This window comes from Pseudonocardia charpentierae (assembly GCF_031845345.1).
Lineage (GTDB): Bacteria > Actinomycetota > Actinomycetes > Mycobacteriales > Pseudonocardiaceae > Pseudonocardia > Pseudonocardia charpentierae.
This window is the reverse complement of the sequence record NZ_JAVREJ010000023.1, coordinates 1-57,671: the sequence shown is the minus strand read 5'-3', so window position 1 is coordinate 57,671 and position 57,671 is coordinate 1. Positions and strand designations below refer to the sequence as shown.

Here is a 57,671-nt window from a genome sequence, read left to right as displayed (position 1 = left end):
GTCGACCATCGGCTGCGCGCCGCATTCAGACAGGTCGAGGATCTTGAGCCGTCGGTGGCCGAACGCGGCTCGGCCCATGGCGTGCACGCCCGATCCGTCCGGGCCGCGGCGGTGCATGGCCTCGTTGATCCGCGCGACCGCCGCCACGTCTGCGTCGTGACCGTCGAACCGGATCTCACCCGCGATGCCGCACATCGGACCAGCGTCGCCAAGCAATGTTACGTCCGTGTGACGGAGCTGGTAACGGGGTCGAGTTTGTCGATCAGCGGTTGCATCGCGGCCGGTGGTGCGGGTGGCAGGCCGCCGTCGGTGGACGAAGGTCACTCCGTGGAAACGTCGTCGCCACAGCCCGTTCCTACTGTCGGGCGCGTGCGGCTTCTCGGACAGAGGAGCCCGACGACCCCGTGGAGAGGCATCGACGATGAGCGGTAACGCCGTTCGCTTGCAGGCGATCATGGACGTCGAGGCCTACGTCCCGCCGGCCCACAGCTTCGACGAGACCGAGGCTCCCGGCGAGGTATTCGGCCGCAACGTCTTCACCAAGGCCGAGATGCAGAAGCGGCTGCCGAAGTCGGTCTTCAAGTCGGTCATGGCCACCATCGAGCGTGGCGCGAAGCTCGACCCGATCATCGCCGACGCCGTCGCGGCCGCGATGAAGGACTGGGCGCTCGACAAGGGCGCCACGCACTACGCGCACGTGTTCTACCCGCTCACCGGCCTGACCGCCGAGAAGCACGACAGCTTCCTCGAGCCCGGCTCCGACGGCTCGGCGCTGGCCGACTTCGCCGGCAAGGTCCTCGTCCAGGGTGAGCCGGACGCGTCGAGCTTCCCCAACGGCGGCCTGCGCAACACGTTCGAGGCGCGCGGCTACACGGGCTGGGACGTCACGAGCCCGGCCTACGTGCTGGAGAACCCGAACGGCAACACGCTGTGCATCCCGACCGTCTTCGTGTCGATGACGGGCGAGGCGCTCGACCACAAGACGCCGCTGCTGCGGTCGCAGCAGGCGATGGGCCGCCACGCCGAGCGCATCCTGAAGCTCTTCGGCCACGAGAACCCCGAGCACGTGGTGTCGTACTGCGGCCCGGAGCAGGAGTACTTCCTCGTCGACCGGCACTTCTTCCTGGCCCGGCCGGACCTGCTGAACTCCGGCCGCACGCTGTTCGGCAGCAAGCCGCCGAAGGGCCAGGAGTTCGACGACCACTACTTCGGCGCCATCCCCGAGCGCGTGCTCGGTTTTATGATGGACACCGAGCGTGAGCTGTTCAAGCTGGGCATCCCGGCCAAGACCCGGCACAACGAGGTCGCGCCGGGGCAGTTCGAGATCGCCCCGATGTTCGAGCGGGCCAACGTCGCGTCGGACCACCAGCAGCTGCTGATGACGGTGTTCAAGACCGTCGCCCGCAAGCACGGCATGGAGTGCCTGTTCCACGAGAAGCCGTTCACCGGGGTGAACGGGTCGGGCAAGCACGTCAACTTCTCGCTCGGCAACTCCGAGCTGGGCAGCCTGTTCGTGCCCGGGGACACCCCGCACGAGAACGCCCAGTTCCTCGTCTTCTGCGCCGCGGCGATCCGCGCGGTGCACAGGTACAGCGGCCTGCTGCGCGCCTCGGTCGCCTCGGCGACGAACGACCACCGCCTCGGCGCGAACGAGGCCCCGCCCGCGATCATCTCGATCTTCCTCGGCGACCAGCTCGCCGACGTCTTCGAGCAGCTCGCGAAGGGCCCGGCCACTTCGTCCAAGGGCAGGGGCCAGATGCAGATCGGGGTCGACACGCTCCCGGTCCTGCCGACTGACCCCGGCGACCGCAACCGGACGAGCCCGTTCGCGTTCACCGGCAACCGGTTCGAGTTCCGCGCGCCCGGCTCGGGGCAGACCGTGGCCGTGCCGATGGTCATGCTCAACACGATCATGGCCGAGGCGCTGGACTACTGCGCCACCGAGCTGGAGGCGGCCGTCGCGAAGGGCACCGAGTTCGACGACGCCGTCCAGGGCCTGCTGACCACGATCATCACCACGCACGGCGCGGTGGTGTTCAACGGCGACGGCTACTCCGAGAAGTGGCAGCTCGAGGCCGAAGAGCGGGGTCTGCCGAACCTGCGCACCACGCTCGACGCCCTGCCGGAGCTGGTCACCCCCGGGGCGGTCGCGCTCTTCGACAAGTACAACGTCTTCAACGACCGCGAGATGCACAGCCGCTACGAGGTCGGTCTCGAGCAGTACGCGCTGACCATCGGCGTCGAGGCGAAGCTGATGCTGGAGATGGGCTCGACGGTCATCCTGCCCGCGGCCGTCCGGCACCAGACCGAGGTGGCGCAGAACGTCGCCGCGCTCAAGGCGGCCGGCGTCGAGGCGGACACCTCCCCGCTGACCGAGGTCACCGTCCCGCTCACCGAGCTGCGGACGGCGTTGGCCGGCCTCAGGGCCGCCATGGAGTCCGACGCGGGGGAGACGACCCTGTCGGAGGCCGAGCACGCCGGCAACGAGCTGCTGCCGGCGATGGCCGCGGTGCGCGCCGCCGCCGACACCCTCGAGGGGATCGTCGCGGACGACCTGTGGCCGCTGCCGTCGTACCAGGAGATGCTCTACATCCTCTGACCGACGCCAGATCGACGCGATGTGAGGCGGGGGCGGTGTCCGACCGGACGCCGCCCCCGCCGGGGCGCCCTCAGCCGGAGGGGTGATTGCTATCAGTGTCGTCCCGGGGTTGTCCCGGCTGCCGTGCGGCGACGCTCGCGGTGATTTGCTGAGCTCTGGGACGACGCCGGTGGCGATCACCGACCTTGCTCTGCGAGGTGGCGGCGGACGCGTCGCCTCGGCCCGGTGTACTTCGCAGGAGTCGTCGCTGCCTCGCAGGCCGTACGTGCGCGTCGCAGGCTCGATCGCCTCTGCGACGTGCCCGCGGCCCTCTGCGAGGTCGCCGCGGGCTCTGTGAGGTGGTCAGCCGCAGGGGTGATCGCTGTCAGCGTTGCGCCGCCGTGTCGCTACTTCAGGACCCAGGTGTCCTTGGCGCCACCGCCGCGCGACGAGTTGACGATCATGCTGTGCGCAGGGGCGACGCGGGTGAGTGCCGCCGGGAGCACGTCGACGTCCGTGCCGGAGCCGCGGCGCGACTGCAGCGCGAACACCCGCAGGTCGACGGCGCGCGGCTCCAGGTGGCCCTTCGTGAACGTCGGGTGCGTCGACAGCGACACCATGTCCTGCGCCACCCACATCGCGGGCTCGGCACGGATCGCCGCGGCGACCTCGTCGCGCTCCTGCTGCGACGCGTGCGGGCCGATCACGATGCCCTTGCCGCCGTACCCGTTCACCGGCTTGAGCACCAGCTCGTCGAGCCGGTCGAGCACCTCGGCCCGGCGCTCGGAGTCGACGCACGGGTAGGTCGGCACGTTGTCCAGGATCGGCTTCTCGTCCAGGTAGTAGTGGATCATCTCCGGGACGTAGGCGTAGGTGAGCTTGTCGTCGGCGACACCGTTGCCGAAGCCGTTGAGCAGCGCGACGTTGCCCCGGCGCACGGCGTTGCCCAGCGCGCGGCCGATCGGGCGCAGGTCGGCACCGGCGGACTCCATGAGCTCGAGCTCGTCGATGCGCCGGTAGAGCGCCGAGAGCCGGGTGCGGCCGCCCTCTCCGATGAGGAACACCCCGTCGTCGGTGACCTGCAGGTCGCGCGGGGTCACCACCGGCACGCCCATGCGGTCGGCGAGCAGCTTGTGCTCGAAGAACGCCGAGTCGACGGTGCCCGCCGACAGCAGCGCCACCTCGTCGTAGCCCGCCCGGTCCTGGTCGACCGCCGAGAGCAGGGCCGATCGGAGGCGGCGGGGCACGTCCTCCAGGGGCACGACGCCGGTCGGCGGCTCGAGATCGGGCATCGCGCTCCGGATCAGGCGCCTACTCATGATCGAGTACGCCATGCCGGACGGGACACGGAGGTTGTCCTCGAGCACCATCCAGTGATCCGGCCGGTCGCGTACCAGGTCGATGCCGGCCACGGCGATCCGCACGGCGTCGTCCGGCACGAGTTTGCCGAGGTGGGTGCGGCCGGGGGCGTCGTCGACGACCGAGGCGGGGACGACGCCGTCGGCGATGATGTGTCGCTCGCCGTAGACGTCGCGCAGGAACGCCTCGAGCGCGCGGACGCGCTGGGTGAGCCCGGCGGTGAGCCCGGCCCAGTCGTCGGCGGTGATGATCCGGGGTAGCAGGTCCAGCGGGAACAGCCGCTCGGGCTCGTCGTCGACCCGGAAGGTGACGCCCCGGGCGCGCTGCTCGGTGTGCAGCGCCTTCTCAGCGGCCTTCATCCCGTTGATGCCCATCCGGGACAGCGTGCGGAACATCCAGCCGTACTGCGGCAGGACGTTGCCCTCCTCGCTGACCGCCTCGTCGAACCCGGCCACCTCGTAGTCGTCGAGCAGCTTGGGCGCTCTGACGATCGACGGTGCCTTGTCGAAGGGCAGGCTGCTGCCCTGGGTGGCCGCGAGAAGGCCGTCGACGACGTCCGTGAGCTCGCCACGCAGCCCGAACCGACGGCGCTGACGCGCGGCCGCGCTGCCCCGGCCGAGCGCCATCTGGGACAGCTCGAGCACCTGCTCGAAGTCGCCCAGCGCCTCCAGGTGGGGGCGCAGGGAGTCGACCAGCTGCCCGATGAGCAGCACGGGGGACATCAGCGCCGATCCGGCCGGGTTGACCAGGTCGCCCTCCAGTCCGGAGCGCGCGGCCCGCCAGGTGGCGGCACGGAGCAGCTCGTGACGGATCTCCGGCAACGGAGCGCCCTGCGCGCACTCCAGCCGGGCGCGGCGGACCAGCGCCCGGAACAGGCCGGCGATCAGCACCACGAAGTCGACCTCGGGGCAGGCGTCGCAGATCCGCAACTCGACGGTCGGGACGTGGGCGCTGGGCCGGACGTCGAAGTAGACCATCCCGGGGTCGCTGATCGTCCCCGAGTCGATCAGGTCCTGGATCATCCCGTCGTAATCGGCCCCGGTCTCCATCATCGGAGGCGGCCCCGCGGTCGGCCAGCGGGCCCAGATCAGGTCGCGGTAGCTCGCGTAGCCGGTGTCGCTGCCGCGCCAGTAGGGAGAGCTGGCCGAGATCGCCAGCAGGGTGGGCAGGTGGGGGGCGACGCGGCGGACGACCTGGACGGCCTCGTCGCGGTCCGGCACGTCGACGTGGATCTGGGCGCCGCAGATGTGCTGCTCGTTGACCAGCACCTGGTACTCGTGCTGCATGTGGGCGAAGCGGGCGCCCGCCGAGATGTCGCCTCCGTCGAGGTCGACCAGCGGCACCGTGCCGGCCGCCACCACGCCGAGGCCGAGCGGCCCGGCGGCCGAGGCCAGCCGCCCCCGCAGCCGCTGCAGGTGCGCGCGCAGATCGTCGAGCGTGTCGCACACCGGCGTGTTGGTCTCCACCAGCGAGCGTTGCAGCTCGGGCGCGAACTCCTCGCCGTCGAGCTGGCTCAGCAGCGTGTCGACCTCCGGAGTGGTACGCCTCGACTCGAGGTCGACGACGTGGAACTCCTCCTCGGCCCCGATCTGGAGCTCTCGGGTGACCCTCGCCGCCGTACTCATGGCCGCGACGGTAGGGAGCGCGTGTTACGCCGGGGTTGCCCGGGGGTCACTGCGGGTGCGATCGGGTGCACGGGGTTGGCTGCCCGCTCGGGTCCAACATCACACGTCGGGTTCGGGCGGTGGGCGATGGTGCGCGGCAAGTGGTGCTCACAGCGACGCTCACGGAGGCGACGGCCAGGGCACGGAGGGATAGGGCGAGCGTCGGGTGGCGGCGGCCGCGTCGAGCTCACCCGCGGCGACGGCGGCGTGCAGCGCGGCCACCTCGGCGAGCCCGGCACGCTGGCTCCCGACGAACCGGGCGTCGACCGGCTCGCCGTGGCCGGGGACGACGACGGCGGGTCGCAGCGCGAGCAGGGCGTCGAGGGTGGCGGGCCACTCGGCCACCACGGCGTCGCCGAGGTCCGGGGGAGCGCCCTGCTCGACCAGGTCGCCGACGAACACGACCTCGGCGTCGGGAACGTGCACGACCACGTCGTGATCCGTGTGCCCGCGGCCGAGATGCCGGAGCCGGACCGCTCGGACGCCGAGGTCGACGGACGCCTCGGGGTCGACGGGATGGTCCGGGAGCGGAGGGTCGGTGGCCGCGAGGGCGTCCGCGGTGACGGGATCGCCGCGGTCGCGGTAGTAGGTCGCCCATTCGGCACGCTGGGCACGCGCGGTCCGGGCGAGGGTCGTGCGGCAGCGCGGGTGGGCGAACACCGGGCACGGCAGGAAGGCGGCGGTGCCGAAGCAGTGGTCGAAGTGCGCGTGGGTAACGACGACGATCAGTGGGAGCGCGGTGACCATGCGGACGGCCCCGGCCAGCTCGGCGCCCTGGCGTGCGTCGCCGCGGGTGTCGACGACGAGCGCGCGCCGGTCGCCGAGCACCAGGCCGGTGGTGAGGTCCAGCTCCGGGTGCCGGCGGGCCAGCACGCCGTCACCGACCTCGCTCCACCGTCCGTCGGCCGCGCGCGTCACCTCACCGAGCCGGATCGGGAGGGCGCCTCCGGGGTGAGGGCGATCGACGACGCCGGTGTGCGCCCGGCGAGCGCGAGCCCCGCCCGGAGTGCGCTCGCGGCGTCCAGGGTCGCGTCGCGAGCCGTCGCGCTGATCGCGGTGAGGCCGGCGTAGCCGTGCACCAGGCCGGGGAACCGCCTGCCGGTGACCGGCACACCGGCCCGGCGTAGCCGCTCGGCCAGCTCCTCGCCCTCGTCGCGGAGCGGGTCGAACCCGGCCGTGGCCAGGTACACCGGTGGCATCGCCGACAGGTCGTCCGCCCGCACGATCGCCCCGCGACGGTCGTCGTCCGGAACGCCGTCCGGCAGGTAGAACCGCTCCAGCGACGCCACCGTGTCGGCCGACAGCCCGAAGCCCGAGCCGAACGTGTCGCGCGACCCACCCGTGCGCGCGACGTCCGTGACGGGGTAGAGCGCCATCACGAACGCGGCCCCGCCCGGGCGCTCGTGCGCGGTGACCAGGGCGAGGTTCCCGCCGGCGCTGTCGCCGCCGAGCGCGACGAACTCCGCGTCGGCGCCGAGCTCCGCGGCGTGCGCCCGGACCCAGTCGAAGGCGGCGACCGCGTCGTCCAGCCCGGCGGGGTAGGGGTGCTCGGGGGCGAGACGGTACGACACCGACAGCACCCGCAGCTGCGCCTGAGCCGCGATGAGCCGGCAGAGCGGGTCCGCGGTCGTCAGGCTGCCCAGCGCGAACCCGCCGCCGTGGAAGAAGACGAGCAGCGGGCCCGGCGTGCCGACGGCTTCCGGCTCGTAGAGCCGGGCCGGCCTCGAGCCGGCGGCGCCTTCCACGTCCAGATCTCGAGTGCGGATGTCGTCGAACACGGGGCCGGCCGAGATGTGTGCCGACAGGTCGGCCTGCCGCCGCTGCTCCGCGAGCGTCGCCTGGTCCACCGCGCCGCCTTCGCCGCGGGAGAAGAGACTGCCGATCCGGTACAGCAGCTGCACGTCGAGGTCGAGGCCCTGGTCCTCCACCCGGACCTGCGCGCCGGCCAGCGTCCGCTTGACGACACGGGGAAGGCCGAAGATCGTCCGGAAGCCCAGCCGCAGGGCGGTCACCCGCAAGCGCGTGCCGATCACGGCCACACGCTACGCCGCCCCCACTCCGCGGGACGGACGACGACGAGCCCTCCTTCTTCTGAGTGGCAGCCTGGGGTAGCGCCGCCCGCACCCCCCGGCTGCGGGCGGCGCATGCCTATGCGGTGGCGACCAGGGCCGCGTCGCGCGCCTGGTCGACCGCCTGGTCGAACTGCGTGCGGTACAGCTCGGCGTACCGGCCATCGCGGGCCAGCAGCTCCGGGTGCGTGCCGCGCTCGACGATGCGGCCGCCCTCCACCACGAGGATCAGGTCCGCGGCGCGGATCGTGGACAGCCGGTGCGCGATCACGACCGCGGTGCGCCCCTCCAGCGCCTCGGCCAGGGCCTCCTGCACGGCGGCTTCTGACGTGGAGTCGAGGTGGGCCGTGGCCTCGTCGAGGACGACGACGCGGGGCCGGGCCAGCAGCAGCCGCGCGATCGTCAGCCGCTGCCGCTCACCGCCGGAGAGCCGGTAGCCGCGCTCGCCGACCACCGTGTCCAGCCCGTCCGGCAGCGCCACGACGAGTTCCTCCAGCCGGGCCCGCCGCAGCACGTCCCACAGCTCCGCCTCGGTCGCCTCCGGCCGCGCCAGGAGCAGGTTGCTGCGGATCGACTCGTGGAACAGGTGCCCGTCCTGCGTCACGAGGCCGAGTGCCCCCCGGATCGTGTCGAACGACAGCTCCCGCACGTCGACCCCGCCGAGCCGCACCGTCCCGGCGTCGACGTCGTAGAGCCGCGGCAGCAGCTGGGCGACCGTCGACTTGCCGGCCCCCGACGATCCCACCAGCGCCACCATCTGCCCCGGTTCGGCGCGGAACGACACGTCGTGCAGCACCTCGACCCCACCCCGGTCGTCGAGCTGGGCGACGTCTTCCAGCGATGCCAGCGACACCGCTGTCGCGGCCGGGTAGGCGAACCGCACGTGCGACAGCTCGACCGACAGCGGCCCGGCGGGCAGCGGGCTGGGCCGCTCCGGCTCCTGGATGAGCGGCGGCAGGTCGAGGATCTCGAACACCCGCCCGAAGCTGACCAGGGCGGTCATGACCTCCACCCGGGCACCGGCCAGCCCGGTGAGCGGTGCGTAGAGCCGCGTGATCAGCAGGGCGAGCGCGACGACGTCGCCCGGAGCCATCCGGCCGTTGAGCGCGAGGTACCCGCCCAGGCCGTACACCAGCGCGAGGGCGAGTGCCGAGACCAGCGTGAGCGCGGTGACGAAGACCCACTGCACCATCGCGGTGCGCACCCCGATGTCGCGCACCCGTGCCGCCCGGTCGACGAACTCCCGCGACTCGTCCGCCGGCCGGCCGAACAGCTTGACCAACGTCGCCCCGGGCGCGGAGAACCGCTCGGTCATCTGGTTGCCCATGGCCGCGTTGTGGTCGGCCGCCTCGCGCTCCAGCCGGGCGAGCCGTCGCCCGATCCGCCGTGCAGGCACCACGAAGACCGGCAGCAGGACCAGGGCGAGCACGGTGACCTGCCACGACAGCGTCAGCATGACGCCGAGTGCCAGTGCGAGCGTGACGACGTTGCCCGCCACCCCGGACAGCGTGTCGCTGAACGCCCGCTGCGCCCCGATGACGTCGTTGTTCAGCCTGCTCACCAGCGCTCCGGTACGGGTGCGGGTGAAGAAGGCCACAGGCATGCGCTGGACGTGTGAGAACACCGTCGCGCGCAGGTCCAGGATCAGCCCCTCGCCGATCCGGGCGGAGAACCACCGCGTGACCACGCCCAGCGCTGCCTCGGCCACGGCGATGACCGCGATCAGCACGGCGAGGCCGACGACGGTTCCCGGCGGCCCGTGGGTGTCGATCGTGTCGATCACCCGGCCGGCGAGCACCGGCGTCGCCACCGCCAGCACGGCACCGAGGACGCTGAGCACGAGGAACACCGCCAGCCGCCGCCGGTGTGGGCGGGCGAACCCCGCGATGCGGCGCAGCGTGGAGCGCGAGAACGGCCGTGTCTCGTCGTGGGCGTGCATCGCCTGGTACAGCGAGTTCCACGCCTGCATTTCCATACTCATGGCACGCCCGTTCCGCTCGGCCGGTGTCCGGGGACAGTGTGTCGCCAGGCACCGACAATTCCTGGAACCGACGCTAGAACCTCGATGATGGTTGAGGTCAACTCAGCAGTGCTCACCGGCCCGCAGGAACGCCACGATGTCGCCGCGCAGCAGCGGCAGCTCGGGATCCGAGGACGAGTGGCTCGCGGCGCCGGGCTCGTCGACCACGGCGACGACCGACCTGTCGAAGGTGAGCCCCGCTGCCGCGGCGGCGGCGCGGGCCGTCGCCGCATGCACCGTCCGAGGCCCGGTGTCCATCCGGCCCGCGAGCGCTCCGAAGCACTCGACCTGCACCGACGGTGCGAGGCGGCCGCGGACTTCCCGATACTCGGCCGGCGTGTTGACGTCGAGCAGCGACTCCAGCCGAGGATCGGCGGCGGCCAACGCCCGGTCGGCGAGCAACGCGGACTCGTCGAGCGTCAGCACGCGGCACCGCTCGATCAGCGTCTGCACGCGCAGCGTGCCGGCGTCGACGAGCTCGGCGATCCGCGGAGCGAGGACGGTGCGGTAGGCGGCGGCCAGCGGCTGCGCGTGCCCCCCGGCGACCGGGAGGGCGATCTCCAGGGCCGCGTCCGCGCGCACCTCCCGCACCACCCGGCGGACGAAGGCGGGATGCAGGAGCGGCAGGTCGACGGGGCACACCGCGGCCACCGCGGCATGCCCCGCCGCGGCGGCCAGACCCGTGGCGATGCCCTGCAGCGGACCGCGCCCGGCCACCTGGTCGTCGACGACCTCGACGTGCCCCGGCAACGCAGGCAGCCGCTGCCCCGGCGCCCGCACCACGAACACCGGTCCGTCGACCGCCCGGAGAGCGATCCCCACCGTCCGCTGCAGAAGCGTCGAACCGTGCCATTCCAGGCCCGCCTTCGCCGTGCCCATGCGGGTCGAGCGGCCGCCGACGAGGACGATCCCGGCCACCAGTGGGCTACTGTCGGTCACTCCGACGGTTGTACTCGACGGCCGAGGTCGTCGAACACTCCAGAGGTGGTGCAATCGCCTCGATGGCACCGAACCGGACTGGGAGAGCCGACGGGCGGGTACCGCACGTCGGGCGGCCTCCATCGGCCCGCCGGATGAGCGAGGGCCGAGCAGGCGAGGGCCCGGACAAGTGAGGGCAGGTTGACCACCGTCGAACCCCGACCGCGCGGCCGGAGCACGGCGATCGCGGACGGCCTGGCCTTCATGGCCCGCTGGAGCCTGCGGCTCGCGCTGATCGGCCTCGGATGCGCGCTGCTGTGGTGGCTGATCGCCCGGCTGTGGGTGATCGTGATGCCGGTCCTGCTGGGCCTGCTGATCACCACCGTCCTCTACCCGCCCGCCCGCTGGCTGCGGCGTCGCGGGGCCCCTCCGGCACTCGCCGCCGCAGCCGTCCTGCTCGGGGCGTTGCTGCTGCTCGCGGCCGTCGTCTACTTTCTCGCGACGTCGATCACCGGCGGGGTCTCGGAGATCGCCACCAGCGCGGTGGCCGGCATCCAGTCGATCCAGAACTGGATCTCCGGACCGCCGCTCAACATCGGTGCGACCCAGTTCGACGCGCTGCTGCAGCAGGTCACGCAGCGGTTGCAGAACAGCGTCACGACCATCGCCAGCGGAGTGCTCACCGGTGTCGGCACGCTCGCCTCGCTGGTCGTCACGGGCCTGCTCGCGATCGTGCTGGCCTTCCTGTTCGTCAAGGACGGCGACCGGTTCCTGCCGTGGCTGCGCGGGGTCGTCGGCCCGCGGGCCGGTGGGCACCTGAGCGTGGTCCTGAGCCAGATCTGGGGCACGCTCGGCGGCTTCATCCGCGGACAGGTCCTGGTCAGCCTGTGCGACGGCGTGTTCATCGGGATCGGCCTGCTGATCGTCGGCGTGCCGCTCGCGCTGCCGTTGGCGGTGCTGACGTTCATCGGCGGGTTCGTGCCGATCGTCGGTGCCCTCTTCGCCGGTGCGCTGTCGGTGCTCGTGGCACTGGTCACCAACGGCTTCACCTCCGCGCTGATCGTGCTCGGGATCGTGCTGCTCGTGCAGCAGGTGGAGGGCAACGTTCTGCAGCCGATCCTGCAGGGCAAGAGCCTGAACCTGCATGCCGCGGTGGTGCTGCTCGCGGTCGCCGCCGGCGGCACGCTCTACGGCATCGCCGGGGCGTTCCTCGCGGTGCCGGTCGCCGCCGCAGGGGCGACGGTGCTGCGGTACCTGTTCGAGCAGGTCGACCGGACGTCGGAGGACGACGACACCGATGCGCCGGCCGACCCGGAGGCGGCGCAAGCGGCGGGCGTGCCGCCGGCGGGGGAGCAGCCGGACGCGGAGCGGGTGGACGGTGCCGCCGTCAACGGCCCGGCGGTCGTCGACGTGCCGGCCGACATGCGGGGCGCGGTCCCGGAGCCCCGGCCGGACGCGCCGAACCCCGAGCAACTGGAGATCGCCGACGACCCCAGCGCGGCCCCCCCGATCTCCGAGGAGCGGCGGCTCTCGCGGGGGTGACCCGAGCGTGGCCGCCCGCGTCAGACGATCACCCGCATCGGCCGGCCGCGGTCGTCGACCTCCTCGCCGAGCACGTCTGCCATGCCCTCCGCCCACCGCTGTGCGGACCAGGCCGCCGCGAGCGCGTCCAGCACGTCGTCGAGCCGGGCTCCGGACGGCAGGTCGCCCAGCGCCTCCCCGACGTCGAGCCAGCGCGCCAACGCCGCGATCCGCTGCCCCGCGCCGCGGGCCGTCTTCTTCGGCGCGAAGCCGACGTCGGGCGCGAGGGTGCGCAACGACACCTCGGGGTGCACCTCGACGACGTGGTCGGGCAGCACCAGCGCGTCCCACTCGCGGATCTTGGGGCCGATGTGGAACGTCTGCAGGCTGATCGCCCGCCCGGTCAGCCGACGCGCGACCGCGAACGCCTCGTCGGGCGTCGACGCCGCGAGCACCGGCCGCGGTGGCGCGGGGAACACCGACGATCGCGCGCGGCCGAGGCGGCGCGCGCAGGCCACGTCGCACGCCCGGGGTGACGTGCCGACGGGCAGGCCGAGCGGGATGTCGACGCCGACCGCCGCGTACCCCGCCGTCGCCTCCAGCACGGCGGCGGCCGAGGCGACCACGGCCCACGCGACGCGCCCTCCGGAGACCCGCGCGACCACCCAGCCGCCGGGTACACCGTCGACTCCGGCGATCCCTGCCGGGATGGGGCAGGATGACGAACCGTGCGCGTCCATCTCGGCTCCGACCACGCCGGCTTCGAACTCAAGGCCCACCTGATCGCCCACCTCGCCAGTCTGGGGCACGAGCCGATCGACGTCGGACCGCCGACCTACGATCCCGCCGACGACTACCCGCCGTACTGCATCGCCGCCGCACAGGCCGTGCTCGACGACCCCGGCAGCCTCGGCATCGTCATCGGTGGGTCGGGCAACGGCGAGCAGATCGCCGCGAACAAGGTGCCGGGTATCCGGTGCGCGCTCGCGTGGAGCGTCGAGACCGCGCAACTGGGACGGCAGCACAACGACGCCCAGGTCGTAGCGATCGGCGCGCGCATGCACAGCCTGGAGGACGCCGCAGCCCTGGCCGAGACGTTCGTGGCGACGCCGTTCTCGAAGGACCCCCGCCACCAGCGGCGCATCGACATGGTCGCCGATTACGAGCGCACCGGCACGCCCCCGCCGCTGCCCGGCAGCTGATGCCCGAAGGCCACACCCTCCACCGCCTCGCCGCCCTGCACACCCGCCGCTACGTCGGGCGTCCGGTCGCGGTCTCCAGCCCTCAGGGTCGCTTCGCCACGAACGCGGAGATGGTCGACGGCCGCGTGCTCGAGTCGGCGGAGGCGCACGGGAAGCACCTGTTCCACCACTACGGCCCCGACCTCGTCGTGCACGTGCACCTCGGCCTGTACGGGAGGTTCTCCGACGACCGGCTGCCGGTCGAGGAGCCGCGCGGCCAGGTACGCATGCGGGTGATCGGCGAGACGCACTACGGGGACCTTCGCGGCCCCACCGCCTGTGAGCTGCTCACCGACGCCGAGGTCGACGCCATCCACGCCCGGCTCGGCGCCGACCCGCTGCGCGACGACGCCGACCCGGACAGGGCCTGGGCCCGGATCTCGCGCTCGCGGGCGCCGCTCGCGACGCTGCTCATGGACCAGTCGGTGATCGCTGGCGTGGGCAACGTCTACCGGGCCGAGGCACTGTTCCGCCACGGGCTCGACCCGCAGCTGCCCGGCCGCAAGCTGACCCGCGCGTGCTGGGACGAGCTGTGGGTCGACCTGGTCGACCTGCTCCACGACGGGTACCGCCGCGGGAAGATCGAGACCCTGCGGTCCGAGCACGACCCGCGGCTGGTCGACGGCGTCGGCCCGTGCGCCCGCGCGACCTACGTCTACAAGCGCACCGGGGAGCCCTGCCTGGTCTGCGGGACTCCGGTCGCGCACGCGCGCCACCTGGCCCGCAACCTGTTCTGGTGTCCGGTGTGCCAGGCACCCGAACCCGTCAGGCCGGCGCGGCGGGCAGCACGGCGGACGACGACGCGGCTCGAGCGCCGGTAGGCACCGACCGCGACACCCGTGCTCCGGAACGAGCCGACCGGCCCGGGAACGTGCCACCGGGCCGGTCGGAGAGGCGGGCCGAGGGCCGCTCAAGTCGCTTCGTGCGGGTGGATCAGAAGAAGTCGCCCCCGCCGCCCCAGTCGCCGCCGCCGAAGTCGCCACCCCAGTCGCCACCGGTGTCGCCGACGTCGGCGCCCTGGTCGCCACCGACGTCGCCGCCGGAGCCGTCGACTCCGTCCGCGGCCATGCCGTCGGCGTACCCGTCGGCGTACGCCACCCCCGACATGCCGCTGAACATGGAGGTGAACAGCAGCGCCGACCCCAGGCCCCAGGCGCCGGCGACCAGTGCGGGGCGCCACCACGGCTCGGAGTACCAGCCGCGGGGGACGGGCCGACCGGCGACCATGCCGCCGGGGTAAAAGTGCGTGTTGCGGCCCGTCGGGTCCGGCGAGGCGCCGTAGCGATGGCCCTCCACCTCGACCTCGCGGGCCTCGCTGACCGCGCCGGCCTGCTGCTGGCCGGGTAGCGGGGGCAGCTCGGGCCCGGGGTCCAGGCCCATCGCGCTGCGTGCGGCGCGGACGTAGTAGAGGCCCTCGTACGCGGTCTCGGTCACGCCGCGCGCCTGGGCGGCGCTCCGCGCCTGGTCCATCTGGGATCCCGCGGCGGTGTAGCGCTCCGCCGCGTCGGCCAGCGCCTGCTTCGCGGCGTCGTTGGTGCCCACCAGGTTGAGCACCTGCCCGCCGAGGCGCTCGACCCACCGGCGTGCCTCGGTCTTCGCGTCGTCCAGTTCACGCGCCTTGGTGGCCTGCTGCTGGCGGACCAACCAGGCCACTCCGGCGATGATGGCCACCACGACCAGCAACGTCAGTATGGAACCCACGTCCTCACTCACTCCTCGGTGCCGGAACCGGCGGCGTCCTGAACAACGGGCAACCGGGACGGAACGTTCCCGACACCTCCGGTCTCGTGCCGGGTCCTGCGGCTACTCTGACGGTCGTGCCCGAGCCGAAACCCGTCACGTCCTGGATGTCCGACATGGACGGTGTTCTCGTCCACGAGGGCAAACTGATCCCGGGAGCCGACACGTTCGTCGAGCGGTTGCGGGCGACAGGCACGCCCTTCCTGGTCCTGACGAACAACTCGATCTACACGCCTCGCGACCTGCGCTACCGGCTGCTCAACACCGGTCTCGACATCCCGGTGGAGGCGATCTGGACCTCCGCGCTGGCCACGGCGACGTTCCTGAACGACCAGCGGCCCGAGGGCAGCGCCTATGTGATCGGCGAGGCCGGGATGACCACCGCGCTGCACGAGATCGGCTACGTCCTCACCAGTTCGGCGCCGGACTACGTGGTGCTCGGTGAGACGCGGACCTACAGCTTCGAGGCGGTGACCACCGCGATCCGGCTGATCCAGGGCGGCGCCCGGTTCGTCGCCACCAACCCGGACCCGACGGGGCCGTCGACCGAGGGCGACCTGCCGGCGACGGGCTCGGTGGCGGCCATGATCAGCAAGGCGACCGGCGTGGAGCCCTATTTCGTGGGCAAGCCGAACCCGCTGATGATGCGGGCGGCACTGAACAAGCTGCAGGCACACTCCGAGACGACGGTGATGATCGGCGACCGGATGGACACCGACGTCGTCGCCGGTCTCGAGGCCGGGATGCGCACCGTGCTCGTGCTCACCGGGATCACCCACGCGGCGGACATCGACCGCTTCCCGTTCCGGCCGAGCCGCGTGGTCGACTCGATCGCGGATCTGGTCGACGAGCTGCCGACGGCCTGAGCGGCGCCCGCCGAGGCGGCCCCGATGGTCCACGCCGACGGGCACGCCGGCGTGGACCGACCGGCGGGGAGGGGATTTCCACCGGCGGAGACTCTGCCCGAGGCGGAGCGGAACGGACGTTGTCTCTGGCGATGACTCGGCCGGAGGCTGCTGGGCGTTATCGCGCGGTGTCTCGATGGTGGAGAAAATCTTTGCGTCGTCATCACCGTCGGTTGAACGGCGCGCCACGCTCGGCTGCGGCGAATGACACCGTTGTGATTTACCCTGGGTGCCGTGGACGTCACTGATGCAGCAACTGAGATGACCATCTGGTGGGGCTGTGCCGACTGCACCGTGGACGTCGAGCTGACCGCGGCCGACGCGGCAGGCTTCCTGCCGACCTGCCCGGACTGCTCGGGATCCCTGCACGAGCTGTGGCGCTGGGAGCTGCGCGCCGCCTGACCGGCGGCGCGCCCGCGCCGCTACCGGTCGGCCGCCTGCTCGCCCGACGTGTCCGCCGCCTCCAACGTGAGGGGGAGCCCGAAGAGCGGGAACAACGCGGGGGTGTCAAGGAACGAGTTGATCGCGGTGATCTTCCCGTCGGAGATCTCGAGGACCTGCACGGCCCACGCCCGGTAGCCCCCGTCCGGCGTCGGGTGGTAGTGGCCGAACGCCGGCATGCCGTTCGCCACCGTCGGCACCAGCCGCGATCCCCGGCAGACGGAGCCGACCCCGAGCATCCACTGCCGGATGTTGTCCGGGCCGCGCATCCAGAGCGGATACGGCGGCATCGACAGCGTGGCGTCTTCGGTCAGCAGGGACGTCAGCGAGTCGAGGTCGTAGCGCTCGAACGCGTCGAGGTAGCGGCCGAGCAGCTCGCGCTGGCCCTCGTCCTCCGGCTCGACGACGTCGGCCGGGGTCAGCCCCGTGGAGTCCATCGTGGCCCGCGCCCGTTGCAGCGCGCTGTTCACCGAGGCGACGCTCGACCCGAGCAGGGCGGCCACCTCGTCCGCCTTCCAGCGCAGCACCTCACGCAGGATCAGCACGACTCGCTGGCGGGGCGGCAGGTGCTGCAGCGCGGCCAGGAAGGCGAGGCGGATCGACTCGCGGGCGACCGCGAGCTCGGCCGGATCGGTCTCGGGTGCGAGCACCCGGCCGTCCGGCATCGGCTGCAGCCACACCGACTCGGGCAGCACGTCGCCCAGCGGGCCCTCGCCCGAGCCCTCCGGCCCCATCTCCATTGGACGGGCGCGGCGGTTGCGGCCGTCCAGCATGTCGAGACAGACGTTCGTCGCGATCCGGTAGAGCCACGACCGCAGCGACGAGCGCCCCTCGAACCGGTCGTGACTCCGCCACGCCCGGACCATCGTCTCCTGCACGGCGTCCTCGGCTTCGAACGCCGAGCCCAGCATGCGGTAGCTGTACGCGACGAGCTCCCGGCGATGCTGCTCCAGCTGCCGTTCGAGCTCCTGCGGCGGCGCTGCGACTCCGCCCATCCCCGCTGGGGTCATCCCTTGCTCCTTCTCACGCTCGTGCCGAACGATCCCGAGCGCCGCCCATGCTAGGAGCGGACACCGACAAAACCGGATCGCCCGCCCCGAACGGAGGCCCCGATGCGGTGCGCGGTCCGCGGCTCAGCCCCCCGCCATGGCTCCCACGACCAGCAGCGGCTCCGCCCCGGTCACGACCGCGTCCGGCAGAGGGTCGTCCGGCGGCTCGTGCGACAGGTCGCGTTCACAGGCGAAGAACCGCACGAACGCGCGGCGCCGAAGCGTGCCGTATTCGCGGATCGTGCCGCGCAGCACGGGGTGACGCGCCTCGAGCGCGTCGAGCACCGAGCGCTGGGTGACCGGGCTGTCGACGCGGAGCACGACCTCCCCGTCGACCCGGCCGAGGACGCGCAGGTGGGCGGGCAGCACGATCCGGATCGTGTGCGTCGTGGGTGCTGTCACGGCAGTGTCTGCACTTCCACCGAGAGCACCGCCGGCAGGTCGCGGACTATTGGCGCCCATGTCTCACCCGCGTCCGGCGACCCGTACACCTGCCCGCCGGTCGTACCGAAGTAGACGCCGCAGTCGTCCAGCGTGTCGACCGCCATCGCGTCGCGCAGCACGTTGACGTAGCAGTGCTCCTGAGGAAGGCCGCGGGTCAGCGGTTCCCACTCGTCGCCGCCGGTCCGGCTCCGGTAGACGCGTAGCTTCCCGTCGAACGGCACGTGCAGGTAGTCGCTGGTGATCGGGACGACGTAGATCGTCTCCGGCTCGTGGGCGTGTACCTCGACGACGAATCCGAAGTCGGTCGGCAGGTTCCCGCTGATCTCGCGCCAGTTCTCGCCGCCGTCGTCGCTCCGCATGACGTCCCAGTGCTTCTGCATGAACAGCGTGTCGGGCCGCGTGGGATGCATCGCGAGGTGATGGACACAGTGGCCGACCTCCGCGTCCGGGTCCGGGATGCCGTCGGACCTCAGCCCGCGGTTGATCGCCCGCCAGGTCTTGCCGCCGTCGTCCGTCCGAAACGAGCCTGCAGCCGAGATCGCGGTGGTGATGTGCGCGTCGTCGCGCGGGTCGAGCAGGATCGTGTGCAGGCACATCCCGCCTGCTCCGGGTTGCCACGACGGGCCGGTGCCGTGGCGGCGCAGGGCCGGCAGCTCCTGCCAGGTGGCGCCGCCGTCGACCGAACGGAACAGGGCGGCGTCCTCCACACCGGCGAAGATCGTGTCCGGGTCGTGGAGCGACGGCTCCAGGTGCCATACCCGGGTGAACTTCCAGGGCACGGCGGTGCCGTCGAAGAACTGGTGGGTGCCCACGTCACCCTCGTAGACGAACTCGTTGCCCACGGGGTTCCAGGTGCGCCCACCGTCGTCGCTGCGCTGGATCAGCTGGCCGAACCAGCCGCCGCTCTGCGAGGCATAGATCCGATCGGGATCCGCGGGGGAGCCCTTGACGTGGTAGATCTCCCAACCCGGGAAGTGCGGCCCGCTGATCTCCCAGTCTCGGCGCGACCCGTCCGAGGTCAGGACGAACGCGCCTTTCCGCGTGCCCACCAGCACCCGCACACCAGTCATCGCGTCGTCCTCCTTCCGGGGCGCGTGCCGCCCTCTGTGACGGACGACCGCGTCGGACCGTGGAACTCATCGATGTCGGGAAAGTCCCGTTCATACACCCAGGGCAGCATCGGTGGAATCCGATCCTCCTATCCGCCGATCCGGACCGCGGCGAAGGGGCTCGACGGCCGGGGCGGTACCGTCCCGCGGCGCACCTGTAGCGCCGTCGACGGGAGGGGTCGTGATGGGCCTGCGACAGTCGCGGGTCGTCCCGCCGCTGGCGGTTGCCGTTCTTGTGGCGGCCATGGCGCTGATCCCCGCGCTGGGTGACCACCGGTTCTACCTCACCGACGACAGCGCCGCGCAGTTCCTTCCCAGCTGGTACCACCTGGGCGAGTTGCTGCGATCGGGACAGTTCCCGCTGCTCGACCCCACGCTGTGGGCCGGCGGCAACATCGCCGCGGAGGCGCTGTTCGGCATCTGGAACCCGGTGCTGCTCGCCACGATGGTCTTCGTCTCGTTCGTGCCGAACCTCGTGGTCGCCTCCGTCATCGTCAAGACGTTCTTCCTCGTGCTGCTCGCGCTGGGTGTCTACGGCCTGGCCCGCGAGTACGACGTGCCGCGCGGGTTCTCGGCCGTCGCCGCCGTCACCGTTCCGTTCGCCGGCGTGACGCTCTATTTCGACGCCGCGTCCTGGTCGTCCGGGCTCACGGCCTTCGCGTTCGTGCCGTGGTTCTGGTGGACGCTGCGGCGCTGCGCCCGCGGTGAGCTCACCCCGCTGATCCCGTTCGTGGCCGGCTACCTCGCGATGACCGCAGGCAACCCCTACGGCGCGCTCGGCGCGTGCCTGGCGGTGGTGGGGCTGTGCGTCGAGTTCGCCTGGACCAGGCGATGGGCCCCGGTCCGCCGGACGCTGCTGGGCGGCATCGCCGTCGGTCTCGTGGCGCCGCTGCCCTACCTGCCCCTGGTGCTCACCCAGTCCGTCACGTACCGCAACGGCTCGACCATCGGCAATAGCGGGCTCATGGTGCCCGGGCTGGGCGACCTGCTCAACGCGTCGACGCCCAGCTTCGCCGCGTGGGTGGACGCCTTCGAACACCCGTACCTGACCGTCCCGGCGACCTATCTGGCCTGGTACGCCCTCCCGCTGCTGCCCTGGCTGCGCTATCACGAGATCGTCCGCGCGCTCTCGTCCCGGATGGCCGTGCCGGTGTACACGGTGATCGGCCTGGCGTTCTCGGTCGGCCCGTCGGAGGCCTGGATGTTCCGCTGGCCGCTGCGGGTGGTGCCCTACTTCGTGCTCCCGACGGCGATCCTGCTGGCGATCGCGCTCGCCCAGGGCCTGGCCGCCGACAACCGTGGCCGCCGGGCGGCCGGCTCGGTGCTGGTCATCCTGGGCGGGGCGTACCTGGCTGAGGCCACCCGCCCGGACCTCGTGTACGCCCACCTGGCGTCGATCCTGCTCGTCGGCGCGCTGACGGCCGCCGCCGTGACCGTCTGGCTGCGGTGGCCCGACCGCCCGGCCGCATCCACGGTCCTGCTCGCGGGATGCGTGGCCGTACTGGCGTTCCAGGTCACGGTGTTCCCGCGCAACCAGAACCTCAACGACTACCGGTTCCCCACGAACGTGGCCACCACCAGCGCTGCGCTGGTGCCGCGTTACCCCGGCACGGTGCTGCAGGTCGCGAACAACGGCGCCGTGGTGCACTCCCCGGATCCGGCGGCCCTGTCGTCCGAGGTGATGTTCGGCAACATGCTGCAGGCGGTCGGGGTGCATTCCGTCACCTCGTACTACGGCATGGGGTTCAAGGCGTTCACCGACGTGCTGTGCATCGAGTTCAACGGCTCGGTCTGTCCGGACGCCCTGCGGCGGGCCTGGGGGCCTCCTGCGCCCGGCGCACCTCCACTCGCCGACCTGCTGCGGCTGGAGACCGTCGTCGTCCAGAACGGGCTGCCCGGAGTCGCCGACGTCCCCGTTCCGCAGGGCTGGCGCGTCGCCGAGCGCACCGTCGCGGTGACCGTGCTGCGCCGGGACGCCGCGTTGCCCCACCCGCAGGGCAGGTTGTCCGACGCCCCGGCCGGCACGGTGGTGGCCGACGACGTCGCGGCCGCGCGCGGCGAGGTCCTCCGGGTCACCGGCGGCCCCGGTGGCACGCTGACCTTCGCCCGGCTCGCCTGGCCCGGCTACACCGCCCGCGTCGACGGCGCGGAGGTGGCCGTCCGGCAGGGCCCCGCGGGCCTGCTCACCGTGGACGTCCCGGCGGGCGCACACGAGGTGGAGCTGGCGTGGTCACCGCCGGCGTTCGTCCCCTCGGTGCTCGCCGCGCTGCTCGGCGCCGCGCTCGCGATCGGGCATGCCCTTGCGCGGGCCATCGGGCGGCGCCGCTCCGGCCTTCGTGAGGCGCCGGTGGCGGCCGAGCCGGTGCCTCCCGTCGCGGAGCCCGTCGCCTCCCGCTGACCTCCGCACCTCTTCTCCGAAAACGCCTCGGGGCCCGGACCCCCTGTGCCACATTCTCGGGCACACCGACCAGCACACGGCCGGCCGGGAAGTCACGGGACGTTGCTCGACACCGAGTTTGAGGGGTCGAACGGCCCCTTGCTTCGGTCTGCCGATTCGCGGCGACGACCAGCACCATCGTTGACGCGGGTGCGGTCGTCGGCACGCGCGAGCACACGATCGTCGGGGGGCCACCACTCATGTTCGGGCACAGAATCTGGCGGCCTGCTGCAGTCACCGTGGTCATGGGCGCGGCGGCGTTCCTGCCGCAGGGGAACGCGATCGCAGCCACGCCGGGCACCATCGACACGGTCTCCTGCTCCCAGCTGTCGGCCGAGATCCGCAACGGCTCACTCAACTGCACACCACTGCGGCACGACGGTGTCGACGGCCTGTTCATCGGCCCGGTGTCGCCGTCGACGAGCCCGGCCGGGGGATCGGCGTCGGGAAGCGCGTCCACCAGCTCGACCACCGGTGGTTCGTCGGACGACAGCGCAAGCGGCTCGAGCGGGCGTTCCGGTCATGACGACTCGGACGACGACGAGTCCGACAGCGACTCCGGCTCGAGCGACTCCGGGTCCAGCAGTTCCAACTCCGACTCGGACGACAGCTCGGACTCCGGCAGTTCGGACTCCAACAGCTCGGACTCCAGCGGTTCGGACGACTCGTCCAGCACCTCGACGTCCGGCAGCTCGACGGACAGCAGCTCGACCGGCACCTCCGGTGGCAGCGTCTCCACCACCGCCGGCGTCACGCTCGGCGCAGCCTCCTGCCCGTCGTCCGTCACCGGTTCCACCGGGACGTCCGCGGCCACCGGCTCGGTCGACACCAGCGGGAACACCACCAGCGGGAACACCGCCAGTGGGAACACCACCGGCGGCACGAGCACCGACACGTCCGGGGCCGCGAGCGTCAGCAACCTCACCGGCACCACCGCCACCACCGGCACGGCGGGAACGACCTCCGCGGCCGACACCGCGGCGTCGTCGGTCGCGGACGCCACCACGGCCGCCGCCGCCCCGGCCGTCGGCACGGCGAACATCCCCGCCGACGTCATCGACCTGGCGCCCTGGTACCTCACCCTGCCGACCGGTGCGGCGGGCAGCCCCGAGACCATCGAGAACCCGGCGCTGGCCAAGTTCACCAACGAGGCCTTCAAGCTCACCGACAAGCGCGACGGCGTGGTCTTCAGCGCCCGTGCGGGCGGCGTCACCACGAAGAACAGCTCCTACCCGCGTTCCGAGCTGCGTGAGATGAACGGGAGCGAGCACGCGGCGTGGAGCAACACGACCGGCTCGCACACCCTGGACGTGTGTGAGGCGATCATGAAGACGCCCACGGTGAAGCCCGAGGTCGTCGCCGCGCAGATCCACGACGCCAGCGACGACGTGATGCAGATCCGTCTCGAGGGCAAGACGCTCATGGTGCAGTACAACGACGGCAAGACCGAGACCGTCATCGACCCGAACTACGTGCTCGGCACGCCGTACAACGTCCGCATCGTGGCGGAGGGCGGCAAGGTCGACGTTCTCTACAACGGCGAGAAGAAGGCCGAGCTGCCGCTGTCGGGGTCGGGCTGGTACTGGAAGGTCGGCGCGTACGTGCAGTCGAGCCCCGAGAAGGGTGAGTCGCCCGACGCCACCGGCGAGGTCGCCGTCTACTCCCTGAAGGTCGTGCACGCCTGACAGCCTGCAGTCCCCTGACGTACGACGGGCCCGGACCTCCAGGGAGGTGCGGGCCCGTCGCGTCGAACGGCTCAGGGAGCGCGCAGCTCCCGCTCGATGTCGGCGAGCCCGGCGTCGTCACCGGATTCACGGATCGGACCGGTGAACCACTTGCGGGCCGAGAGCAGGTACCAGCCGCCGAAGAGGATCAGCGCGGCGACGACGGTGATCGGGGCGAAGTTGACGACCTCCCAGTCGAACTCCGCGGCGCCCGGTACGCCGTTGGGCGACACGGGCAGGATGCCGACGACACAGATGAACGCGATCCACGCGACCGCCAGGGGAGAGATCCACTTGTAGTGCTTGCCCAGGCTCCACGCCCCCGACTCGAACCGGGAGCCGGCCCGGATCCGCAGGATGATCGGCAGCACGAAGGCGATGTTGAGTCCGATCACGGCGATCGAGGTCGCCACGAGGTAGGCGACCAGGCTGAAGAGGCTCGGCACCATGATCAGCCAGGCGAGGATGCCGATCGCGAGCACGGCGTTGACCGGGACGCGGTTGCGGGCGACCTTGCGCCAGAGCCTCGAACCGGGCACGGCGCGGTCGCGGGAGAACGCGAACATCATCCGCGATGCCGACGTGACCGAAGCCGTCCCGCAGAAGAACTGTGCCACGACGGCGATGAACAGGAGGAACTCCGCCCAGGCGTTACCCAGCGAGGTCGTCCAGATGTAGACGACGGCGTTCGCGGCGGCGTCGAGGGTGCCCTGGACGTCCGGGACGGCGAAGGTGATCGCCAGCAGCAGGATCCAGCCGAAGAACACCGACGCGACCACGGCCATGACCATGCCGATCGCCGCGGAGCGAGAGGCCTGCCGGGTCTCCTCGCTCATGTGCGCCGAGGCGTCGTAACCGGTGATCGTGTAGGCGGAGAGGATCAGGCCGAGGACGAAGACGTAGCCGAAGCCGACCCCGGTGAACCCGGAGTTGTCGACGGTCTCGGTGAAGACGAAGGCGACCGACTGGTGCTGGGGAACCACGGCCAGCACGACGACGATCACGGCGACGCCGGCCATGTGCCACCAGGCGGAGATCGTGTTGAGCTGGGCGAGCAGGTTGATGTTGAGCAGGTTCAGCCCGATGTGCAGCGCGATGATCACCGTGAAGACGACGAAGATCGTCGGGGTGTCGGTGCCGACGACGTCCGGGAACCACAGGTTGAGCAGCGCCGTGGTGAAGGTGGCGGCGCCGTAGTCGATCGCGGCGGTGACCGAGATCTGACCGACGAGGTTGAACCAGCCGGTGAACCAGCCCCAGGCCGGGCTGCCGAGCTTGGACGCCCAGAAGTACAGGGCGCCAGCCGTCGGCATCGCCGAGGCGATCTCGCCCATGGCCATCGCCACGAGGATCGAGAAGCCGCCGACGATCAGCCAGCCCCAGGTGATCGCGACGGGACCGCCGTAGTTGAACCCGACGAAGTACGAGGTCAGACAGCCGGCCAGGATCGAGATGATGGTGAAGGAGATGGCGAAGTTGGAGAACCCGCCCATCTCGCGGTAGAGCACCTGGGCATAGCCCAGGCGATGCAGCAGTGCTTCGTCCGAATGCTCGGACGAGCGACTGTGGCTTGCCGACATGAGTTACTCCTGGATCTCGGTCTCCTGATGACCGTTCTCGTGCCCGTCGTTCGGGGGTGGGGTCGGCACTAGACCTCCCGCCGGAGGAGGCCGTTGGACTCCCCGCAGTCGAGGAGCGCCAGCGTGTGTTCGTGATCGACGCCGAGCACGGTCTCGGCGTCGCTCATCGCGGAGGAGACGAGGCCGTGGGCGACGGTCAGGTGACCGGCCGCCGCCATCGCCAGCGCGAGCCCCATGCGTGAGGTGAGGGTGTCGGCGTGCTCGGGCCCCAGCGCCCGGCTGCGCTGCACCGCGACCTGCTTTGCCAGGTCGACCGCGGTGTCGACGTCGCCGTTGATCCGGTGCGCGACCGCCAGGGCGTTGCGTGCGGTGAGCGTCTCCGGGTGGTCGTCGCCGAAGACCCGCACGCGGGCGGCGAGATTGCCGGCGATCAGCTTGATCCCCTTGCGCCGGTTGCCGGACGCCACGTAGGCCACCGCGAGATTACCGGCGACGATCAACGTGTCGGGGTGGTCGCTGCCCAAGGTCGAACGGCACGAGGCGAGCGCCTGCTCGAACAGCGGCACGGCCTCGTCGTGCCGCCCGTTCTCGAAGAGCTGTACCGCCGCGCTGTTGCGTGCCGCCGACTCCCGCACCCGAGCCTGGGCGATCGGGTTCAGTGCCGGGGCGTCGGTGTCGTGCGTAGGCACACGCGGCTGGGGTACCCGGGTCATCGGGTCGCCGTTGACCGTTGACTCCGAGTGACCAGGAGTGACTGAAGTCATGGTTCCGTCCGGTCGTGCGGGGCCAGGCTGTGAGTGGTCCCAGGCTGCATGGGGATACCCGAGACGAAGGACAGACGCTAGCGCATGGTCCACGCAGAGTAGTTCGACGGTCGAGAACATCACTCCGCTGGGTGACGCCGGTCGCGTATCCGTCACACGGGCGGCGGTGCCGGCCTGTGCAGAGCGCCGGTCTCCGGCTCGGTCGGACGTACGGTGTCCGGGTGACCGTGCTGGCGACGATCGACGACGTGGCGGGCGAGCGCTTCGTCTCCCTGACCACCTTCCGTCGTGACGGAACACCCGTCGCGACACCGGTGTGGATCGCCCGTGACGGCGACGCGCTGGTGGTGACCCGCCGTCGGACAGCGGAAAGGTGAAGCGGCTGCGCCGCGATCCCCGCGTCGAGCTGCGGTCGTGCGACCGCCACGGTCGGGTGCCGGAAGGAGCCGCGCCGGTGGCGGGCGTGGTGGAGGTGGTGGCTTCCGAGGCTCGGCACGTCGCGGCGCTGCGGCGCAAGTACGGCATGGAGTACCGGATCATCACGGCGGTCGAGCGCCTGGTGCGCGGCCGACGGCAGCGGGTGATCCTGCGGATCAGTCTCGATCAGCCGACGTCCTGACCGCTCCGCGTCGTCGATCTGGTCGGGGTGACCGGATTTGAACCGGTGGCCCCTCGCTCCCAAAGCGAGTGCGCTACCAAGCTGCGCCACACCCCGTCCGCCGCAGTCTACGGACCTCGGAGTGAAGTGGGGCACGTGGGCGACCGCCGACGGGTGGTCATCAGGCTGACGACGCTCGTGTCACCAGCACGGGAGCCGCCGACGACATAGTCTTGTGGTCTGCAAGGTGGCAGCGCCGACGTGTGCCCGGACGGTTCGAGGGCCGCGGACAGGCGGGAAGGTCCACGGCTGCCGCCTCGTGCGCTGTCGCCGATCGCCTCGCTGCCTGCCGCGCCCCCATCGATCCACGCCGCTCCAGACTGTCACGCGGCGGCAGGACCGAGACATTGCGACTCGTGGGGCTGAGAACGGCGCGCCCCCGCACCGAGGGAGAACGTGCTGGTGAGAAGCCCGGAGCGCCGAGGACTCTACGACCCCTCCGACGAGCGGAGCAGCTGTGGCGTCGGCTTCCTGACCCGCAAAGACGGCACGCCGAGCCACGAACTCATCGAGATGGCCCACGAGTCGCTGTGCGCGGTGCCCCACCGCGGCGGGATCTCGTCGGAAGGCGTCGGTGACGGCGGCGGGGTCTGGATCGACCTGTCCACGAGGTTCTTCCGCAAGCTGACCGGTCGCGACGACCTGGAGCCCCGCCTCTTCGGGGTCGGCAACTTCTTCGTCCCCGCCGGGCCGGACCTGCGGGCCGACCCGGCCCAGCTGCCCGTCGTCGACGGGGTGATCGCCGAGGCACTCGAGGAGCACGGCCTGACCCTGCTCCTCGTGCGCGACGTCCCGATCGACGAGAGCGGCATCCGGCCGGCGGCGCGCCGTTACCAGCTCCCCATCCGGCAGTGGGTGTTCGTCCCGCAGCCAGGCGTGGAGACGCGCGAGTTCGACCAGGCGGTCCACCGCTGTCTGCTGGCCATCGAGGCCCGCGCCTACACCGAGCCGGATCTCGAGGGGCTCTACCCGATCTCGTTCTCCGCGCGCAACCAGGTGCTGAAGGGCCGGCTCATCTCCGGCGAGGTCATCCGCTACTTCCCGGACCTCGCCGACCCCGACCACGAGGTCCGCACCCTCTACTTCCACACCCGCTTCTCGACCAACACCGACCCGCACCCGACGATGGCGCAGCCGTTCCGCTTCATCGCGCACAACGGCGAGCTCAACACCGACCGGAAGAACCGGATCGCCGAGAACACCGTCGCCCGGGCCCGTGGCAAGGTCATCGTCCGGCCGCGCGGGCAGTCCGACAGCGCGCGGCTGGACCAGACGATCGAGTCACGAGTGGTGGAGGACGGCGTCGACCTGGTCACCGCCGTCGTCTCGATGATGCCCCCGGCCTGGGAGAACGACGAGCGGCTCGCGCCCGCGGTCCGCGCGATGCTGGAGTACTTCTCGCTGCGCGAGGAGAAGAACGACGGGCCCGCCGCGCTCGTGTTCGCCGACGGCGACGTGGTCGGCGCCCGGCTCGACCGGTTGGGCCTGCGCCCGCTGCGCACCGTCGAGACCGACGAGTACCTGTGCATCACCTCCGAGGCCGGGCAGATCGCCTTCGACCCGGCCACGGAGCGTCGCCGCGGCCGGATCGAGGCCGGCGGGATGCTCTACTTCGACCACCGCGACGGCAAGGTCCGGGGCACGGTCGCGACGCTGGAGATGCTCGCCGCCCGGCACGACTACGCCGCCCTGCTCGACCAGGCGCGGATCCCGCTGGCCGACCTTCCCGAGCTGCCGGCGGACAAGCTGGGCTCGCCGCTGCGCTACCGCGGCGACCTGGCCCGCTTCCAGCGCTACGTGGCGTACTCGCTCAACACCGAGAGCTTCCGCTTCCTGCTCGACCCGATGCTCGCCAGCGGGTCGGAGCGGGTGTCGGCGATGGGCTACGGCAACGCGATCAACGTGCTGTCGGGCCGCGAGGGCGGCATGGCGAAGTTCTTCACGCAGCGCTTCGCCCAGGTCACCAACCCGCCGCTGGACAGCGTTCGCGAGTCGGACGGGATGACGTTGCGGGTCGCGCTCGGCGCCAAGCCGGACCGGCCGGACTCGCCCGCGGTGACCTCGGCGGGCCGCCAGATCACCGTCGAGACCCCGATCCTGTCGCACCTGGACATGGTCAAGATCCGGGAGCAGCGGGAGACGGCCGTGCGTCGCTTCGAGCTGCTGTTCACGCCGGACCCGAGCCCGACGGTGCTGCAGGCGGCGATCGACAAGCTGGCCGCGGACATCGTGGCGTTCGCCCGCGAGCAGGGCGGCATCGCCGTCATCACCGACCGGCACGTCTCCCGCGCGCGTGCGGCGATCCCGGTGGTCCTCGCGGTCTCGGCGATCAACCAGGCGTTGATCGACGCCGGGTTGCGGCTGCGTGTGTCGGTGATCGCCGAGAGCGGGCAGATCTCGTCGTCGCACCACGTCGCGGCGGTGCTGGGGTTCGGCGCGTCCGCGGTGTACCCGCTGGCGGTGCAGCTGCGGGCCGAGGAGCGCTTCGGCGAGCAGGGCGCCGACGGCGCGTTCGACCGGTTCCGCAAGGCCGCGCAGAAGGCCCTGATGAAGACGATGGGCCGGGTCGGCCTGTGCACCGTTGAGAGCTACATCGGCGGCGAGTTCTTCGAGCCCGCCTACCTCGACACCGACGACCCGGTGATCGCGCGCTACTTCCCGAACCTCCGGAGCCCGGTCGGCGGCGTCGGCTTCACCGAGATCGCCCGCGAGTCGGCGGCGTGGCACGAGAAGGCGCTGGCCGTCGAGGGCGAGTCGGACATCCCGCTGCTCGGCCTGTTCAAGGAGCGCAGCGAGGGCGCGGGGCACTCCTACGGCGCCGCCGCCGTCCGCGGGTTCACCGGGATGACCGACGAGAAGCTCGCCTTCGACGGCACGACCGGCGAGGACGCCCTGCGCCTGCTCACGCTGAACCGGCTGGAGGACGCCTTCGGCCTCGACGACGAGGCGTACCAGGCGACGACGCTGCGCGAGCTGACGCCGGACGAGATCGACCGCTTCGAGATCACCCCGGGCTACCGCGACTTCGTGCGGACCATGACCGAGGAGCGGACGCGGCGCCCGGCGGCGCTGCGTGACGTCCTGGCCCACCGGCCCGCCGGTCCGCCCCTCCCGCTGGCCGAGGTCCAGCTCGCCTCGGAGATCACACGGATGCTGGCCTCGGGTGCGATGAGCCACGGCGCACTGGTCGCGTCGGCGCACGAGGCCGTCGCGCACGGCATCAACATGGTGGGCGCCATGTCCAACTGCGGCGAGGGCGGCGAGCACTTCTCCCGCTACGGCACGATCCGCGGCTCCCGGATCAAGCAGCTGGCCTCGGGCCGGTTCGGCGTCTGGGCCGGCTACCTGGCCGACCCGATGCTCGAGGAGCTCGAGATCAAGATCGGCCAGGGAGCCAAGCCGGGGGAGGGCGGCCAGCTGCCCGGCCCGAAGGTGACCGTCGACATCGCGGCGGCCCGCGGCGCCACGCCGGGCGTCGAGCTGATCTCGCCGCCGCCGCACCACGACACCTACTCGATCGAAGACCTCGCGCAGCTCATCCACGACTGCAAGGCCGCGGGCGTGCGGGTCGTCGTCAAACTCGTCTCGAGCGAGGGCATCGGCACCATCGCGGTCGGCGTCGCCAAGGCGGGCGCGGACGTCATCAACGTGGCCGGCAACACCGGCGGCACCGGTGCGGCGTCGGTGACCAGCCTGAAGTACGCCGGCCGCTCGGCGGAGCTGGGCATCGCCGAGGTGCACCAGGCGCTGTCGGCCAACGGGCTGCGGCAGAAGGTCGTCCTGCGCTGCTCGGGGGCTCATCAGACCGCAGGTGACGTCGTCATCTCGGCCCTGCTCGGCGGCGACAGCTTCGAGTTCGGCACCACGGCGCTGATGATGCTGCGCTGCGTGATGGCGAAGAACTGCAACGTCAAGTGCCCGGCGGGGATCACCACCAACTCCGAGGTCTTCGACGGCGACCCGCGGGCGCTCGCGCAGTACCTGCTCAACATCGCCCACGAGGTCCGCGAGATCCTCGCCGACCTCGGCCTGCACAGCCTGCGCGACGCCCGCGGCCGAACCGACCTGCTGGAACTCGTCGAGCACCCGTCGCTGGTCGGGACGCTCGACCTGTCCCGGATGCTGGCCAAGCTGCCGGAGCAGATCATCGACGAGCCCGTATACCTGCAGTCCGACTACGGGACGGACGACGCCTTCCTCGACGAGATCCGCGCGGCGCTGGCCGGCTCCCGGCGCATCGAGCTGGGGCCGATGCACGTCCGCAACAACAACAAGTCGCTGGGCGGCCGGGTGGCCGTGAGCATCGAGCGGATGCTCAACCACGAGGGCGTCGACGCGGCGGCCGCGTACGCCGACTCCCGCGGGCGGCGCTTCCTGTCCGACGGCACGGTGAACATCACCACCCACGGCTCGGGCGGGCAGTCGTACGGCCTGTTCTGCAACGACGGCATGGTCATGACGCACACCGGCACCGCCAACGACGGGGTCGGCAAGGGCATGTGCGGCGGCACCATCGTCATGCGCACGCCGGGCGGCGGTGACGCGGCACCGGGCGGCAACGTGCTGATCGGCAACTTCGCCCTGTTCGGCGCCACCGGGGGGCGGCTGTTCGTCGCGGGCGAGGCCGGCGACCGGTTCGCCGTGCGCAACTCCGGGGCGACCGCCGTCGTCGAGGGCGTCGGCGACTTCGGCTGCGAGTACATGACCAACGGCGCCGTCGTGAACCTGGGCAGCTTCGGCAAGGGCCTGGGCAACGGCATGAGTGGCGGCTTCCTCTACCAGTACGACCCGGCCGGCGACGCCGCTGCCTGGATGTCCACCGACTCACTGGTGCTCGGTCGTGTGGCGGACGTCGACTTCCACGAGCGCGCCCTGCACACCCTGCTGGCCGCGCACGTCGAGGCCACCGGCTCGGTACGCGCCACGCGCATCCTGGAGAACTGGGACACCGAGCGGGAGCACTTCCTCTACGGGATGCCCCGGGCGCTGCTGCTCTACCAGGACACCGAGGAGATCCTGAAGGGGCACTCGCGCAAGGAGCTGCTCGACGAGCTGGCGACCGCGCTCGCCGCGCACCAGCTGCGCCGCTACAAGCAGCACTTCCGCGACGGCGAGCCGGTCAGCGGCGGCGCGGTCCCCGGATACGGCGACGCGGGCAGCGAGGAGATGTTCGCGCTGCTCAACAACTACACGGTGCTCAGCCTCGCGCAGAACGTGGCGATGCTGCGGGTGCAGGGTGCGACCGGACCGGAGGATCCACGGGTCGCGGACGCCACCCGCAAGCTCCTGCTCACCGAGGACTACGCGGTGGCCACCCGGATCCAGCGCTACGCCCGCGAGGCCGTCGACGGCTACTCCGACCCGGACCTGGCCGCGCTGATCTCGGTCAAGCGGGTGGGCGACTACAAGGAGGCGCTCTCGCGGCGGAACGTGCTGTCGGTCGACGCGCCGGGCACCTACGGCTGGATCCTGCACATCGACGCGCGCAACCGGGAGGCGCTGGGCCGCATCCCCGGTTTCGAGGAGCTGTTCGCGGCGCAGTCGGTGCCGGACGTCGCCGAGATGGCGCTCAAGGCTGGCACCCAGCGGACGGGGGCGCACGCGTGACCAGGACTCTCCCGACGGCGTTCGTCCCGGCGCCCTACATCCCGGCCGACGCGCCGTTCACGCCCGAGCAGCGGGTCTGGCTCGGGGGTTTCCTCTCCGGGCTGACGGCCAAGCTCAAGGCCGAGGAGGACAGCGGCCCGACCCGGCCGCCCGTGTCCGTGCTGCACGGCAGCCAGACGGGCAACGCCGAGGGACTCGCGAACGACCTCGCCGGCGCGCTGAAGGCCCAGGGCGTACCGGTCTCGCTCAAGAGCCTCGGCGACGTCGCCGTCGACGAGGTGCCCGCGATGGGACGGGTCCTCGTCATCTGCTCCACCTATGGCGAGGGGGAGATGCCCGACAGCGCCGAGCTGTTCTGGGACGGCTTCCGCGAAGAGGCCATGCCCCGGCTGGAGGGCCTGCAGTTCGCCGTGCTGGCGCTCGGCGACACCGGGTACGACGACTACTGCCAGGCGGGCAAGGACATCGACACCCGCTTCGAGCAGCTCGGCGCCCGCCGGCTGATCGACCGGGTCGACTGCGACGTCGACTACGACGACCCGGCCGCCGCCTGGATCGCCGAGGCGCTGGCCGTGCTCGCCGACCTCGACGGCGCCGCCGCCACCGCGGCCGCGGCCGGCTCGGTCACCGAGGCGCCGGCGAAGAAGAAGTCGAAGTGGTCCCGGAAGAACCCGTACCGGTCGGTGCTCGCGGTGAGCAGGCTGCTGTCGGGCGCGGGGTCGGCCAAGGACATCCGGCACTACGAGTTCGCCCTCGACGACCCGGACCTGACCTACGCGGCGGGCGACTCGCTGGGCATCGTGCCCACCAACGACCCGGCCCTGGTCGGTGCACTCATCGAACACTTCGGTGTGGAGCCGGAGCACGAGATCGCCGGTCGCCTCCTGTACGAGGTGCTGACCTGCGACGTGGAGATCGTCACGCCGTCGAAGGACCTGCTCAACGAGCTCGCCCGCCGCGCCCCGGACAGTGACCTCGCCCGCGGTGTGCACAGCACGGACAAGACCGCGTTCGACCGCTGGTTGTGGGGTCAGGACGTGCTGGAGCTGCTGGAGGACGGCCCGCAGATCGCGCTGGAGGAGTTCCTGCCGCTGCTGCGCCCGCTGCAGCACCGGTCGTACTCGATCTCGTCGAGCCCGCTGGCCGCCCCGGGCCGGGTGGCGCTGACCATCGCCTCGGTGCGGTACAAGCGCGGCCGACGCGCGCGCGGCGGCGTCTGCTCTACGTTCCTCGCCGACCGGCTCGCACCGGGCGACACGGCCGGGATCTTCGTCGCGCCGAACAACTCCTTCCGCCCGCCGGCGGACGGCGACACTCCCATGATCATGGTGGGCCCGGGCACGGGTATCGCACCGTTCCGGGCGTTCCTGCAGCAGCGCCTCGCGACCGGGGCGCGCGGGCGCAACTGGCTGTTCTTCGGCGACCAGCACCGGGCGCACGACTTCCTCTACGAGGACGAGCTGATCCAGATGGGGGAGAACGGCCTGCTCGACCGCCTGGACCTCGCGTTCTCCCGGGACCAGGCGGACAAGATCTACGTCCAGACCCGGATGCGCGAGCACGGGGCGGAGCTGTTCTCCTGGCTGGCCGAGGGCGCGCACTTCTACGTCTGCGGGGACGCGACCCACATGGCGAAGGACGTCGACGCGGCGCTGCACGAGATCGTCGCCCGGCACGGCGGGATGGAACCCGACGACGCCGCCGACTACATCGCGACCATGCGGCGGGAGAAGCGGTACGTCCGCGACGTCTACTGAGTGCCGCCGCTTCCTGGGCGCGCCGTTGCGCAAGATCGCCATCAGCGGTGCGAAAGCCGCACCAGTGCAGCTCCGGCACCGGAACGGTGACCATGGACTTGCCCGGTCAAGGGGCACGGCGGCGGTCCCCCGCGGAGGTCCGCTAGAGTGGAACGTGCCCGGGAAACCGGGCATGCGGGCGTAGCTCAATGGTAGAGTCCCAGTCTTCCAAACTGGCTACGCGGGTTCGATTCCCGTCGCCCGCTCTGGCTTTGACCAGCAGCTTTGCTGAGCTTACAGCTCGGCGCCTCAGGTTCGTGACACCAATCGTGACACCAAACCTCGCTACGCTGCACAGATGGCGCCCCGAGTCCGGCGCCGCGAGCGTCCTCGCGGCAGCATCGACGTCTTGCCCAGCGGAGCTCTGCGGGTGCGCCTCTACGCCGGCCAGGACCCGCTTACCAAGAAGCGGCACACGCTCACCAAGACGATCCCGCCCGGTCCTGGAGCCGAGAAGCAGGCCGAGGCCCTGCTCGAGCGGATGCAGCGCGAGGTCGCGGACCGCACGGCGCCGAGGACGAGCGCCACCGTCGACCAGCTGCTGGAGCGTTACCTCGACCAGTTCTCCGGTGGGGAGAACACGCTGGAGCTATACCGCGGGCACATCCGCAACCACATCTCGCCGCTCCTCGGACAGGTGAAGGTCGGGCAGCTGACGCCGGAGACGCTCGACTCGTTCTATGCCGAGCTGCGCCGCTGCCGTGCTCACTGCGGCGGCAAGCGCCGCTTCGTCGACCATCGGGTCAAGGGCAACCACGAGTGCGACCATCGTTGCGGCCCGCACAGGTGCCGGCCACTGGCCCCGACGACCGTCCGCCACATCCACTTCATTCTGTCCGGCGCCTACAAGCGCGCCGTCCGCTGGCGCTGGTTGAGCGTGAGCCCGACGGAGCAGGTCGACCCGCCGCCAGCTCCGAGGCCGAACCCGCAGCCGCCGACAGCGGAGGAGTCCGCGCGGATCATCAACGAGGCGTGGCGCGATCCCAATTGGGGAGCTTTCCTCTGGGTTGCGATGACCACCGGGGCGCGGCGCGGAGAGCTATGCGCCATCCGCCGCAACTCGCTCAACCTCGATCCCGGTCGGGAGACGATCTGGCTCAAGCGAGCAATCCGTCGTAGTTCCAACGGCTGGGCCGAGGGTGGCCTCAAGACGCACCAGCAGCGACGGATCGCTCTCGATCTGGAAACCGTTGATGTGTTGCGGGACCACATGGACCGGTGCGCTTCAGAGGCCGCCGAGGCGGGCGTCGGATGGCCGGCCGACGCGTTCCTCTTCTCCGACTCCCCGGAAGGCTCGAAGTTCGCGACCCCGGACAGCGTCACCCAGCGGTACGCCCGCATGGTGGCGCGGCTGGGCATCGTTACAACGTTGCACAAGCTGCGGCACTACTCGGCTACGGAGCTGATTGCCGCAGGCGTCGATCCGCGAACCGTCGCAGGACGACTCGGTCATGGGGGTGGGGGGACGACAACGCTGCGGACCTACACGGCGTGGGTGTCGGAGTCCGATCAACGCGCCGCGCGCAATCTTGGCGCCAGAATGCCCCGACGTCCGGCGCAAGTCGACGAATTAACGCTTATCTGCGGCGAGCCGCGACACCCATATCAGGTTGTCGCTGTCGCGGTCGTCCGCCTCATCGAGGCTGGCGCGTTGCTTCCTGGGTGCTCGGTGCCAATAGCTGCTGACTTGGCCGATGAATACAACGTATCGATTGCGACGGCCAAGCGGTCATTACGGCTGCTCGCGGAATGGGGCCTGATCGCCCGCCACGGCAGGAATGCGCTCGTCGCGTTGACGTCGGCACACTACGGAGAATCCGAGTAGCGCTTCGAGAGCTGCCAGCTTTGTGCGCCACGTGGGCCTCCGGGATTCTTCTCAACCACGCCATCGCCTTCCAATCTATTGAGATTCCGTCGCATTCGATCAGTCGCGCAGTGGGTCAGTTCGGATAGCTCACGGACTGTTCGGGGCCTGCGCAACAAGTATAGAATTATTACCGAATCAGCCTCATCACGGTCTTTCAGCAGTTGCTCGACGTCATTATCGCGGCGGCGTGTGAGGTACGTTGAGACTAGATTTACCGCAAGCCCTAGTTCTGTGCCGAGTACGGCGATTAGTACTGTTCGAAGCTCTGGATCAGCAGAGACTAGGCCGAGCGACGATCCTGCTACACCTGTGGCGAGGAGTGCTAGAAGGGTCTGTCGCCACTTGGTTGTAACGACGGACGACGGCATCATGGTGGGTGTCGGACAGTAGCTGGTCGTGTCGCCCACTGTTGCAACAAGTTTAGCCAGAAGCTGGCTTATACTGCCGGATTCGTCCGGCATCTGCGCTAGCCGTAACATGGCGCTGTTGACCCGCTCTACCGCCAGATCGGGTGCAAACAATCCGACGCTGTACGTCTCGCCTACAATAAGCTCTGAGGACACATGAAACGATCTGAGCTTGGCATTCTCAGCAAGTATCCGCGTGGTCCACGACTGGCGATTGTCGTCCGGCGTCCGCAGTAGCAGTTCGACAAGATCCCTCGCTATCGGACGTGAAAGTACCGATTCTGCCAGCTGTATTGACATTAATCGTCGTTGGTCGGCCAGCTCCTCGCATCGCCGAGATTCGTCTGGGTTTCCTCGGCCATAGGCGTCGGCTGCGCGTCGAAGCATTCGCTCTTGCATCAGTAGGCCGTCCGCTTGCTGAGCTGCTTCTTCAGCTTGGCGACCCTTAGTCAAAGCGCGTTCGGCTAGAAGAGCTCGGACTGCGTTCCTGCCCGGCTCATGGCTAGCGATCGTGTATTCCCTTAGTGCGCGTTGTGCCGAGCCGTCGCTCGCCGACGATTGAGCTGTCAAGAGGTAAGCGTCTCCGAGGGCTCGCCGGAGAACGTTTCTTGTGGGTGGGTGCGTCACGGGAGGAAGTTGCTGTATAAACTCCTGTAAGACTGGGATTTGCTCGTCGACCGGAGTGCCTTGTAGCACGCTCACTAAGTGCTTGGCGTGCTGGATCTGAATGTAATCGCGAGCAGTGACTCCACAGAGTAGGGCATTCCACAGTAATTCGGGATCTGATGGCCGGTCATCTTGCATCTGAGTTGCAAGTCGGGCCCAGCGCTTTGATGCGCTCAAAGCAAGCTCGTGCCTTGCATGACCGTTCCCGTCGAGTCCGTAAAACTTGGCTGCGCGATGCTCAAGTTGGGCGATCTCAACCTGAGATTCCGCGAGTCGGGCAGCTGCATGGGTAAGTTCGGCTGCCTCCCTGTAGCGTCGCTCGCGAGCCAACTCGTCGCCCCGATCAAAAGCTTCCTCGTACTGTCGAGAAGGCATCTGCGCTCCCTAGTAGGCCGGATCATTAAACCGGCGGAACTCGGCTAGGTCTAGCCTGGGTTCGCCTGTGGCGCCGACCAGGAGGAAGCACATCGTGGCGCCGCGCGGCACCTACCGTCAGATTGCAAAGGAACTCCGCCAGCTCATCGACCGCGGCGACCTGCGGCCGGGCGACATGGTGTCCTCCGAGCTGGCGCTGGGCGAGGAGTACTCGGTGTCGCGGCAGGGCCGGGAGCGATCTCAAGACGCGCAGCAGCGACGGATCGCGCACGATCCACGGACTGCTGTCGACGTGCTGCACCAGTACATGGCGCGGCATGAACTTTAGGCTACAGAGCTGGGCGTCGGATGGTTGGGCTACACGTTCCTGCTTCTTATGGGGGTCGTTTCTAGTTCAGTAACGAGTGGATACTCTTTGTTCTACCACGGTTCGCCAGTGCCCCTGTACTCTTTTAGTTCGAAGACGCGTTAGGCCGCTGACGCTGCGGGCTTGGCGGGAGCGTTTGTGCTGTCGTATGATTATAGCGTGCGCCTCGTGCAATGGGCTACTGCTACCGCGGAGAAGAATCTGTGCATTTCGCTGCCACGTCGGTGGATCCACGTGCAGTCAGTCGCTGCAGAAGCGCGGCGAATCGCGCCAACCTTTGCCGACCCCGAAGTGCTTATTGCTGCCGCGGTGTTGCACGACGTTGGTTACGCTCCCAACCTTGCGGCGACGGGGTCTCACCCGATCGACGGCGCTCGGTTTCTGCAGACTCAGGACGCCCCGGCTCGACTCTGCGCCCTGGTCGCCCGTCACTCGTGTGCCGTGAAGGAGGCTGAGCTTCGAGGCTTCGCCGACGACTTCGCGGAATTCCCGGATGAGGAGACACCGGTGCGGGATGCCCTCTGGTACTGCGACATGGTCACTGGACCGGACGGCCAGCGGGTGGCAGTCGACGAGCGGCTCGCTGAGATCCAGAGCCGGTACGGCCCGGACAGCATCGTCGGCCAGTTCATCGACCTCGCGCGCCCCGAGCTGCTCGGTGCCGTCGAGCGAACAATCGAGCGCTACACGGCCGCCGGGATACCTCAGCCCAAGTACGGCTGAGGGTCGGCTCGCAGCCCGTCGTCGACCCGTACGCGCATCCTGGGGTGCATGGCGAGGCCGTCCAACGCGGCCGGTTCGACCCAGTGCACTTGCGTCGACTCGTCGCTCGTCGCCAGCTCACCCGACACAGGCCGCGCCCTTAGGCAGATCGAGAACTCCTGCCGCACCTCGCCATCGTCGTAGGCGATGACGTGCCCGGGGTGCGAGTAGATGCCGACGAGGCCAGTGATTTCAACCTCTACACCGGTCTCTTCCAGCGTCTCTCGCACGGCAGCAGCAGGTGTGGACTCGCCCACCTCCTGGCCGCCGCCCGGCAGCGCCCACAGACCGTTGTCGCCGCGCTCGATGAGCAGCACGCGGCCAGCGTCGTCCTGAACGAACGCGGTCACGCCGACGACCAGGCTGTTGGCCTTCGGCGCTGACGGGTCGTCGAGGTAGTCAGTCTTGGGCACCCGCCCTTGCTACCACTTCGGTGGCTTGGCCGTGTCCCAGACGCGATCGAAGCTCTGAACGTACGTCCCGAACAGGTCGCCTGCTGAGAGCCGGCGCAGGTGCATCGCCGGCGCGTGCGGAGCGGTGATGCCGAGGACGTGCGAGTTGACGATCATCTCGTCGTCGTAGCGGTAGATCGAGTTGTAGAGCGTGGTGGCGTGGCAGCGAATCTCGACACCCGGCTCGCCGTCGAGCTGGCGGACGAGCGCGAGCGCGTTGCGGATCTTCGCCGAGATCGCCATCTTGCCGATGCCCTCGTCTGTGCTACGTCGGATGACCTCGCGGCTGGTCGGGTCGCCATAGAGGAGCCGAACCCGGGCGCCAGCCGCGGCCTTCGCGCGTAGGGCTGGGATGAAGGCCGGGTCCTCTGTCAGGAACATCCCGACGTACACGAGGACGTCGACCCTCGCGGTCGCCGAGGTGAGCAGACGGCTCCACAGTTCGTGCGGGACGTCGTTGCGATGGGGGTAGAGCTTGACCAGCTCGGATTCGTCGACCGCTGCGGCGCCCTGCCGATCGAGAGCTTCGGGCCAAAGGTACCGCTCCGTCTCGTGCAGGAGCGCGGCGACTCGGCAGCGGTGCCTGCGGTAAGGCGCGCGACCCTGGGTGACCCACCGCTCGACCGTCGGCTGCGTCCACTGAGATGGTGTACGACGTCGTCGCTGATGGGCGGCGTGGCGTCGGGGATGGGTACGGCCACCGCGTGATCCTTCGAGTGCTTCGGTTCTCGAGGGAGGAGACGCGATGGCCGCGTCGAACAGTGTGAACGATGTGTCGGGCTGGTTGGACGAGCGGCTCGCCGCGGCGAGCCCGGATCTGCTCCGGTCGATGGTCAAACAGTTCGCCGAGACACTCATGTCGGCCGAGGCCGACACGGTGTGCGGCGCCGGCTACCGCGAACGCAGCGACGAGCGAGTGAACTCCCGCAACGGCTACCGATCGCGGGACTGGGACACCCGGGTGGGCAGCGTCGAGCTGGCGATCCCGAAACTGCGATCGGGTAGCTACTTCCCGGACTGGCTGCTGCAGCGCCGCCGACGGGCCGAGCAGGCCCTGGTCTCGGTCGTGGCCACCTCGTATCTGCTTGGGGTGTCTACGCGGCGGGTGGAGAAACTCGTCGCCCAGCTCGGGATCACTCAGCTGTCGAAAAGCCAGGTCAGTGAGATGGCCAAGAGCCTCGATGTCCAGGTCGAGGCGTTCCGGTCCCGCCCGCTCGACGCCGGGCCCTACACGTTCCTGTGGCTGGATGCGCTGACCCAGAAGGTCCGAGAACACGGCCGCACGGTGATCGTGCACGCCCTGATCGCGGTCGGGGTCACCGCCGACGGGCAACGCGAGGTCCTCGGGCTGGACGTGGTGTCGGGTGAGGACGGGGCCGGCTGGCTGGCGTTCCTGCGCGCCCTGGTCGCGCGCGGGCTGTCCGGGGTGGCTTTGGCGATCTCGGATGCCCACCCCGGACTCGTGGCGGCGGTGGAGGCGACCCTGCCCGGCGCTGGCTGGCAGCGATGCAGAACCCATTACGCGAGGAATCTGGCCAGCCGGGTGCCGAAATCGGCGCAGCCGTGGGTGCTGACGCTGTTGCGCACGATCTTCGACCAGCCCGACGCCGCGCAGGTCCACGCCCAGTTCGACCGGGTCGTCGACGCCCTGGCCGAGAAGTTCCCGCACGCCGCCGAGCACCTCGACGCCGCCCGGGCGGACCTGCTGGCGTTCACGGTGTTCCCCCGAGAGGTGTGGCGCCAGATCTGGTCGAACAACCCCCAGGAACGATTGAACAAGGAGATCCGCCGCCGCACCGACGTCGTCGGGATCTTCCCCGACCGCACCGCCGTCATCCGGCTGGTCGGGGCGGTCCTGGCCGAGCAGACCGACGAATGGGCCGAGCAACGCCGCTACATGGGCGTGGAGATCCTCGCCAAAGCCCGACAAGCCACGGCCCCGTCCGCACCGCAGGAGGTGGTGCCGACAACCGCGATCAGCGCTTAACGTGTCATCTCGAAGGACACGAGGTGGCCGCCCCCATCCACCACGTCCGTGGACGCAGCCCGACCGTCTTGGGGTCAACGTCGAGCTTCCTGGCGATGTCGTCTGTGCTGATACCAGCACGATTGAGTGAATCTCGGAGCCGTTCGTTCGTAGGCACGGCACCTCCGCAGGGACTTCTGAGGACGACTCACCATAGCAAGGACGTCTCAAGAAGTTCCGTCGTGTGGTGTGGAAGTCCATTCGATCTGTCGAGAGTAGGGAGTCGACGGACCCGAATGGTCGGGTGCGCGGACTCGACGGAGGTCGAGACGGATGGAGTCGCAGGAGCACTACAGCGGCAAGTTGACCCCCGGGCGTGCTATGCGAAAGGCGCGAGCGGTCGACGCGGCGCCGCGGTTCTACAGCGTCTCGCAGGTCGCGCGGATGTTTGGCATGTCAACGATGACGGTCTACCGGGCTATCGCCGCAGGGGAGTTCCCCGCAATCAAGGTTCGCGGTCGGCTCATCGTGCCTGCTAGTGCCATCGAGGCGATGGCGGACGCCGCGATCGCCGACCAAACCGTCGTCGACGCTGCTGGCTGGGTCCCGGAGCAGGTGGCCCGGTGAGCGGTGTCTTCGAGCACCTCGACGAGGTAGTGGAGCGCCTCGCTGATGTACGCGACGAGTTGCTCGCCGACGAACTCGCCAGCGACCGGGCGGCGCGGTTGGCAGAGGTCTTTGAGCTCGAGGCGTTGGCGTGGTCGCAGTTGTACGAGTTGGCGACCTTGCGGCTGGTGTGGCGGGCTGCCCTAGCAGCGGAGGCGGGTGCCCGAGCGAACGCGGCGCGGTGGGCCGGGAGCGCGGCGCGGGAGAAGCCGACCGAGCCTCAGCAGATGGAGAGCCACGTCGCCCGCTCTGCGGACGTGCACCCCTCAATAGCCCTGGTCAGCGTTGGTGGTGGGTGATGCAGAGCGTCGGCGCCTTGATCTTGTTCGCGATTCTCGGGTCGGTGATCTGTGCGAAGGCGCGGGTGGCGGGTGGGGCGGTCGTGTTCGCGCTGATCGCACTGGTGTTGTTCGTGTCCACCCCGGCGGGGCGGGCGTTGCCGGAGGCGGTGTCAGGTTTCGTCTCATCGGTGGATGGGGCGGCGACCCCGGCGCTGACCGAGCGCGAGCCCGCCCGTGCGCCGGACTCCGGGGACGACTCCGGACCTGTCGGCTGAAGCCCGACCTTCTGGAACAGGGCGTGTGCGCTCAGGGCCGCGCGGGCCGAGACAGCACATTGGATCCCACCCGCGGCGGGCGGGGTCGGCCCTCGGCGTAGCACGGCCGGTCTCCCGGTCAAGGGCGCTTCGCGTCGCTGCGCGACAGCCCTGGCGGGCTGCCCTGGACCGCGAGCCTCGCCGGCCGTGCCTTCACGCCGTGCGGCGGCGGGGGTGAAGCGTCCCGCCGCCCCTGCGGGCCGGGCCGACCCACTCGAACCCAGGTCGCGCCAGGACCAGCACGACAACAACAAGCAGCACTAACGAAGAGGAGGAGTTAAGCATGACAGCGGAGTACGCAAGCGAGCCGCCGCGGGGCCGGGCGGGCCCGCGCCGGGGGTGGCGGGCGCGGGCGGCGTGCCGGGGTGTGGATCCGGAGTTGTTCTTCCCCGCTGCGGAGCGCGGCCCGGTCCGGGCGGTGCAGGTGGCCGCGGCGAAGGCGGTGTGCGCGGGCTGCCCGGTGCGGGCGGAGTGCCTGGCCGAGGCGCTGACCCGGATCCCGTACGGGATCGCCGGCGGCCTGACCGAGAACGAACGCCGCCGTCTGCGCACCCACAACACCTCTATCCGGCCGACGGCCGAGCGGGACGGGCTACCAGCGGAGGCGGCCGAAGCGCTGGCCGACGGGCCGGGCCGCGGCTGGACGGGCCGGCAGCGGTCCGCGGTCGGCCGGGTCCTGCTGGCCGCGGGCTGCCCGACTCCGCAGGTGGCTCAGGCGTGCGGGGTCAGCGAGCGCACCGTCCACCGCTGGGTCGCCACCACCCGCACCGGCCGGCAGGACCCGGACAACCGGCCAGGTCTCCGCGATCACGCCAGCTGCCCCGGCTCGGGAACGGCGGGCAGGGGAGGCGGGGGAGGGGAGCGCGGCGGCCACCGAGCTCCCCTCCGGATCTTCACGGCACATCACGACCGGACAGGGACACGAGCACCGGAAGGACACCGAGACTAGATGAACACCCAGCACACACACGACCAGAGTCAGCCTGGGGAGCAGGACCTCCGGGCGGACGCAGTTGACGCGCCGAGGCCCGACGCAGCCACAGCGGCGCCAATGACGGCGTCGTCGCGGGACCTGCCGACCGGGCCGGAAGCGATCGCCCGCGGCGAGGCCGGGGTAGCGGCGTGGGAGGACGTGGTCCGGCTGCAGCGCTGGGCCGTCGCGGACCACGCCGACTTCTACGCCCTGGCCGGGCTCATGGTCGGCACCCTGTACGCGTTCGAGGACCTGACGGGGGTGCTGGAGCGGCAGGTCGCCGGCTACGACCAGGCGCAGCAGGCGCAGGGTTTTGAGTTGTATGACGACACCCGGCAGGTCGACCCGGCCGAGCGGCTGCAGGTCGCGGTCACCGCGCTGCAGCAGATGCACCGCTGCGTCGAGGCGGCGGCGGACTGGGCGAACCGGTTCTGGACGGCGATCGGCCACATCGGCACCGACGACACCAGCTCTCCCAGCCGCGGCGACCACCGCGACGACAGCGTGGCAGCTGCCGGACCGGTCACCGGGCCGTCCGCCGCTCTCGAGCGCAGCGCTGACAGCGCTGGCATTACCGGGGTCGGGGGTGCGCGGTGAGCACGTCGACGGTGGCGATCCTGGCGGTGCTGGTCGGCGCGGCGATGCTGGCGTGGCGCCGCGGGTCGTGGGCGATGACGACCGTGCTCGGGCTGGTCGCGACGCTGCCCGCGGTCACCCTTGCCAAGGCGCTGCCGTGGCCGATCCTCGTGGTGGCCGCCGTGTTGGTGGCGGTGTGGGGGTGGCATCGCTGGAGCCGGAGCGCCTCGACGGTGTCGCGGTGGGGGTCGCGGGTCCGCCGCAAGTCCGGGGTCGCCTCCACCCTGGACATCGCCCGCATCGGATCGGCGGTGGCGGTGAAGCGCCGCGCCCGGATCGTCCGCCCGTCGCTGGCTGATTTGTCGCGGTGGGAGTGGTGGCGGCTGCCCGCGGTCGAGGTGGGGGTGCGGTTGTGCCGGGTCGGGCTGCTGTCGGTGTGGTCGTCGATCGAGGACGTCACCGTCGTGTTCGGCGGCCCCCGCACCGGCAAGACCCAGTGGCTGGCCGGGCGGGTCCTCGACGCCCCCGGCGCCGTCCTGGTCACCAGCACCCGGACGGATCTGCTCGAGCTGTGCGCTCCGCTGCGGCAGGCGCGGGGGCCGGTGTTCGTGTTCAACGCGGTCGGTCTGGCCGATGTGGCGTCGACGGTGACGTTCGACCCGCTGACCGGCTGCGCGGATGCGGTGGTGGCGATCGAGCGGGCCACCGACATGCTCGCCGCCACCACCCGCAGCGCCAGCCGGGGCGGTAGTGGCGATCGGGAGTTCTGGGACGCCCAGGCCCGGCGGGTTTTGGCCGCGCTGCTGCACGCCGCGGCATTGGGCGGACGGCACATGCGCGACGTGCAGGGCTGGGTGGCCGACCCGGAACGGGCCCAGCGCGAGGTGCCGGTGCTGCTGCGGCTGGCGGCGGATCCGGCGTTCGAGCAGGACGCGCTGCAGTTCGTGCAGACAAATGAACGGACCCGCACCTCCATCACCTCGACGATCATGCCCGCTCTCGGCTGGCTCACCAGCCCGGCCGCGGCGGCCGCAGCCGAGCGCATGACCTGGGACAGCTGGCAGGGCGGCGAGCTAGGGGAGGGATTCGACGTGGCCCGGCTCCTCGAGCTGCGGGCCACGGTGTTCCTGCTCGGCGCCGAGGAGACACAGGCCGCCCCCCTCGTCTGCGCGCTGACCGGCCATATCGCGCGGGAGGCCCGACGGCTGGCCGCTTTGCAGCCGGGTGGCCGGCTGGACCCGAACCTGACCTTGGTGCTGGATGAGGCCGCGCTCGTCAGCCCGGTGCCGCTGGACTCGTGGACGGCGGATATGGGCGGGCGCGGGGTGACGATCCTGGCCGCGTTCCAGTCGAGGGCGCAGGTGCTGGCTCGGTGGGGGGAGCACGCGGCGGCGACGATTCTGAACAACACCTCTGCGGTGATGGTGTTCGGCGGCACCCGGGATCGCGACGATCTGCAGTTCTGGTCCACCCTGACCGGGGACCGCGACGAGCCTGTCACCTCGCATGATCTGCATGGGCGGGGTGCGACGCGGACGGTGCGGAAGGTGCCGGTGTTGGCGCCGGCGCAGATCGCGAACCTCCCGGCCGGGAAGGTTCTGGTCATCCGCCGCGGCCTGGCCCCAGTGGTCGGGCGGGTGCAGCCGGCGTGGCGGCGCCGCGACGTCCGCACCCACCAGCACGCTGCCGTGCTCGCCGCCCGGGCGGCCGAGGCGGCGGCGCTCGACGCCGCCGCGACAGAGCCTTCGCCGGTGGGGGTGCCGGTGCCAGGGGAGGACGGGTGGGAGATCCCCGCCGACTGGTTCGCCGACACCGCCCTGCCCGCCCCGGATCCCAATGGTGACGACCCGGCTGGCGGCGACGGTGAGGTCGGGGGGCGGATCTGATGAGTGCCGTCCCATGCGGTGGAGAGAAGGCGGTCCGGCCGCCGTGGTTGATCGACCGCGACCTCGACGCGATCGCCGCCTACCTCGATCCGTGGATCCTCGCGGCCGAACCCGGCCACGACTTGGCGACGACGGCGGTGCCGGTGCTCGGCACCCCGGAGTGGGTCGCCGCGGACGATGCGACTCGGAGTGCGTCGGTGGCGCTGTATGTGCTGGCGTGCTTGGCCGAGCGGGAGCCGGTGGTGATCGCCGCCCGGCTGGCCGCCGAGATCGCGGCCGAGCGCACCGCCTATCTGGTCACATCACGGCAGGCCTCCCACGCCATCAGCGGCGCCCTCAACGAAACTCGCCACCGCTGGCGAGGCCCCCGATGACGCCGAACGTTCCCCCCGTCCCCGGCTGCGGAGACAGCGCAGGCAACGAGCCGGAAGCACCCGGGGCGGTAGCGGGCCTCGCGCGGGAGGTCGACACCCTGCGCCGCACCCTGGACCCGCTGCTCGCCCTGCCCGCCCGAGTCGACGACCTGACCCGGCTGGCCACCGATCTGACCACCGCGGTCGCCGCGCTCACCGCCCGACGCACCGCAGCCCCGTGTCCATCGTGGCTGCTCGCCCCGGACGATCCGGACCTCGCTGTTCGGGTGCTCGAGGAGCTCACCGGCTGGCTGGCCGCGATCTACCTGCGCTACCCGGACGGGGCGGATCATCTGCCGGAGTGCTGGTGCTGGCACCCCGACGTGGTCGAGGAACTGCTGTGGTTGATGCACGCCTGGGCCGCCGCCTACCAAGGCCCCTCCGCGGCGGTCGCGCTGGTGGGGGACTGGCACGACCGGCAACGCCCCGGTGTCGTCCGCCGCATCCGGCAGAGCGCGGGGTCGTGCTCGTTCGAGAACCACCAAACCCGGGCCGGCTGGACCCGGCGCCCCTCGGCCGCTCCGACCGTCCCCGGCGTCGACCAACTACGGGCTATCGCCGACTGGTGGGGCGCTCACCGTGACCAGCCCGCCCCCGAACCCGCCACCCGACCCGCCCCGCACGGCTCCGGCGGGAACGGGGCACGCCACAGCGGAAGGACGGCATCATGACCGGTCAGCACAGCGACGGGCCGGCGCCCGGCGACGACGACCGCGGGGGTGCATTCCCGAACTGCCTGCGCGACCTGCCGCCAGATGTCGAGGCGCGGATCGTCGACGCCAGCTGGGCGGTGGCTGCCCGCGACTGCGCCATCGAAGCCGGCGACCGACAGGCCGCCGCCATGTTCGCCGCCCAGGCCCGCACCGCTATCGCCACCGCGGAGACGGCCGGGATCACTCGGCTCGAGCTGGCCACCGAGCTGGACTACCCCGGCGGGCACACCGCGATGGACGGCCCGCACATCGACCACGAGATCGCCGCAATGCCCCCGCACGGGACGCCCAACCCGCTGGTCCGCGAAGACCGGTCAAGCGCACGGGCGACGTCAGCGACCGGGCTGCCGGCCGCGGCCGCCGCGCTCACCGAGGACGAGGCCGTCGACACCACTCGCCGCGACCAGCTCAGCCGCTGGCATGAGGACGACCACAACAGCGCCGACGTCGAGCCGGGCCGCGCCGATGGCGACGGCTGGTCGTGATGGCCGTCGGCAACGCGGCCGGGTCCTCTCCGGCCCCACCCTCGCCCGGTTCGCGGTGGGTACGCGCCGCGATCTGGCTACCCGGTCTGGCCGTGGCCCTCGGTCCCGCGGCCGCGACCGCGCACGGCCTGTTCGAGGTCGCCGTCGCCGCCCAGGTCCCGTCCGGGATCGCCTGGCTCTACCCGCTGATGACCGACGGGCTTGCCCTGGTTGCCTATACGGCGACCGCCCGGCTTGCCGGCTCCGCCCGCCGCTACGCCTGGACGGTGGTCGTCCTCGCCGCCGGCTTGTCCGGGCTCGCGCAGGCTTCCTATCTCGCCAGCGGTGCCACCCTCCACGCGCCTCCAGGTTTGCGGTTCGGCGTCGGCGCCTGGCCCGCCGTCGCCGCGGCCGTCGTCGCGCACCTGCTCTACCTCCTCGCCGCCGAACCACCGACGCACACCGCGGACGACACCGACCCGTCCGAGGAAGTCGGGAACGACGCCTCTCGCTCCGGCGGAGCGACGTCGCCGGACACAGACGGTGACCTCTTCGACCGGCTGTCGGCGGCCGCGACGGCGGCGCGTACAGCTGTACAACCCGGTGTTCAACCCGGGCTGAACACTTCGGCCGCCGTACAACCGAGCCCGTACAACCCTCTCCGGTCCGAGCCGGTCGACCCGCTCCCGAGCACTCCAGAGTCAGCGTCTGACCCGGTTGCGGACGGACCGGTTGAACACTTCGCCCAGCCTGTTGAACAGCCGTTGACCGCCGCGGCCGATCCGGCGCCGCGGGACCGGGCGCGGGCGGCCGCGGTGCGGCACGCCGGGCGTCACGGCTCCCTGCCCACGGTGACCGAGCTTGAGGCGCTCGCCGCGGTGTCTCGCGGCACCGCCGCAGCGGCCCTCAAGGCCCTCCGAGCGCACCCCGCGCCGCTGCACCTGGTCCACGACACCCCCGACCAGAGGACCCAGCCATGAGCCACACCAGCCCGACCGATGACAACGCGAGCACTGACCACAGCACCGAGCCGAGCATCACGAGCAGAACCACCAACACGACCGAGCACTACTCCAGAAGCACCAACACGAGCGAAGAACCAAGAACAAGAGCCACAAGATCAAAGGACTCACACCGTTGCATCACGATCCGAGGGTGGGGGCCGCCCTTCGGGCGGCTGGACGCGCCGCCGCGCGTGGGCGGTCCCGCTGTTGATCTCCACAAGATCGTTTCGACGGCGGGGTGGTCGCCGTGGTGTTGAGGATCACCCGTGGCTACAGCCCGGAGTACCTGCTCAAGGAGGTCGCGACCGGGCGGGAGAACTACTACACGGGCGCGGTCGCCGCCGGCGAGCCGCCGGGGCGGTGGTGGGGCGCCGGCGCCGAGCAGTTGGGGCTGCGCGGGCTGGTCGACGCGCAGGACATGCGGGCGGTGTACGAGCGGTTCCTCGACCCGCGCGCGGAGGGGTTCAAGGACCCGCAGCGGTGGGACGAGGTCACGACCCTCGGCCACACCGGCCGCAAGTACCTGTCCGAGGACGAGTTGTACGCAGCCGCGGTTGAACGGGAACCGTACGCCACGCCTGAACGCCGGGTTGAACTCCGTACCGAGGCGGGGAAGGCGGCGCGGCACAACGTGGCGTTCTTCGACGTCACGTTCAACGTCCAGAAGTCGGTGACGCTGCTGCACACCGCGTTCGAGGCCCAGGAGGTCGCCGCCCGCACCGCGGGCGACGAGGAGACCGCTGTTGCGTGGGCGCAGTTCCGCCAGGCCGTGGAGGACGCGATCTGGGCGGGCAACAACGCCGGCCTGACCTACCTCGCCGAGCACGCCGGCTACACCCGCGTCGGACACCACGGCGGCGCCGACGGTCGCTATGCCGACGCCCACGACTGGGTCGTGGCGTCGTTCTTCCAGCACGACTCCCGTAACCACGACCCGCACCTGCACATCCACAACGGCCTGCTCAACCGTGTCCAGGGCCCGGACGGACAGTGGCGCACCCTCGACGGGCGCAGCCTGTACCGATGGCGCCCCGCTGCGGCGGCGGTCGCCGAGCGCACGACCGCGGAGCGGCTCACCCCCGCAATCGGGGTGCTGCTCGCGACGCGCCCGGACGGCAAGGCCCGCGAGGTTGTCGGCGTCGCCCAGGAGGCAATGGACCTGATTTCCAGCCGCCGCCGGACGCTCACCGCGAAGGCCGAGGAGCTGGTCGCCGCGTTCGAGACCCGGTACGGCCGCGCCCCGAACGGGTTGCAACGCGAACGACTGATGCAGCAGGCCACGTTGCTGACCCGCTGCGCGAAGTCGCACACCGGGGAGACCCGCGAGGAGCTGCTCGACCGGATCGACGCGCGGATCCGCGCCGACATCAATGGCGGCCTGGCCGGCGTCGCGCAGATGGCGCTGGCCGCCCGCGGGGACGGCCCGACCGTGCAGGAATGGTCCCCGCGGGCGGTGATCGAGCTGGCGCTCGCGCAGGTGCAGCAGCGCAAGTCCGGGTGGACCCGCGCCGACCTGGCCGCGGAGATCAACGCGGCGCTCCCGGACTACCTCGGGCTGCCCGACGGTGCCGACGTCGCCCGGCTGCTCGACACGCTCACCGACGAGGCCATCGCCTGCGTCCGGTCGCTGGACCATGCCCGCCCCGGCGATGCGCTGCTGCCGGCCGAGCTGCGGCTGAACAACGACGATTCCGCCTACGTCAGCCCCGGTTCGACGCTGTACGCGACCGACGACCACATCCATACCGAACGGGTGTTGGTCGCCGCGACTGCTGGCGGGGGCGCGGCGGCGCTGCCGCACCCGGTCGCGGCCCGGTTCCTCGACGGCCTGCGCAGCGCAGGGATCGAGCTGGGCGTCGACCAAGCCGCCGCTGTCCGCGGGGTGCTCACCTCCGGTGCCCGCGTCGAGTCCCTGGTTGGGCCGGCCGGGACCGGCAAGTCGTTCGTCGTCGGCGCCATCGCCCGCGGCTGGACCCACCCCGGCGGCGATCCCGCCCCGGACGGATCACCCCCCGGCGGGGTGCCGCGGCGGGTGTTCGGGTTGGCCACCTCCCAGATCGCGACCAAGGTCCTCACCGAGGAGGGCCTGACCGCCCGCAACGTCACCCGCTGGCTCGCCACCCAGGACCGGCTCGCCGCCGGCCCCGGCGCCGGGCTCCCGCAGCCGATCGAGGGGGACGAGGCGTGGCGGCTGCACGCCGGAGACCTCGTCGTGGTCGACGAATCCGCCATGACCGACACCACCGCCCTCGCCCAGATCCACCGCTACGTCGACGCGGCAGGGGCGAAGCTGCTACTCGTCGGAGACCACAAGCAGTTGGCTGCGGTCGGCGCCGGCGGCGCCATGGACCTGCTCGCCGCCGCCGGGAACCGCTACGAGCTCACCGAAGCCCGCCGGTTCACCCACGACTGGGAACGGGCGGCGTCGCTGCGGCTGCGCGCCGGCGACACTGACGTGCTGCGCACCTACCACCAGCACGGTCGCCTGCTCGACGCCGGCACCCGCGAGCAGGCCGAGCAGTCCGCCGCCCGCGCCTGGCTCGGTGACATCCTCGCCGGGCGCCGATCGCTGCTGCTCGTCGACACCAACGACCAGGCCGCCCGCCTGTCCGCGCAGCTGCGCGCCGAGCTGGTCCGCCTCGGCCGGGTCGCCGACGACGGCATCCCGCTCGCCTCGCAGGGCACCGTGGCCGGGGTCGGCGACCTCGTCCAGGCCCGCTTCAACGGCTGGGACCTCGCCGGGGTCGACGGCAATCGGCGCGGCCCGATCAACCGCGAGACCTACCAGGTCACCAGCATCCGCGACGACGGCGGTCTCGACGTCGCCCCCGTCCTCGGCCCCCGCCCCGACGGAGCGGTGCCCGGACTGGGTGAGCGATTGGTGCTGCCCGCCTCCTATGTCGCCGGGCACCTCGCCCTGGCCTACGCCTCGACCGTGCACGCCGTCCAGGGGCAGACGGTCGACTCGTCGCACGCGGTGATCACCTCGGGGACGTCGCTAGCGGCCCTCTACGTCGGACTGTCTCGCGGCCGCGGCGCCAACACCGCCCACGTCGCCACCGTCTCGCAGGTGGACGACCCCGCGCAGGGCTCCGAGCGCCACCAGCTCCACCGCGACCCCGTTGCCGTGCTCGCCGGCCTGCTCAATACCGACGAACCCGTCGGCACGCGCTCCGCGCTGGCGATCGCCACCGAGTCCGCCGAGGAGGCCGGCAGCGTGCGGACCGCAGCCGAGCTACTCGCCGACGCCGCCCAGCTCGCCGCGACCGAACGGACCGCGGTGTGGCTCGACCAGCTCACCGCTACGGGCGTGCTCACCGCCGACCAGCGCGCCCGCCTCGCCGCCGAGGACGGCGCCCCCGCGCTGGCCCGGACGCTGCGCTGCGCGGAGCTGGCCGGCCACGACCCCCACCAGACCCTTGCCGACGCCGTCACCCACGGATCGCTGACCGGAGCGAAGAACCTCGCCCACGTGCTCTCCGCGCGCATCACCGACGGCGGCACCCGCCGCTTCGACCCCGTCGGCTCCACCTACGCCGAGTGGACGCCGCGCATCGACAACCCGGATTGGAACGACTACCTCACCGCACTCGCCGCCGCCGCCGACCACCGGGCCGCCGAGCTGGGCCGCGCCGCCGCCGCCGACGCACCCGGGTGGGCGGTCGAGGCCCTCGGCCCGGTGCCGGACGACCGGACCGAGCGCGACAGCTGGGAGGAGCGCGCCGGTGTCGTCGCGGCCTACCGGGAGCTGCGCGGCCACGACGACCCGGCCGAAGCCCTCGGTGCCGCGCCGAAGGCCGGGCAGGTCGAGCAGTACGCGGCCTACCGGGCCGCGTGGCGGGTGCTCGGCCGCCCGGAGGTCGACCAGGCCACCCACCAGCTGTCCGACGGCCAGCTCCGCATGCGCGTCCGCGGCTGGCAGCGCGAGCAGGCCTGGGGACCCCGCTACGTCGGCCACGAACTCGCCGACACCCACCAGGCCGCCGCCCACCACCGCCAGACCGCCGCCCTGCGACGCGCCGAGGCCGATACCGGGACCGACTGCGCTGAGCGCGTCCGGCTGCACCGGGAGGCGGCCGAGGCCGCGGCCCTGGCCGACGCACTCGACCACCGCGCTGCCCAGCTCCAGCAGCTCGACGACGCCCGCGCCGCCTGGCTCGCCCACACGGCCGGCACCCGCGCCGCCGCCGAGGACGCCGAAGCCCTGCTCGCCGAACGCCACGCCAACGACGCCGAACCCGAGCCCGTCGTCACCGCCGAGGAATGGCTCGCCGCCCACCGCGCCGCCGTCACCGCCGACGAGCACACCCGCGAGATCACCGCTGACGACGTCACGCACAACGGCGACCAGGACCGGGCGATGGTCGACCCAGCGGTGGGCGCCGACCCGACGGCCGCCGAACTGCGAGAGGTCGCGGTCGCCGAGCCGCGGCAGGCTGAGGAGGACGTCGTGCGCGTGCCCTCGGCCGACGAGGTGTCCGGCTCGGTCACCCGCGCGCGACGGTCTCTCGCCGAGATCGCTGCCCGCGACGAGGCCGACCAGCACGCCGCCGACCACGAGCGCTCCGCGCAACTCGGCCGTTGGCACGACGACGACCACACCGTCAACGAACAGGCGGCCGTCGACGAGAGCGTGCTCGAGTTCGACCCCAGCGAGCCGAGCCGGTGACCCGGACTCGGCGGCTCAGCGCGCGACGATCACGGCCATCGGCCGGGGACCCGCGCGCCGCCACGCCCACCTCAGCGTCGCCCGGATGCCCTCGCACCACCCGGGCCGGTGCTCGACAAGGTCCGGCCGGCGGACGTCGAGCTGCTCCGCCGCCAGGTACTCCGCCTCGATCAGCTCCTCGTAGGCCCGCACCCGCCGACGGGTCACCGGCGACGGCGCCAGCGTCCGCCGCCCCGTCCCGTCCTGCGCCATTGCACCGGCCAGCCACCGGCAGGTCACCGCGACGGCGGCCGGGTACCAGTCCGCGTCGGGAGAGCCGGTCTGCTCGTCGTTGAGGCGCTCCGCCTCGATCCACAGCGCGCCGAACTCCGCCCGCGGCACCCGGAGGTTGCCGACCGGGACGCGCGCGAGCAGCGACTCCGTCACCTCCATGCCCACAGGGTGACACCACAGACCGACGAATCACAGCACCCGAGCAGGTCACCGGGCCACCGGCGCCGCAATGAGTGGGTCTGCCCGCAGGGCCGGGCGGGTCGAGAAACGGCAGATGACCCGCCTGCGGCGGGGCCCGGTCGGCCCTCGGCGTACCACGGCCGGTCTCCCCGTCAAGGGCGCTCGCTGCGCTCGCGTCACTACGTGACGGCCACAAGCGGCCGCCCGTGACGGCGAGCCTCGCCGGCCGTGGCCAGACGTCGTACGGCGGCAGGGTGAAGCGTCCCGCCGCCCCGAGGGGCCGCCACCGGACCGACTACGTGCCAAAGGCCCGCCGCGAAGCCCAGCGCGTTGCCGGGTTCCTGCAGCATGCGCTGGGTGCCGGGCGGCCGGAGCTGGCCGGGCGGGTGCCGGTGCGGCCATTGGTGGTCATCGTCGACGGCCGGCTGATGGTGGACGCCTGGCCGTCGGGAGTGACGGTGGTGATGACCTCGACGTTGATCGAGGCATTGCGCGCCCTGCCGGCGGTGCTCGATACCGAGGCCGCGGCGGCGGTGTACGAGCTGGCCCGCCGCGACACCACCTGGAAGCCGCCCCGAACCCGCTGACGCATCCACCGCCGGGCAGAACACCGACCAGGAACGAGGGGGACGAGAGGAAGGGATGGTGCGACGACCGACGGACATGGACCGGACCGGGTGGGCGCTGGCCCGGTGGCGAACCCGAGCCCACGACGTCCGGTTCCTCTACCGGCCACCACCTTCTCCGGTGTGGAACCGACGGTTGACCGTCTGCGACACCGACTGGCTCGACGTCGCGGAGCTGGTGTGGCAGGTCTGCGACGACTGCCGCCGCGGACGGATCAACAAGATCAGCATCGCGGTGGAGTACCAGCGCCAAGGGCTCGGGCGCCGGCTGGTGCGCCGCGCTTGGCGCGACGGCCCCGATCAAACCTGGACCACCACCAGCCAGTCGCCTGAGGCGCAGCGGTTCTTCCCGGTCATCACCGCCGAGACCGGCGCGGCGTTCACCCCACACGGTGGCGGCTGCCCCCACTTCACCGCCGACAGCCAGTTGTCTGCGTCGGTGCCACGACCGCCGGCACGGCTCGACCTGGCACCCTAGCCGTTCCTCCCCGGTGTGGCGTCCTCCGCGGCCACGCCCGCTGGCTCGCCTGTTCGAGGGGCTTGGACGTAGCCGGTAGGTCAGCGGACGGGGTGCAGGTGCGCGCGGTGGGGCAGCTGCTCGCTGCCGTCATGCGCGTTGTCGATCTCACGCAGCACATGGCGGGCCAGCAGCATCCCGGGCGCCTCCAGGTTCCGTTCGTCGACAGGATCGTCATGGTCGGTCAGCGGGAGCGCGGCGAGCACGCGCAGGGTCGGCTGCTTCGTCACGGCGTCATAGACGGCGCCCGCGGCGGGGCCATTCCATCGGTTGTGGCGGTTGCCGCCCTCGCCCCGCTCGCGGCCCGCCACACCACCAGCCCCCGTCCAGCACCACCCACGCGACTGCAACATCACCGCTGACCGCGGGGTTGGGTGACCGCGGTCGCGGCCATCGGCGCCGTCGGCCCAGTCACCGCCACCGTGCGTGTGCCCACCGCCGACGGTAAGCACAGCACGGGTCGCTGTTCGTCGGTGGACTCGCCGTAGCCGCCGGGCCGAGCTAGGGGTGAGCGGCGTTATGGCGGTCGCGACTGGCTGATGACGCTCCCCCTCCGGTGGAGCGGTGGGCTGGAGGGTGCCCTGGAGGCTCAGGTCAGACCAGGTGAACAGGTCGCACCTGGGGACGTACTTGCTGCCGTCCTGGTGGAGATAGTTGGTGCTGATCTTGCCGTCGGGAGCCCAAGGCCGGCTGCTCTTCTCAGAGACAGCCGGCCTTGATGAGGCCTGAGCGCGGGTCTGGTTACCGGGTGGCTTGAGCGCCGTAGCCGGTGGTGTGATCGTGGTCGTCGTCGCCTTCGATGTCCTTGGCCAGGAGGAAGGACCCGATCGCCCAGACGGCCGCGCCGAGCACGGCGACGTACACACCGATCTGCGTCTGGAGGTCGTCGCCGCGCTCGAGGCCACCCATCGGGTTGAGCGCGAACGCGAGGCACTGGATGGTGGCGGCGATGCCGACGGCCATGGAGACCAGCGTGAGCCCGCGGTGCTGACCGCGGTGGGCGCGCTTGTTCGCGTAGGCCATGGCGGCCAGCAGGCCCAGACCCAGATAGGCGATGAAGGGCACCAGCGAGTCGGTCTCGTAGCCGGTGCGGGTGCTGGCGTCGCCGCTCGGGTCAACCCAGTTCAGGAAGGGGGCGATGTTGAACACGACGATCCCGGCGCCGGCAACGGCGAGGCCGGTGGTCGCGGCCCGCCGATGACTGTCGCGGTGCGTGGTGGCAGCGGGGTCTGACATGGTCATGAAGGAGTCCCTGGTGAGGAGGAGGTCGACGGCCGGGCTCGGCCGCCACGTCCGTGATGCCCAAGATCCTCACGGTTATGCGCAGTCAACATCAATTGCAACACCTAAGGATGACCAGGGCAGCGTTGGGAGGTGCGCATCGTCTGGTCAGGCTGGGTTCGGCAGCGGATCATGCGGGGCGATCCGCAACAGCTCGTCAAGCCCGGCCTCCCAGGGCCAGTTCTGGGGTAGGTGGAGCAGGAGCCGGCCGCGGAGCGGGCCAGTCCAGCCACCGCGCTTCCCGTTCGGCCAGGCTCAAGACCTTCAGGTACCCGTCAGCTGCACGTTGCTCGGCTCGGCCTTCCCGGGCCGTCTTGGCGGTCCGCCGGGTGCTGTAGAAGGCGTTGATGCCGGTCGATGCGGCCGCGACCCCTGCGACAATGACGCTGGTAACGGCAAGCACGTCCACGTCGCGAAGTGTTCCAGCGGCGACAAGCGGAGCCCCAGGTGGGTGACCGCACGGTTGCATCCGTCACCGAGCGCACTCTCTCAGCCACTTCTTGGCGGGAAAGTTGCGCTCTCTACCCATTGTCCTGACAATCAGCCGTGACTCCATCAACCCCCTCCAACATGGATGGAAGTGCACATGGCACAACAGACGACCGTGAGGTTCATCGACGACATCGACGGCTCAGAGGCGGTGGGCACGGTGACCTTCGCCCTCGACAACCGCTCTTACGAGATCGACCTGTCGGACGAGAACACCGACAAGCTTCACGACGCCCTGGCCCCCTTCATCGAACACGGTCGCAAGGCCGGCGGACGTTCGGGTGGGCGAGGCCGCACTCGGGGTCAGGCGCCGATGACCGAGACGCCCGCTCGCTCTAACCGCGAACAGACTCACGCGATCCGCGAGTGGGCTCGGCAGAACGGGCACCAGGTAAGCGACCGCGGGCGCATCCCGAAGTCGGTTATTGAGGCGTACCAGGCCGCCAACTGAGCCAGTAGGTAGCGGTGGGTGCCCGTCGTCCACCGCTACCTACCCGAGCCAGCCCCATACTGCGATCCCAAGGGTTGCTACGTACGGTCGAAACGTGCCGACCACGGTGAGCGTCTTCTCGAACGCCCAAGTCTCACCTGAGCAGATCGCATGGCTTCTGAACCAATTCGAGGCACTGCAGGGACCCTCCGGCCATGACTGGACCATCGACGTCGGCCCTGACGTCACGGACGTCGTCGGCGTAGCAGACGGCACCGACGACCTCCCTTCGATGCCGCGCCAGCTCCTCGACGAAGCAGCAGAGTGGCTCGGCGGCCCCCCGCAGTACCGACTTGCGATGAGGATCGGCGACTCACCTGGGTGCAGGGACCTGGCGTGGCGTATCGCCAACGAGTTCGCTCGGGGGTGGCCAGCTGTATGGCGCAATCACGACGGCACCGAGCCAGCTACCCCCCTCGGGACGTGGTGGAAAGGCTAGGTGATCAGAACCGCGCAGCGAAGAACCCCATGGCCACGATCACCCCGGGGCCCGACAAAGCCGCACAGCAGGAGGAACGCACGCTCCGATTCCTCGAGCCGGGTTGTCGCGTCAACCCGCCAGGTCCGCTACCAGCCATACACCGCAGACCAGTCCGAAGCCGAAGCCGACGAGCACGCCGACGGCTCCCAGCGTTACGGGATGCTGCGCGTCGCTGACGTACACGGCCACTTCTCGTCGAACCCGCTGGTCCGTTCCTACCGCATTCTGTATCCGCTGACAGCTACGTTCTCGCTGCTGAGGACAGCTGTGCGCACGCGATGTGTGCACCATTACACAGACGATGTCGGATCATCGGACCCCACCTCCCGCACTCGATACGGGGGGCAGCCTGATGGGCACGACCAGCGAGATCAATCACCCGGTTGACGTCGCGTGTCGAGCTACCGGTTCAGCAGGAGTTGGTCTCCCCGTCGCCACCTGTGACGACCTCGGCTGTCACCGACCTACACATTCTCAGGCGAGACTTTCAATCCGCGGGCTGAGAGTTTCTGGCTCTGGCACCATGCCTGCTGGTCTGGTGTGTCGAGGCGCCTTCCCCGCCACCGGTTCAGCGCGGACGACGGGACACTGCGGTTGGTCGGCTGCCTCACGGCCCATCTAATCGGCCTGCCGATGCTAGCGGTGGGCACCTCGCGGGACACCGATACCCCCGGCAAGCCTTTGGCTCAGGTGCGCATCGGCTCCACCTCGTTCATTTGGTCGGTGCCGGGAACAGTGCTGGTATAACCCCAACCGGCGCCAACCCGGCTTCCGCAGCTGATGTTGGTGCTGGACACGGAATCTGGGGTTTGACCTGCGGGAACGCCGAAAGCCGCCTGGACGGGCGTGTGTCCAGGCGGTGATGTTCCTGCTGGTCAGGACGTTGCCG

General features: G+C 71.0%; 51 protein-coding genes, 2 tRNA genes and 2 pseudogenes (1 of these 55 running past the window's edge). 35 read left to right on the top strand and 20 right to left on the bottom strand.

Annotation, left to right across the window (positions count from 1 at the left end; translation table 11 throughout):
• Positions 1–195, bottom strand: partial view of an N-acetylglutaminylglutamine amidotransferase gene (locus RM445_RS25855; RefSeq protein WP_311559455.1) — the 5' portion only. Its footprint begins 1,587 nt before the window's first position; the window shows 195 of its 1,782 coding nt (coding positions 1–195); it begins with the start codon at positions 193–195; its stop codon lies off the left edge, out of view.
• Between the two features lie 226 nt (positions 196–421).
• On the opposite strand from RM445_RS25855, the gene RM445_RS25850 reads away from it, so the two are divergent.
• The gene (locus tag RM445_RS25850) at positions 422–2,599 is read left to right on the top strand and encodes a glutamine synthetase III family protein (RefSeq protein ID WP_311559454.1); all 2,178 of its coding nucleotides are present in this window, start codon (positions 422–424) and stop codon (positions 2,597–2,599) included.
• A gap of 386 nt (positions 2,600–2,985) precedes the next feature.
• On the opposite strand, the gene RM445_RS25845 is transcribed toward RM445_RS25850, so the two are convergent.
• From RM445_RS25845 to mobA, 5 genes are all read right to left on the bottom strand, one after another.
• Positions 2,986–5,562, bottom strand: a complete 2,577-nt coding sequence (locus RM445_RS25845) for a carboxylate--amine ligase/circularly permuted type 2 ATP-grasp protein (RefSeq protein WP_311559453.1) — start codon at positions 5,560–5,562, stop codon at positions 2,986–2,988.
• Positions 5,563–5,721: 159 nt separating this feature from the next.
• The gene (locus RM445_RS25840; protein ID WP_311559452.1) at positions 5,722–6,519 is read right to left on the bottom strand and encodes an MBL fold metallo-hydrolase; all 798 of its coding nucleotides are present in this window, start codon (positions 6,517–6,519) and stop codon (positions 5,722–5,724) included.
• Positions 6,516–7,634, bottom strand: coding sequence for an alpha/beta hydrolase (locus RM445_RS25835; RefSeq protein ID WP_311559451.1), 1,119 nt, complete (start codon positions 7,632–7,634; stop codon positions 6,516–6,518). Before RM445_RS25835 ends, RM445_RS25840 begins: the two co-directional genes overlap by 4 nt.
• 115 nt (positions 7,635–7,749) lie before the next feature.
• Positions 7,750–9,651 (bottom strand): ABC transporter ATP-binding protein, encoded by a 1,902-nt coding sequence (locus RM445_RS25830; RefSeq protein WP_397469399.1) that lies wholly within the window; start codon positions 9,649–9,651, stop codon positions 7,750–7,752.
• Positions 9,652–9,753: 102 nt separating this feature from the next.
• Positions 9,754–10,629: a molybdenum cofactor guanylyltransferase gene (mobA, locus tag RM445_RS25825; RefSeq protein ID WP_311559450.1), complete on the bottom strand. Its 876-nt coding sequence runs from the start codon at positions 10,627–10,629 to the stop codon at positions 9,754–9,756.
• A 180-nt stretch (positions 10,630–10,809) separates the two neighbouring features.
• Between mobA and RM445_RS25820 the strand changes: the two genes are divergently transcribed.
• Positions 10,810–12,150, top strand: a complete 1,341-nt coding sequence (locus tag RM445_RS25820; protein WP_311559449.1) for an AI-2E family transporter — start codon at positions 10,810–10,812, stop codon at positions 12,148–12,150.
• 20 nt (positions 12,151–12,170) lie between these two features.
• On the opposite strand, the gene RM445_RS25815 is transcribed toward RM445_RS25820, so the two are convergent.
• On the bottom strand, positions 12,171–12,869 hold the full coding sequence (locus tag RM445_RS25815) for a DUF429 domain-containing protein (RefSeq protein ID WP_311559448.1): 699 nt from the start codon (positions 12,867–12,869) through the stop codon (positions 12,171–12,173).
• On the opposite strand from RM445_RS25815, the gene RM445_RS25810 reads away from it, so the two are divergent.
• The gene (locus tag RM445_RS25810) at positions 12,858–13,331 is read left to right on the top strand and encodes a ribose-5-phosphate isomerase (RefSeq protein ID WP_311559447.1); all 474 of its coding nucleotides are present in this window, start codon (positions 12,858–12,860) and stop codon (positions 13,329–13,331) included. The genes RM445_RS25815 and RM445_RS25810 overlap by 12 nt on opposite strands.
• On the top strand, positions 13,331–14,191 hold the full coding sequence (locus tag RM445_RS25805; protein WP_311559446.1) for an Fpg/Nei family DNA glycosylase: 861 nt from the start codon (positions 13,331–13,333) through the stop codon (positions 14,189–14,191). The genes RM445_RS25810 and RM445_RS25805 overlap by 1 nt, the downstream gene beginning before the upstream one ends.
• Positions 14,192–14,303: 112 nt before the next feature.
• Here RM445_RS25805 and RM445_RS25800 read toward each other — a convergent pair whose 3' ends face one another.
• A complete protein-coding gene (locus tag RM445_RS25800) occupies positions 14,304–15,071 on the bottom strand; it encodes a hypothetical protein (RefSeq protein WP_311559445.1) in 768 nt (255 codons plus the stop codon).
• Positions 15,072–15,226: 155 nt separating this feature from the next.
• Here RM445_RS25800 and RM445_RS25795 point away from each other — a divergent pair, with 155 nt between their 5' ends.
• Both RM445_RS25795 and RM445_RS25790 read left to right on the top strand, forming a co-directional pair.
• Entirely contained in the window at positions 15,227–15,976 is a 750-nt protein-coding gene (locus RM445_RS25795; RefSeq protein WP_311559470.1) for an HAD-IIA family hydrolase, read from the top strand.
• A 273-nt stretch (positions 15,977–16,249) separates the two neighbouring features.
• Positions 16,250–16,417 carry a hypothetical protein gene (locus tag RM445_RS25790; protein WP_311559444.1) on the top strand — a complete coding sequence of 56 codons (168 nt, stop codon included), beginning with the start codon at positions 16,250–16,252 and terminating at the stop codon, positions 16,415–16,417.
• Between the two features lie 20 nt (positions 16,418–16,437).
• On the opposite strand, the gene RM445_RS25785 is transcribed toward RM445_RS25790, so the two are convergent.
• From RM445_RS25785 to RM445_RS25775, 3 genes are all read right to left on the bottom strand, one after another.
• Positions 16,438–17,466 (bottom strand): sigma-70 family RNA polymerase sigma factor, encoded by a 1,029-nt coding sequence (locus RM445_RS25785; protein ID WP_311559443.1) that lies wholly within the window; start codon positions 17,464–17,466, stop codon positions 16,438–16,440.
• Between the two features lie 123 nt (positions 17,467–17,589).
• Positions 17,590–17,907 carry a MoaD/ThiS family protein gene (locus RM445_RS25780; RefSeq protein ID WP_311559442.1) on the bottom strand — a complete coding sequence of 106 codons (318 nt, stop codon included), beginning with the start codon at positions 17,905–17,907 and terminating at the stop codon, positions 17,590–17,592.
• Entirely contained in the window at positions 17,904–19,019 is a 1,116-nt protein-coding gene (locus tag RM445_RS25775) for a WD40/YVTN/BNR-like repeat-containing protein (RefSeq protein ID WP_311559441.1), read from the bottom strand. The genes RM445_RS25780 and RM445_RS25775 overlap by 4 nt, the downstream gene beginning before the upstream one ends.
• A 220-nt stretch (positions 19,020–19,239) precedes the next feature.
• On the opposite strand from RM445_RS25775, the gene RM445_RS25770 reads away from it, so the two are divergent.
• Positions 19,240–21,456, top strand: a complete 2,217-nt coding sequence (locus tag RM445_RS25770; protein WP_311559440.1) for a hypothetical protein — start codon at positions 19,240–19,242, stop codon at positions 21,454–21,456.
• A 239-nt stretch (positions 21,457–21,695) separates the two neighbouring features.
• On the top strand, positions 21,696–23,180 hold the full coding sequence (locus RM445_RS25765; RefSeq protein ID WP_311559439.1) for a polysaccharide lyase family 7 protein: 1,485 nt from the start codon (positions 21,696–21,698) through the stop codon (positions 23,178–23,180).
• Between the two features lie 71 nt (positions 23,181–23,251).
• On the opposite strand, the gene RM445_RS25760 is transcribed toward RM445_RS25765, so the two are convergent.
• Positions 23,252–24,799: an amino acid permease gene (locus RM445_RS25760; RefSeq protein WP_311559438.1), complete on the bottom strand. Its 1,548-nt coding sequence runs from the start codon at positions 24,797–24,799 to the stop codon at positions 23,252–23,254.
• Positions 24,800–24,867: 68 nt separating this feature from the next.
• A complete protein-coding gene (locus RM445_RS25755) occupies positions 24,868–25,488 on the bottom strand; it encodes a tetratricopeptide repeat protein (RefSeq protein WP_311559437.1) in 621 nt (206 codons plus the stop codon).
• A 296-nt stretch (positions 25,489–25,784) separates the two neighbouring features.
• Between RM445_RS25755 and RM445_RS25750 the strand changes: the two genes are divergently transcribed.
• On the top strand, positions 25,785–25,940 hold the full coding sequence (locus RM445_RS25750) for a PNPOx family protein (RefSeq protein ID WP_311559436.1): 156 nt from the start codon (positions 25,785–25,787) through the stop codon (positions 25,938–25,940).
• Entirely contained in the window at positions 25,937–26,182 is a 246-nt protein-coding gene (locus RM445_RS25745; RefSeq protein WP_311559435.1) for a PNPOx family protein, read from the top strand. Before RM445_RS25750 ends, RM445_RS25745 begins: the two co-directional genes overlap by 4 nt.
• Before the next feature lie 19 nt (positions 26,183–26,201).
• Here RM445_RS25745 and RM445_RS25740 read toward each other — a convergent pair.
• Positions 26,202–26,278, bottom strand: a tRNA-Pro gene (locus tag RM445_RS25740).
• Between the two features lie 345 nt (positions 26,279–26,623).
• On the opposite strand from RM445_RS25740, the gene RM445_RS25735 reads away from it, so the two are divergent.
• The 4 genes from RM445_RS25735 (at position 26,624) to RM445_RS25720 (ending at position 35,449) form a co-directional block, all read left to right on the top strand.
• The gene (locus tag RM445_RS25735; RefSeq protein WP_311559434.1) at positions 26,624–31,828 is read left to right on the top strand and encodes a glutamate synthase-related protein; all 5,205 of its coding nucleotides are present in this window, start codon (positions 26,624–26,626) and stop codon (positions 31,826–31,828) included.
• Entirely contained in the window at positions 31,825–33,585 is a 1,761-nt protein-coding gene (locus RM445_RS25730; protein WP_311559433.1) for a sulfite reductase subunit alpha, read from the top strand. The genes RM445_RS25735 and RM445_RS25730 overlap by 4 nt, the downstream gene beginning before the upstream one ends.
• 174 nt (positions 33,586–33,759) lie before the next feature.
• Positions 33,760–33,830, top strand: a tRNA-Gly gene (locus RM445_RS25725).
• Between the two features lie 164 nt (positions 33,831–33,994).
• Positions 33,995–35,449 (top strand): tyrosine-type recombinase/integrase, encoded by a 1,455-nt coding sequence (locus tag RM445_RS25720; protein ID WP_311559432.1) that lies wholly within the window; start codon positions 33,995–33,997, stop codon positions 35,447–35,449.
• Here RM445_RS25720 and RM445_RS25715 read toward each other — a convergent pair.
• Positions 35,431–36,198, bottom strand: a complete 768-nt coding sequence (locus RM445_RS25715) for a hypothetical protein (protein WP_311559431.1) — start codon at positions 36,196–36,198, stop codon at positions 35,431–35,433. The two genes, RM445_RS25720 and RM445_RS25715, sit on opposite strands and share 19 nt — an antisense overlap.
• 561 nt (positions 36,199–36,759) lie before the next feature.
• Here RM445_RS25715 and RM445_RS25710 point away from each other — a divergent pair.
• The 4 genes and pseudogenes from RM445_RS25710 (at position 36,760) to RM445_RS25695 (ending at position 38,029) form a co-directional block, all read left to right on the top strand.
• The gene (locus tag RM445_RS25710) at positions 36,760–36,987 is read left to right on the top strand and encodes a hypothetical protein (RefSeq protein WP_311559430.1); all 228 of its coding nucleotides are present in this window, start codon (positions 36,760–36,762) and stop codon (positions 36,985–36,987) included.
• A 46-nt stretch (positions 36,988–37,033) separates the two neighbouring features.
• Positions 37,034–37,267, top strand: a complete 234-nt coding sequence (locus RM445_RS25705; RefSeq protein ID WP_311559429.1) for a GntR family transcriptional regulator — start codon at positions 37,034–37,036, stop codon at positions 37,265–37,267.
• Positions 37,268–37,444: 177 nt separating this feature from the next.
• Positions 37,445–37,741 (top strand): annotated as a pseudogene (locus RM445_RS25700) (HD domain-containing protein); the annotation flags it as partial.
• A gap of 6 nt (positions 37,742–37,747) precedes the next feature.
• Positions 37,748–38,029 (top strand): hypothetical protein, encoded by a 282-nt coding sequence (locus RM445_RS25695; RefSeq protein ID WP_311559474.1) that lies wholly within the window; start codon positions 37,748–37,750, stop codon positions 38,027–38,029.
• Here the strand turns inward: RM445_RS25695 and RM445_RS25690 are convergent.
• Together RM445_RS25690 and RM445_RS25685 are read right to left on the bottom strand one after the other, a co-directional pair.
• Complete coding sequence (locus RM445_RS25690; protein WP_311559428.1) at positions 38,011–38,481, bottom strand: NUDIX domain-containing protein; 471 nt, start codon at positions 38,479–38,481, stop codon at positions 38,011–38,013. The two genes, RM445_RS25695 and RM445_RS25690, sit on opposite strands and share 19 nt — an antisense overlap.
• A gap of 9 nt (positions 38,482–38,490) precedes the next feature.
• Positions 38,491–38,901 carry a DUF5919 domain-containing protein gene (locus RM445_RS25685; protein ID WP_311559427.1) on the bottom strand — a complete coding sequence of 137 codons (411 nt, stop codon included), beginning with the start codon at positions 38,899–38,901 and terminating at the stop codon, positions 38,491–38,493.
• Positions 38,902–39,265: 364 nt separating this feature from the next.
• On the opposite strand from RM445_RS25685, the gene RM445_RS25680 reads away from it, so the two are divergent.
• From RM445_RS25680 to mobF, 13 genes and pseudogenes are all read left to right on the top strand, one after another.
• Entirely contained in the window at positions 39,266–40,507 is a 1,242-nt protein-coding gene (locus tag RM445_RS25680; protein WP_311559426.1) for an IS256 family transposase, read from the top strand.
• 312 nt (positions 40,508–40,819) lie between these two features.
• Positions 40,820–41,113 carry a helix-turn-helix domain-containing protein gene (locus RM445_RS25675; RefSeq protein WP_311559424.1) on the top strand — a complete coding sequence of 98 codons (294 nt, stop codon included), beginning with the start codon at positions 40,820–40,822 and terminating at the stop codon, positions 41,111–41,113.
• Positions 41,110–41,451: a hypothetical protein gene (locus tag RM445_RS25670; RefSeq protein WP_311559422.1), complete on the top strand. Its 342-nt coding sequence runs from the start codon at positions 41,110–41,112 to the stop codon at positions 41,449–41,451. The genes RM445_RS25675 and RM445_RS25670 overlap by 4 nt, the downstream gene beginning before the upstream one ends.
• A gap of 17 nt (positions 41,452–41,468) precedes the next feature.
• Positions 41,469–41,708 carry a hypothetical protein gene (locus tag RM445_RS25665; protein WP_311559421.1) on the top strand — a complete coding sequence of 80 codons (240 nt, stop codon included), beginning with the start codon at positions 41,469–41,471 and terminating at the stop codon, positions 41,706–41,708.
• A gap of 322 nt (positions 41,709–42,030) precedes the next feature.
• A pseudogene (locus tag RM445_RS25660) lies at positions 42,031–42,294 on the top strand (WhiB family transcriptional regulator); the annotation flags it as partial.
• The gene (locus RM445_RS25655; protein ID WP_311559469.1) at positions 42,268–42,696 is read left to right on the top strand and encodes a helix-turn-helix domain-containing protein; all 429 of its coding nucleotides are present in this window, start codon (positions 42,268–42,270) and stop codon (positions 42,694–42,696) included. The pseudogene RM445_RS25660 and the gene RM445_RS25655, both read left to right, overlap by 27 nt.
• Positions 42,697–42,798: 102 nt before the next feature.
• Positions 42,799–43,317, top strand: coding sequence for a hypothetical protein (locus RM445_RS25650; protein WP_311559420.1), 519 nt, complete (start codon positions 42,799–42,801; stop codon positions 43,315–43,317).
• The gene (locus tag RM445_RS25645; RefSeq protein ID WP_311559419.1) at positions 43,314–45,182 is read left to right on the top strand and encodes a type IV secretory system conjugative DNA transfer family protein; all 1,869 of its coding nucleotides are present in this window, start codon (positions 43,314–43,316) and stop codon (positions 45,180–45,182) included. The genes RM445_RS25650 and RM445_RS25645 overlap by 4 nt, the downstream gene beginning before the upstream one ends.
• Positions 45,182–45,556, top strand: coding sequence for a hypothetical protein (locus RM445_RS25640; protein WP_311559418.1), 375 nt, complete (start codon positions 45,182–45,184; stop codon positions 45,554–45,556). Before RM445_RS25645 ends, RM445_RS25640 begins: the two co-directional genes overlap by 1 nt.
• A complete protein-coding gene (locus tag RM445_RS25635; RefSeq protein WP_311559417.1) occupies positions 45,553–46,266 on the top strand; it encodes a hypothetical protein in 714 nt (237 codons plus the stop codon). The genes RM445_RS25640 and RM445_RS25635 overlap by 4 nt, the downstream gene beginning before the upstream one ends.
• Positions 46,263–46,793, top strand: coding sequence for a hypothetical protein (locus RM445_RS25630; protein WP_311559416.1), 531 nt, complete (start codon positions 46,263–46,265; stop codon positions 46,791–46,793). Before RM445_RS25635 ends, RM445_RS25630 begins: the two co-directional genes overlap by 4 nt.
• A 92-nt stretch (positions 46,794–46,885) precedes the next feature.
• The gene (locus tag RM445_RS25625; RefSeq protein WP_311559415.1) at positions 46,886–47,752 is read left to right on the top strand and encodes a hypothetical protein; all 867 of its coding nucleotides are present in this window, start codon (positions 46,886–46,888) and stop codon (positions 47,750–47,752) included.
• 271 nt (positions 47,753–48,023) lie between these two features.
• Entirely contained in the window at positions 48,024–52,445 is a 4,422-nt protein-coding gene (gene mobF, locus RM445_RS25620) for a MobF family relaxase (protein WP_311559414.1), read from the top strand.
• Between the two features lie 15 nt (positions 52,446–52,460).
• Here mobF and RM445_RS25615 read toward each other — a convergent pair whose 3' ends face one another.
• A complete protein-coding gene (locus RM445_RS25615) occupies positions 52,461–52,877 on the bottom strand; it encodes a hypothetical protein (RefSeq protein ID WP_311559413.1) in 417 nt (138 codons plus the stop codon).
• 275 nt (positions 52,878–53,152) lie between these two features.
• On the opposite strand from RM445_RS25615, the gene RM445_RS25610 reads away from it, so the two are divergent.
• Together RM445_RS25610 and RM445_RS25605 are read left to right on the top strand one after the other, a co-directional pair.
• Positions 53,153–53,485, top strand: a complete 333-nt coding sequence (locus RM445_RS25610) for a hypothetical protein (RefSeq protein WP_311559412.1) — start codon at positions 53,153–53,155, stop codon at positions 53,483–53,485.
• Between the two features lie 55 nt (positions 53,486–53,540).
• Positions 53,541–54,002: a GNAT family N-acetyltransferase gene (locus RM445_RS25605; protein WP_311559411.1), complete on the top strand. Its 462-nt coding sequence runs from the start codon at positions 53,541–53,543 to the stop codon at positions 54,000–54,002.
• Between the two features lie 80 nt (positions 54,003–54,082).
• On the opposite strand, the gene RM445_RS25600 is transcribed toward RM445_RS25605, so the two are convergent.
• Together RM445_RS25600 and RM445_RS25595 are read right to left on the bottom strand one after the other, a co-directional pair.
• Positions 54,083–54,352 carry a hypothetical protein gene (locus tag RM445_RS25600; RefSeq protein ID WP_311559409.1) on the bottom strand — a complete coding sequence of 90 codons (270 nt, stop codon included), beginning with the start codon at positions 54,350–54,352 and terminating at the stop codon, positions 54,083–54,085.
• A 430-nt stretch (positions 54,353–54,782) separates the two neighbouring features.
• On the bottom strand, positions 54,783–55,283 hold the full coding sequence (locus RM445_RS25595; RefSeq protein ID WP_311559408.1) for a hypothetical protein: 501 nt from the start codon (positions 55,281–55,283) through the stop codon (positions 54,783–54,785).
• Between the two features lie 625 nt (positions 55,284–55,908).
• On the opposite strand from RM445_RS25595, the gene RM445_RS25590 reads away from it, so the two are divergent.
• Positions 55,909–56,262, top strand: a complete 354-nt coding sequence (locus RM445_RS25590) for a histone-like nucleoid-structuring protein Lsr2 (protein ID WP_311559407.1) — start codon at positions 55,909–55,911, stop codon at positions 56,260–56,262.
• Between the two features lie 94 nt (positions 56,263–56,356).
• Positions 56,357–56,740, top strand: coding sequence for a hypothetical protein (locus RM445_RS25585; protein ID WP_311559406.1), 384 nt, complete (start codon positions 56,357–56,359; stop codon positions 56,738–56,740).
• The last annotated feature ends 931 nt before the right edge of the window (positions 56,741–57,671 follow it).

Excerpts from the sequence above, each read along its gene's own strand:
- RM445_RS25635 (WP_311559417.1), top strand. The coding sequence starts at position 45,553 with ATGACGCCGAACGTTCCCCCCGTCCCCGGCTGCGGAGACAGCGCAGGC.
- RM445_RS25815 (WP_311559448.1), bottom strand. The coding sequence starts at position 12,869 with ATGGACGCGCACGGTTCGTCATCCTGCCCCATCCCGGCAGGGATCGCC.
- RM445_RS25675 (WP_311559424.1), top strand. The coding sequence starts at position 40,820 with ATGGAGTCGCAGGAGCACTACAGCGGCAAGTTGACCCCCGGGCGTGCT.
- RM445_RS25775 (WP_311559441.1), bottom strand. The coding sequence starts at position 19,019 with ATGACTGGTGTGCGGGTGCTGGTGGGCACGCGGAAAGGCGCGTTCGTC.
- RM445_RS25595 (WP_311559408.1), bottom strand. The coding sequence starts at position 55,283 with ATGACCATGTCAGACCCCGCTGCCACCACGCACCGCGACAGTCATCGG.
- RM445_RS25795 (WP_311559470.1), top strand. The coding sequence starts at position 15,227 with ATGGACGGTGTTCTCGTCCACGAGGGCAAACTGATCCCGGGAGCCGAC.
- RM445_RS25615 (WP_311559413.1), bottom strand. The coding sequence starts at position 52,877 with ATGGAGGTGACGGAGTCGCTGCTCGCGCGCGTCCCGGTCGGCAACCTC.
- RM445_RS25590 (WP_311559407.1), top strand. The coding sequence starts at position 55,909 with ATGGCACAACAGACGACCGTGAGGTTCATCGACGACATCGACGGCTCA.
- RM445_RS25845 (WP_311559453.1), bottom strand. The coding sequence starts at position 5,562 with ATGAGTACGGCGGCGAGGGTCACCCGAGAGCTCCAGATCGGGGCCGAG.
- RM445_RS25785 (WP_311559443.1), bottom strand. The coding sequence starts at position 17,466 with ATGACCCCAGCGGGGATGGGCGGAGTCGCAGCGCCGCCGCAGGAGCTC.
- RM445_RS25850 (WP_311559454.1), top strand. The coding sequence starts at position 422 with ATGAGCGGTAACGCCGTTCGCTTGCAGGCGATCATGGACGTCGAGGCC.
- RM445_RS25680 (WP_311559426.1), top strand. The coding sequence starts at position 39,266 with ATGGCCGCGTCGAACAGTGTGAACGATGTGTCGGGCTGGTTGGACGAG.
- RM445_RS25760 (WP_311559438.1), bottom strand. The coding sequence starts at position 24,799 with ATGTCGGCAAGCCACAGTCGCTCGTCCGAGCATTCGGACGAAGCACTG.
- RM445_RS25830 (WP_397469399.1), bottom strand. The coding sequence starts at position 9,651 with ATGAGTATGGAAATGCAGGCGTGGAACTCGCTGTACCAGGCGATGCAC.
- RM445_RS25765 (WP_311559439.1), top strand. The coding sequence starts at position 21,696 with ATGTTCGGGCACAGAATCTGGCGGCCTGCTGCAGTCACCGTGGTCATG.
- RM445_RS25685 (WP_311559427.1), bottom strand. The coding sequence starts at position 38,901 with ATGTTCCTGACAGAGGACCCGGCCTTCATCCCAGCCCTACGCGCGAAG.
- RM445_RS25605 (WP_311559411.1), top strand. The coding sequence starts at position 53,541 with ATGGTGCGACGACCGACGGACATGGACCGGACCGGGTGGGCGCTGGCC.
- RM445_RS25715 (WP_311559431.1), bottom strand. The coding sequence starts at position 36,198 with ATGTCAATACAGCTGGCAGAATCGGTACTTTCACGTCCGATAGCGAGG.
- RM445_RS25805 (WP_311559446.1), top strand. The coding sequence starts at position 13,331 with ATGCCCGAAGGCCACACCCTCCACCGCCTCGCCGCCCTGCACACCCGC.
- RM445_RS25640 (WP_311559418.1), top strand. The coding sequence starts at position 45,182 with ATGAGTGCCGTCCCATGCGGTGGAGAGAAGGCGGTCCGGCCGCCGTGG.
- RM445_RS25710 (WP_311559430.1), top strand. The coding sequence starts at position 36,760 with ATGACCGTTCCCGTCGAGTCCGTAAAACTTGGCTGCGCGATGCTCAAG.
- RM445_RS25630 (WP_311559416.1), top strand. The coding sequence starts at position 46,263 with ATGACCGGTCAGCACAGCGACGGGCCGGCGCCCGGCGACGACGACCGC.
- RM445_RS25650 (WP_311559420.1), top strand. The coding sequence starts at position 42,799 with ATGACGGCGTCGTCGCGGGACCTGCCGACCGGGCCGGAAGCGATCGCC.